This window comes from Modestobacter sp. KNN46-3 (genome assembly GCF_011039295.1).
Genome location: NZ_JAAKGN010000002.1, coordinates 112,179 through 161,614 on the forward strand (window position 1 = coordinate 112,179; position 49,436 = coordinate 161,614).

Sequence of the window (49,436 nt, forward strand, 5' to 3'; positions counted from 1 at the left end):
CCAGCCCTCCAGCTCCACCGACGCCCAGGGCAACGCCGCCACCTTCGGGACTGCCCAGGGTTCGGTTGACTCCTGACCTGTGAGGCTTCGGTCTCGCTGGAAGGATTAGCATCGTGCCCAAGCCGTTCCCCAAGGAGTTCCGGGCTGACGTGATCGCGGTTGCCCGGCAGGGTGACCAGTCGGTCGCGCAGGTCGCCAGGAGTTTCGGGGTCTCTGAGTCCTGCTTGCAACGCTGGCTGAAGATCGCCGACCGCTAGGACGGCGCCACCGCCGGCGTCTCCTCGACAGTCACCTCACGCGCCGGCAACGACCTGGAAGCCGAGAACCGAGAGCTGCGCAAGCGCGCCAAGCAGCTGGAGCAGGAAAACGAGATTCTGCGCCGAGCGACGGCCTACTTCGCCCGCGATGTGCTCCCAAAATGATGTACCCGCTGGTCCAAGACCTGGCCGCCGACAAGATCCCTGTCGCGGTGACCTGCCGGGTGCTGGGCTTCTCCAAGCAGGCGTTCTACAAGTGGCAGGCCGACCCGGTCAGCCAGCGCGACTGGGACGACGCGCACCTGATCAACGCCGCGATCGACATTCACCACGACGACCCCGGCTTCGGCTACCGGTTCATCACCGATGAACTCGCCCAACTGGGGGTGCGGGCGTCGCGCAACCGGGTCAACCGGCTGTGCAGCTCCCAGCGCCTGTGGTCGGTGCACTCGCGCAAGCGCGGGCTGAACCGCAAGCCCGGACCGCCGGTCCACGACGATCTCGTGCTGCGCGACTTCACCGCCGCCGAGCCCAACCAGCTGTGGCTGACCGACATCACCGAGCACCCGACCGCGGAGGGGAAGCTCTACCTCTGCGCGGTGAAGGACGTCTGCTCCAAGCGCATCGTCGGCTACTCCATCGACTCCCGGATGACCTCGGACCTGGCGGTCAACGCGCTGCGCAACGCCATCGCGCTCCGCGGGCCGACGGAAGCGATCATGCACTCCGATCGCGGCAGCCAATTCCGATCACACGCCTACGTCCGGGCTCTCCGCGACGCACAGCTGCGCGGCTCGATGGGCCGGGTCGGTGCCTGCGCCGACAACGCCGCCATGGAGTCGTTCTTCAGCCTGCTGCAGAAGAACGTCCTCAACCGCCAGCGCTGGACCAGCCGCGAACAGCTGCGCCTGGCAATCGTCATCTGGATCGAGAAGACCTACCACCGCCGCCGACGACAAGACGCCCTCGGCCGCATGACCCCCATCGAGTTCGAGACACTGACCCAGACCGCTCACGCGGCCTGACCGCCCCTACCCAACCGAGTCAACTGAAGTCTGGGCAGTCCCAACAGCAACCCGGTCAACTATGTAGATCCCCAAGGAAGGGCGTCGTTCAGCCTTTCGGGCTGTATCGGATTTGGCATCGCAGTGTGCGGAGGAGTCTCCTATAGCACTCGGTCAGGACTCGGGGGCTCAGCGGGGGCCGGGATTGGTGTGGGGGGAGACGTATCGTTCACCGGTTCCCCGGATAGGTATTCGGGTCCATACATGACCGCTGGGGGATGCGGGGGAGGCCTCTGCGGAAACGCGGGCTTCGTTGGAGGTCAACCCACCGCTTCCGCTGGAGTAGGCGGGGGAGCTGGCGCGTTCCTGACTGCTGGCTACAACTTCGGGCTTGGGGTTGGATAGGAACATGACGGAAGCTATTGCGTTAGCGGCGGCAGTCGTCGGTGCGTTCTTCATGCTTCGACGGAAGAGCTTGGCAATGGGCGCCCTGAAGAGCAGCCCCATGTCCAGCCGAGCTTCATCAACTGGAGCTTCCTACAAATTTGTCGAGGCGATGTTTGTCGTGGTGGGCGCTGTCATGTCGGTAGCTGGGTTAGCAATCGCGATCGGCGGTTGGCTATAACGCCCGCACGGGTGTCCGCGCCTCCCGGCGCGCCGTCGAGCTGACACCTTCCAACCTTGTTCCGCATGGACGTTGGGCACCCGGGCTCACGGCGGGTGAACTAAGTGCGGGGGAATCACGCACGGTCGGGAGGCACCTCGCCCGGTACCGACGGCTCATCCACCGCCTGGCCGGGCGACCGGCCGGGTGCGGCTGAGCCGGTGGCCGGCGGGTCGGTGAGGGAGGGGGCGTTGACCTGCTCCAGGCGGCGGATGTGCTCGATGATGTCCGCGACGCCGGTCAGGCCGGCTGTCGACAGCCCGTGCGCGCGCAGCGCGATGGTCTGCACGCCGGCTTCGCGCACGGCGACCAGCAGCTTCATGTCCGCATCGATGCGGGCGGCCAGGTCCTCGTCGAAGAAGTACTCCATCGGGACCCGGAACAGCCCGGCGATCGCGGCCAGGTGCCGGGCGGAGGGGTTGTCCCGCTTCCCGGTGCGCAGCTGACTGAGGTAGGCCGCCGACGTCGTCACCCCGGACTCGGTCAGCGCAGCCGCGGCACTCTCGTTGGTCCACAGCGCCGCCCCGCGGGGACGGAGTCGAAGGGGTGTCGAGCAGGGCAGTCAATCGCGTCATCCCGCCCTCGGACTGCGCCGCGAGTTCGGCACTGTCACCGTTGGGCCACCGACAGTGGCGCGCGTGGCTGGGGGACTGGTTGCGCTGGAGGATGAACGGCCTCCGAGTCCGACGCGACGGTGCCGACGTGCAGACGTTCGTGGTCGCTTGCTGACGTTCCCGCAGCCTTGGACGGGGCGATGCCGCAGGATCAGGGGATGACCGCCACCGGGCCCTTCGACGTCGCAGCGTTCCGCGCCCACTTCCCCGCCCTGACCGACGGCGCCGCGCACTTCGACGGCCCGGGCGGCTCGCAGACTCCCGACGTCGTCGCGCAGGCGGTCGCCGCCACGATGACCCAGCCGATGGCCAACCGCGGCTCGGTCACCCAGGCCGAGCGCAACGCCGACGCGGTGGTGCGGGAGGCCCGCCAGGCGGTCGCCGACCTGACCGGCGGTGATCCCGGCGGCGTCGTCTTCGGGCGCAGCGCCACCGCGCTGACCTACGACCTGTCCCGGGTGCTCTCCGCCGGCTGGGGGCCCGGCGACGAGGTGGTCGTGACCCGGCTGGACCACGACGCCAACATCCGCCCGTGGGTGCAGGCCGCGGAGGCCCGGGGCGCCACGGTGCGCTGGGCCGACTTCGACCCGGCCACCGGCGAGCTCGACCCCGCGACCGTCGGCGCACTGCTGTCCGAGCGGACCCGGCTGGTCGCCGTCACCGGCGCCTCCAACCTGATCGGCACCCGCCCCGACGTCGCCGCGATCACCGCCCTGGCGCACGAGGCCGGGGCGTTGACCTGGGTGGACGGCGTGCACCTGGCCGCGCACGCGCCGGTCGACGTCACCGCGCTGGGCGCGGACTTCCTCGTCTGCTCGCCCTACAAGTTCCTCGGCCCGCACTGCGGCTGCCTCGTCGCCGCACCGGAGCTGCTGGAGACGTTGCACCCGGACAAGCTGCTGCCCTCCAGCAACGCCGTCCCCGAGCGGTTCGAGCTGGGCACGCTCCCCTACGAACTGCTGGCCGGCACCACGGCGGCGATCGACCTGCTCGCCGCCCAGGCCGGCCCCGAGGGCGACCGCCGCAGCCGGCTGGTGGCCGCGATGGCCGCCATCGAGCAGCACGAGGACCGGTTGCGGGAGCGGATCGAAGACGGCGTCCGGGCGCTGGCCGGGGTGACCGTGTGGTCGCGCGCCGCGCACCGCACCCCGACCCTGCTGCTCACCTTCGTCGGCCGGGACGCCGCCGACGCGTACCGGTCCCTGGCCGGGCGCGGCGTCAACGCCCCGGCCGGCTCGTTCTACGCGCTCGAGGCCAGCCGCCACCTGGGGCTCGGCGACACCGGCGGGCTGCGGGTCGGGCTGGCGCCGTACAGCGACGACGCCGACGTCGACCGGCTGCTCGCCGGGCTGCGGGAGTTCCTCGCCTCCTGACCGTGTGCGCCGGACCTGGGTGCGCTGCACCCAGGTCCGGCGGGGCCTGGATGGCCCCCGGTCCGGCCCGCAGGGTCGGGGCATGACCACGACCACGACACACCAGCTGAGCGACGACGTCCTCCCGGCGGTCCTCGCCAACCAGGCAGGTGGGCACCGCCCGCTGCTGTTCGCGCACGCGACGGTGCGCACGATGGACCTCTCGGTCGGCGACCTGACCGACGCCGACGTACTGGTCCGCTGCACCGAGATCGTGCGGGTGGGGCCGGGCCTGCGCACCGCCGCTGAGGACGACGACGCCCTGGTCGTCGACTGCACCGGGTTCACGATCGCGCCGGCGGTCATCGAGACCGGGGCGGTGGCCGGGCGGCGGGACCGGGTCGGCAGCCTGACGCCGGGCGACCCGGCCACGTTCGGCATCGTCCCGTCCGCGGGCACCGGGCCGATCGAGCAGCTGGTCTGGTACACCGCCGGCGCTGCGGCGATCGTGGCCGACGGTGTCGTCCAGCGGTGGAACGGGCGCCGGCTCGCCGCCCCGATCGACGAGACGGGCCCGGGCCGCGCCCCGGCGGACAGCCCACATCTGGGGACGTGGGTCGACGAGACGGGTCTCATCCACCAGGAGCTCACCGCGGACGGTCGGTACGACGAGACCCGCGGCGGCCGCCGGCACGCCTACCAGGGCGCGTTCTGGCTCGACGGCGACCGCATCGTCTACCGCGACGACCTCGGCTTCTGGGCCTACGGCCGGTTCCGGGACGGCGTGCTCCACCACGGCGGGTACGTCTTCCGCCGCCGCTGACCACCCACGGGTCAACGGGGGGCAGCCCCGGCGTTCGACGTGACCCCGGTGTTCGGGGGCGTCTCGGAGACCGTGCCGGTCGACTGGGCCCAGGCCAGCAGGAGGCCCACGACCACGACGACGACCACCGGGACCAGCGCCAGCGGGCGCAGCCCCCGTCGTCCTGCGGAGACGAGCAGGGCGACGATCCCCATCCCGACGATCAGGCCGACGTTCATGCCGAGCAGCAGCAGCCCGCCGAGGGCCGGTTCGGGAGCGCCCACGTACACCGCGATCGCCGATGCGCCGACGGCGGGGACCAGGGCCAGCGCAGCGACGGTGCCGATGAGCGTGTCGGTCTTGTCGCTGGCCTGGGCGACGGTCCCGGCCAGGCCGGCGGCCACCGCTGCGGCCATGGACCACCAGCCGGGGTGGACACGTTCCTGCAGGAGGGGCTGGCTCAGCAGCACGGCGTCCGAGGCGACGACCCCCAGCGCGGACATCACCGCGGTGGTCGCCCACGCGGCGGCGAAGGCCAGCGCGAGGCCGACCACCGCGACCCGCAGGCCGCGCCCGGCCTCGCCGCGACGACGCGCCACCAGCGCGAACGGGGCCAGGGCCAACGGGGGCATCAGCGGCGCCACGATCATCGACCCGATCAGGATCGGGACCGAGTCCGACAGCAGCGCCACCGAGGCGAGCACCCCGGAGGCGGTCATGAACAGCAGGTAGCTGCCGGACAGCCGGACCTGGGACGCGATCTCGTCGACCGTGTCCTCGTCCATCAGGTGCGTGAGCGAGGGTGCGGGCACGAGGTCATCCTGGGCCGGAGGGCGCCACACGGCAGGCCGGGGACGTCCAGCACCGGGTCAGCGCGGCGCGCCCTCCGCGATGCCCTTGAGGGCGGCGAGGGTGGCCGGGATGCTCTCGTGGGCGGAACGGGTGCGGTCGTCGATCTGCTGCTGGGCGTCGGCGCCGTACCGCTCGGCGAAGAACTCCTGGCCGGCCGGGAGGAACTCCCAGGACTCGGTCAGCCGGGTGCCGCCCTCGACCCGCTCCATCGTGAAGCCCCACCGCACCAGCTTCCCGCCGACCAGGAAGGCGAACTCCCGGCCGGGCTCGGCGGCCACCACCTGGCTGCGGGTCTCCCAGGTGCGTCCAGGCACCTGGTTGCGGCCGGTGAACCACGCGCCGACCTCGGCCGAGGCGCCCTCGTCCCACCAGCAGGCGGTGCAGATCGGGCTCCACTCGCCGGTCCGGGTCACGTCGGACACCAGCGCGTAGAGCGCCTCGGGGGACGACCGGACGACGACGGAGCCGGCATGGGTGAGGCTGTCCATCCCGGCATCCTCGCAGCGGTCGGCCGACGCGACGAGCCGGGTCAGCGCGCCGGTCACCCGGCTGTCCGGCGCCGAGTGGGCAGGTCGCAGACCTCGTTGGCCGACGGACGGGTGCATCCGGCACCGGCGGGTACCGGGGGTCCATGCAGATCGAGGTCGTCGACCCACCTCGGTCGCTGACCACGACACACCCCTGATCCGAGGAGCCCGCGATGGCCCGCAACACCCTGTCCCGTTCCCTGCACGACGTCGGCCTCGCCGCCTGGTTCGGCGGCACGCTCGCCAACGCCGTCGCGCTGAACCCCGCCTCCGGCGAGGCGGGCAGCGCCCGCGCCACCGGCGCCGTCGCCAACGCCGGCTGGAACCGGTGGACGCCGGTCAACGCCGCCGCCATCGGCGCGCACCTGATCGGCAGCGTCGGCCAGCTGCAGGCCAACAAGCGGCGGGTCGCCGAGCAGCAGGGCGTGCGGGCCATGTCGACGGCGAAGACCGTGCTCACGGCGGCCGCGCTGGGCGTCACCGCCTACAGCCGGCTGCTCGGCAAGGTCGTCGACCAGGGCGGCGCCACCCCGTCCAAGCGCGCGACCAAGCCCTCCAAGCGGGCGCGGGGCGAGATCGCCGCCGCCCAGGAGCGCCTCGACCAGTTGCAGTGGGTCGTGCCGGCGATCACCGGGGCGCTGGTCGTCGTCAGCTCCTACGCGGGCGAGCAGCAGCGTCCGTCGGAGGTGCTGCGCGGCATCACCGCGGGGAACCCGACGGTCTGACCCCTCCCGGCCGGCCGTCAGCCGACGGCCGGCCGGAGGGCCCGGACGGCGTTGCGGCTGGCCTTCGCCAGGTACAGCTGGGTGTCCGCGTCGGCCTGCAGCTCCCGGGGCACCGCCCCCTGGCCGCCCGCCGCGGCGACGCCGATCGACAGGCTGACGCCCGGGACGGTGAAGCCCTCCGGGGACAGCTCCAGCGAGCGGACACGCACCCGCTCGGCGATCCGGACCGCGGCCTGCGCGTCGGCGCCTGGGAGCAGGAGCCCGAGCTCGTCACCGCCCAGCCGGGCCACCAGGTCACCTTCCCGGACGTGCTCGCGGAGCAGGGTGGCCACCTGGCGGAGGGCGGCGTCACCGGCGGCATGGCCGTACCGGTCGTTCACCTGCTTGAAGTGGTCGATGTCGACGAGGGCCACGGCCAGCCGGCTGCCGTCCGCGCGCGCCCGGGCGCAGGCCTCGGCCAGGTCGGCGTCCCAGCGGCGGCGGTTGGCGACCCCGGTCAGCGGGTCCTCCAGGCTGAGCCGCTCCAGCTGCACCAACAGTCCACGGGTCCGGCGCTGCTCCTCCTCCAGCCGCAACCGGGCCACCAGCTCGGCGACGGCCAGCTCCCAGCGGCGCCGGTGGGCGAGCAGGGCGACCAGCGTGGTGATCGCCAGGAAGACCGCCACCGCGCCCATCAGCCGCGGCTGCACGGGCGTCGGGTCGGCGAGCAGGGCGGCGGCCAGCGCGGCCCAGGTGGTGGCGACCAGCAGGACCGTCCAGCGGGGCCGGACGGCCAGCAGCACCCCGCTGCCGTGCAACGCCAGGGAGAGCCCGAGCAGGTAGAACTCGATGTGCGTCACGTCGGTGAGCATCCAGGCGGAGGTCACCTGCACGACGGCGAGCACACCGAAGGCGAGCGCCCCCGGTGACCGCCGACCGAGCGGGTGTCGCCACAGCAGCCACAGCAGGGTCCACAGTGCGACCGTCCCGACCGCCCGGACGGCGACCAGCCGGTCAGCCGAGCCGGACTCCAGCGCCACGTCGAGCAACGCCCAGCCGGGGTAGCAGATCGCTGCCACCGAGCAGACGAGCAGGCCGGACGACCGCGCACGGACGAGCGCATGGGCGCGCACGGCCTCGGAGAAGGCCGGGTCGGACCGGATGGGGTCCTGGGGCGCGGAGCGGGTCACCCCGGAGACAACGGTCGGCACCGGGCGGAACTGCACGGTCTCCTGGCAGGGCTCCCCCGGAGGGGGTGTCGGCGGGCTCCCGCGCGGGCTCAGCGCAGGCTGGGGAAGCCGGCGGCCAGCTCGTCGAAGGCCTGGTGCAGTGCGGTGCCCAGGGTGATCCGACCGTCGGCCAGCCACAGCTCGAACGCCGTCGTCGCGGCGGCGCGGGTGCTGGTGGCGACCAGCCGCGGCACCAACGCGTCCGGCGCCACCCCGGTCCGCCGGGCCACGTGCGCGGCGACGACCCGGTCGACGTCGGCGTAGCGCAGCTGGGAGTGCGCCAGCAGCGCCGGCTCGGTCAGGATCAGCCGCATTCGCTGGCGCAGCATTGGCAGGTCGGCCGGTGCGTAGTCGTTGACCTCGACGTAGGCGGCGTAGACCGAGGCGAGCACCGGCTGGTCGGCCGCAGCGGCAGCGAGCATCCCCTCCAGCCGGACGACGTGGCCGTCGAACTGGCCCCAGACCGCGTCGGCCTTGGTGCCGCAGTGGCGGAAGAAGGTGCGCCGGCTGATCCCGGCGGCGTCGGCCACCTCGTCGATGGTCACCGCCTCGAACCCCTGCGCGGTGAACAGGTCGAGGGCGGCCTGCTCGATCCGGGCGCGGGTCTCCTCGCGGGCGTCGGCCGCGACCATCGTCTCGGTCACGGCGCCCATCCTGCCCCTCGGCAGCGCGGTGACCGCCCGGCGCCGCGTTGAGCCGTCGCAGCGCTTGCCGGTGGCACTGGGTGTCACCTACGGTCTGCCGGGTCAGGTCCGTGACCCAACTCACCCGGAGGCACCGTGCCCGAGACGACGCAGGACGAGCTCACCGTCGAGACCCCCGCGGCCCCCGAGGAGGCCCTCGTCGAGGAGTCCCTCGTGGAGGAGGTCTCCATCGACGGCATGTGCGGCGTCTACTGACCCGCGCCCGATGACCTCGCCTGCTCCGGCCCGAGCGGTGGTCGACCCAGCGGTGTTCGACCCGGAGCTGCCCTGGCAGCGTGCCCGGTCGGTCGCGCTGCGGCCGGAGCCCTTCGGGGCGCTGGTCTACCACTTCGGCACCCGGAAGCTCTCCTTCCTCAAGTCGAAGACGCTGGTCCGGGTCGTGGAGACCCTCGCCGACCACCCCTCCGCCACGGCCGCCCTCCTCGCGTGCGAGGTACCGGAGACGCAGCGCCCCACCTACGTGAAGGCGCTGGCCGACCTGGCCCGGTCGCAGATGATCGAACGACGGAAGGCAGCCGCGTGACCGCCGTCCTCCCCTCCCGCCCGACCGGCGGGCGGCTGATCGACCAGTTCGAGTACGGCCTGGACGCCCCCATCTGCCTGACCTGGGAGCTCACCTACGCCTGCAACCTGGCGTGCGCGCACTGCCTGTCCTCCTCCGGGCGCCGCGACCCCCGCGAGCTGAGCACCGCCGAGGCCGAGGCGGTGATCGACGAGCTGCAGCGGATGCAGGTCTTCTACGTCAACGTCGGTGGCGGCGAGCCCACGGTCCGGCCGGACTTCTGGCACCTGCTCGACTACGCGATCGGGCACGACGTCGGCGTCAAGTTCTCCACCAACGGCGTGAAGCTGGACAAGACCCGCGCCGCGCAGCTGGCGCGCACCGACTACGTCGACGTGCAGATCTCCCTGGACGGCGCCACGGCAGAGGTGAACGACCGGGTCCGCGGTACCGGCTCGTTCGACATGGCCGTCCGGGCGCTGGAGAACCTGGCCGAGGCCGGGATGAAGGACTTCAAGGTCTCCGTCGTCGTCACCCGGGAGAACGCCGGCCAGCTCGACGAGTTCAGGGCGCTCACCGACTCCTACGGCGCCCAGCTGCGGATCACCCGGTTGCGGCCCTCCGGCCGCGGGGCGGACGTCTGGGACCAGCTGCACCCCACGATGGCCCAGCAGAAGGACCTGTACGCCTGGCTGCTGGCCAACGGCGACAACGTGCTCACCGGCGACTCGTTCTTCCACCTCTCCGCGTTCGGTGAGGCCCTGCCCGGGCTGAACCTGTGTGGTGCGGGCCGGGTGGTCTGCCTGATCGACCCGGTCGGTGACGTCTACGCCTGCCCGTTCGCCATCCACGAGGACTTCCTGGCCGGCAACGTGCGGTCCCCCGGCGGCTTCCAGCAGGTCTGGCAGCAGTCGGAGCTGTTCGCCGACCTGCGCAGCCCGCAGACCGGCGGCGCGTGCACCAAGTGCGCCCACTTCGACGCCTGCCGCGGTGGCTGCATGGCGGCGAAGTTCTTCACCGGCCTGCCGCTGGACGGGCCCGACCCCGAGTGCGTGCAGGGCTACGGCGAGACCGCGCTGGCCGCCCGGGACATGGAGGTGGTCACGCCCAGGAGCCACGTCGACCACTCGCACACCGGCCCGGTGCGCGGTCAGCCCACGCTGCTGGGCATGCCCAGCGTCCCGCCGGCCAAGATCTGCGACGAGTCGCCGCTGGCCGGGCTGCAGCTGGGCTGACTGGTCGGCTCAGTCAGAGACGGCGCCCTCGGCATCGCTGCGCGCGAGACGTGGGTGGGTCCTGCCCCAGAGCCTGGCCCGCCGGGCACCGGCGTGCACGACGTTCATGCAGCCCTTTCGGGGGGCCGGCGATCCAGCGATTGCCGCGTCCGGTCGATGAAAGGGGGTGACCACCAGCCCGCGCGCGCGGCTCATCGCGCTACTGCCAAGCGGCCGCCTGCTCCCCGAGTTCGTTTGGCATCGCCGACACCGGGTCATCGTGCGGCTGGCGCTGCTGTCGACCGCCACCCTGCTCGTGCTGTGCCTGGCCTGGGGGGCCGGTCAGCCGGTCGCCGTGCTCGTGTTGGCCGCCGTGGGCGGGCCGCTGCTGGTGGCTGCCGCGTCCTCGCTGGGCCGGACGACCCGTTCGGCCGCGACGACGGTCAGCTTGATGGCCGCCTCCGTCGCCCTGGTGCACCTGTGGAGCGGGGTCACCGAGGCGCACTTCGCCTTCTTCGTGATGGTCGGCGTGGTGTCGCTGTACCAGCACTGGGTGCCGTTCGGCATCGCGCTGGTCGTCGTCACGCTGCACCACGGCGTGATCGGCACGCTCTACCCGCACGCGGTCTTCGGCCACGGCGGCATGCACGACCCGTGGGCGTGGGCCGGCATCCACGCGGCCTTCGTGCTCGCCGCGAGCCTGGCCCATCTGGCTGCCTGGCGGCTGAACGAGGACCAGGTGCTCAGCGACGCCCTCACCGGGACCGCCAACCGCACCCAGTTGGAGGAGAGCGCCCGCCGACTGCTCCGGGACGGCGTCCGGGCCAGTCTGCTGTTCATCGACCTCGACGGCTTCAAGGACGTCAACGACAGTCGCGGGCATGCCGCCGGCGACCAGGTGCTGCTCACCGTGGCCGAGCGCTTCCGGCGCAGCGTGCGCCCGGGTGACCTGGTGGCCCGGATCGGCGGCGACGAGTTCGCCGTCCTGCTGGCGGCCGGCCCGGACGAGGCACGCTCGGTGGGCGAGCGCATGTTGCTGGCGCTCAGCGTCCCGATCGGGCTGGACGGCGGGCTGGCGACCGTTCATGCCAGCATCGGGTTGGCCACGTCGACCGATCCCGGCGAGCACACCGCCGACTCGCTGCTGCGCGACGCAGACCTGGCGATGTACCTGGCGAAGGCGCGCGGCGGCAACCAGGTGGTCGCCTACGCCGGCGGGATGGCCGAGGCGGCCCGGCGCCGCGCCGAGCTGCAGCAGGACCTCGGCCATGCGGTCCCCGCCGGGCAGCTCGAGGTTCACTACCAGCCCACGGTGCGGCTCTCCGACGGACGGACGACCGGCTTCGAGGCCCTCGTCCGCTGGCACCACCCGGTGCGCGGCCTCGTCCCGCCTGCCGAGTTCATCCCGCTGGCCGAGGAGAGCGGCGCCATCTCCGAGATCGGCAGCTGGGTGCTCCAGCAGGCGCTGCGACAAGGTGCGGCCTGGACCGCTGCGGCGGGGCACCCGGTACGGATGGCGGTCAACCTGTCGCCCCGCCAGCTGATGGACCGGGAGATCGCCGCTGAGGTCACCGCTGCCCTGCAGGACACCGGCTTCCCCGCCGGCCAGCTCACCCTGGAGGTCACCGAGGGCGTGCTCGTGCGAGACGTCGACGCGGTGGCCGGTCAGCTGGAGCAGCTCCGCGCTCTCGGTGTCGCCATCGCCATCGACGACTTCGGCACCGGCTTCGCCGGGCTGTCCTACCTGCGGCGACTGCCCGCCGACGTGATCAAGATCGACCGCAGCTTCGTCAACGACCTCTCGGCCGGGAGCCCGTCGGCGACGCTCGTCGCCTCGATCGTCGAACTGGCCCGCAGCCTCGGCCTCGGAGTCGTCGCCGAGGGCGTCGAGACCGAGGACCAGCGCCGGGCGCTGGTCGACCTGCACTGCGGATCGGCTCAGGGATACCTGTTCGCCCGGCCAGAGCCGGCCGAGCGGTGCCGCCCCGCCGCCGAACTGCTCTCGCCGAGCGCCGTCCGGGCGTAGTCCGGACGGCGCCGGCGGTCACAGCCGGACAGTCGCGTGCTCCCCGCCGTCGTCGACCCCTGGCAACACCATGTCGGGGCCAGCGAGACCCAGCTGCCGCTTCCCGCGGTGACCACGTTGGCTCGTGGGTTGGCGGTGACCTGGGCGACCTTGCGGGCGCGCCGGCTGGTGAAGGACGAGACGTCGCCGTCGACCTCGCCCTGCTGCATCGACATCGGACGGCCATCAGCGTGCCGTCGGTGGTCGTGGCCAACGCGGCGATGTGCTCGCCCTCCGGCAGCTCCGCTCCCTTGCGTGTCGGTGGTCAGGGGGCTGCGCTGCCCGCTCCGGCGGCGGACGACACACACGGTCTCTGGCAGGGTGCCCAGCCGTGGACGACGTCGTGCGGCTGACCGGGGCGACCTGGCCCGACCTGGAGGGCCGGCCGCTGCTCGTCGTCCCGCTCGGGTCGGTCGAGCAGCACGGCCGCCACCTGCCGCTGACCACCGACACCGCCGTCGCCCAGGCGGTGGCGGAGGCCGCCGTCGGCGAGCTGGACGGCGCGGTGCTCGCCCCGGCGCTGGCGTACGGCGCCAGTGGTGAGCACGAGGACTTCCCCGGCACGATCTCGATCGGGACCGCCGCGCTGACCACCCTGCTGGTGGAGTACGGGCGCTCGGCCGGACGCTGGGCCGGCCGGTTGCTGGTGGTCAACGGGCACGGCGGCAACGTCGAGGCGTTGCGGGCGGCCGTGCCACAGCTGCGGGGCGAGGGTCGCGACGTCGTCTGGTTCCCGTGCGGGGTGCCCGGGGGCGACGCACACGCCGGGCGCACCGAGACGTCACTGATGTTGCACGTGGAACCTGCTGGGGTCCGCCCGGAGCTCGCCGCCGCGGGGGAGACCGCACCGATCGGGGAGCTGCTGCCCCGGCTGCGGGCCGAGGGCGTGCGGGCGGTGAGCCCGGACGGGGTGCTCGGCGACCCGGCCGGTGCCTCGGCGGCGGAGGGAGCGAACCTGCTGCGGACGCTGACCGGCCGGCTGGTCGCCGCCGTACGGGCCTGGGACGCCGACGCCGCCGGGCGGCTCCTGGGCTGAGCCAGGTGCTGCCCGGCGGCGCCGGTCCGGTCAGGTGGTTCCGGCGGTCAGCCGAGCGTGTCGGCGAACTGCGGGACGGCGTTGTCCAGGGCGTACTGGATGCCCTGCGGCGTGCCGATCGAGAAGGCGCTGGTCAGCGTCTCGTCGTCGAGCACCACGGCGTTGCCGGCCTGCACGGACGGGATCGCCTGCCACAGCGGGTTGTCGGTGATCTCGCTGGCCTCCACGAAGATCGGGAAGGCGACGGTCAGGTCGGCGTCGAGCAGCGGGAGCTGCTCCTCGCTCACCGGCACGTAGAAGCTGTCGGTGGCCAGCTCCTCGATGGCCGGCTTGTTCACGAAGCCGAGCTGCTCCATGAAGTCGACCCGCGAGTCACCGCTGACGTAGGCGCCGAAGCCCTCGGCGGTGTAGGCGGCGACCGCCACCTCGGTGCCGTCGAACTCCGGGTGTGCCTCGGCGGCGGCGGCGAAGGCCTCGTCGACCTCGGCCGCGACCTCCTCGGCCTCCTCCGTCTTGCCCAGCGCCTGGCCGACCAGGTCGAGCTGCTCCTCGAAGGGGACGATGTAGGGGTCGGTGCCCACCGGTTGGCTGATGGTCGGCGCGATGGCGCTCAGCGCCTGGTACCGCTCCTCGGTGGCGGGGGACTTGGTGTCCAGGATCAGGTCGGGGTCCAGCGCGGCGATCGCCTCGAGGCTGGGCTCCAGCGTCTCGATGATCTCCGGGGCCTCGTCGTAGAGCCCCTCGGCCCACGGGCCCACGCCCTCGCCGCCGAAGCCGAGCCAGTCGCTGGCGCCGACCGGCTGGACGCCGAGCGCCAGCGCCATCTCGGCGTCGCCCCAGCCGAGGGCGACGACCCGGGTCGGCTCCTCCGGGACCGTCACGTCGCCGAAGGCGGTCTCGACGGTGACCGGGAAGGCGTCCGACGACCCGGTCGCCGGGTCGGTGCCCTCGGCCGCGGTGTCGTCGCTGGAGTCGGAACCCCCGCAGCTGGTGATGACGAGGGCGGCGGCCAGCAGCGCGGTGCCGCGGACGGCCCTGCGGCGGAGGGGGAGGCGGGACATTCGAGCTCCTTCGGTGGGTCAGGTGAGGCTGACCTAAGCACACGGAGGTCACGGTCCGGTCACCGCAGGCGGCTCCTCCTGCGGCCCTGGGCCGGGAACAGCGGGCCCGTAGGGGTGGTTGACCCAGACAGTCGCGATCAGCCCGCCCCAACGGGGGTGGACGTCCCGCGCAGACCGAGAGGACCAGCCATGCAGCACGGCATCCACCCCGAGTACCGCACCGTCGTCTTCCAGGACACCGCGACCGGGGCCACGTTCCGGACCCGCTCCACCGTGCAGACCAGCCGGACGATCGAGCTGGACGGCGAGACGCTGCCGGTGGTCCCGGTCGAGATCAGCGCGTCGTCCCACCCGTTCTGGACCGGCAACCAGCGGGTCCTCGACACCGCCGGCCGGGTCGAGAAGTTCAACCAGCGGTACGGCGCGCGCACCCGCAGCTGACGCACCACCTGCCTGACGCCCTCGTCGGTCCACCCGGACCGGCGGGGGCGTCGTCGTGTCAGCGGTCGGCCGGCACCATCGGCAGGACGCGGACGGCGCGCAGCCCGATGGCGCCGGTGACGACCGCCGTGGCGGCGGCGGCCAGGGTGGCCAGAACCACGACTGTCGCGTAGCCGGAGGGTGTGTCGTACGGCCAGCGGCTGGCCAGCGCCGGCAGCGTCGTCGCGGCCAGCACCGCCACCGCCAGCTCACCCGGCCCCCGCGCCCGCCCGCGGCGCAGCAGCAGCACGGCGCCGGCCACGACCGTCAGCAGCGCCCACTGCACCACCGGGTCGAAGAGCCCCCAGGTCCACTCCGGCGGCTCGCCCGGGCGGAGCGCCGTCACCGACACCGAGGCGACCAGCGGGACGGGGATCAGCCACAGCGGCCGGTGCAGCGGAGCGCCGGTGGGCATGAGCGCGGCGGCGACGAGCGGGACGGCGATCGTCAGCTGGACCAGCAGCTCCACCGGCCGGATCACCGCGACGACCGCCGGCACCAGCTGCCCGATCAGCACGACGACGGCCAGGGGGCGGGTGGCGGCCAGCCCGCGGGCGGCGCAGACCGCCAGCGCGACGGTGAGCGCGCTGACCACGGTGTGGACCGCGTATGAAGGCCCCCACAGCAGCCGGCCGCCGAGGTCCGGAGCGTCGATGAACGGGAGCCGGCCGTGCAGCCACGCCGTCGAGAAGAGCCCGAGCAGCCCCAGCGAGGCCAGCGCCACCGTGCCGGCCACGGCCACCAGCCGCACCGTCCGACCGGTCGCCACGGCGCGGACCGAGGCGCCGGGGGCACCCAGCCGGAGCCGCAACGCCAGCCGGGCGACGTCCAGCCGGTCGGTCAGCGACGGGCTGCCGAACTCCGCGTACTCGGGGTCGTCGGCGGTCTCCACCTGCAGGTAGGTCTCGGTCATGTCGTCGGCCCAGCGCGACCGGGCCGGCTCGGGCAGCCAGGTCAGCAGCCGTCGGTAGCGCTGCTCCAGCGGGCTCATGCCGGCCGCACCGCGAGCCGGGCCCGTACGGCGCGGGCGTTGGTCTCCTGCCGGGCGAGCTCGGCCTCCAGTGCCAGTCGGCCGGCGTCGGTGAGCCGGTAGTAGCGGCGCAGCCGGCCGGCGTGCACCTCTTCCCGGTCCGGCGCCACCTGCCCCTCGGCGACCAGCCGGTCGAGCACGCCGTAGAGCGTGCCGACCCGCAGCGTCACCCGGCCGCCGGACAGGCCCTGGACCTCGGCGATCACTCCGTACCCGTGCCGAGGCCGGTCGGCCAGGGCCGCCAGCACGAAGAAGGTCGGCTCGGTGAGCGGCCGCACGTCCATGGCCGGACGCTAGCGGCTCCATGCATCGGCTGTCGATGCATCGGCGCCCGGAGTCCCGCGCCGGTGTCGGTGGCCGCGGTTAGGGTCCCGCACCGGGAGCGGGGCGCCAGCACCGCCGGCGAGGACGGAGCACGCACGGATGGCGCACCAGGCAACGGGGGAGGCCGGGCCCCCGGCGGAGGCCGCCACCCCGCGGGTGGCGGTGGAGACCAACGGCATCAACGTGATCGCCGAGGCCGAGCGCAAGGGCACCCCGCGCCAGCTGTTCTGGCCGTGGTTCGGTGCCAACGTCAGCGTGCTCGGCCTGGCCTACGGCGCGTTCGTCCTGGGCTTCGGCATCTCCTTCTGGCAGGCCGTCGTCGCCGGCGTCGTCGGGATCGTGCTCAGCTTCGGGCTCTGCGGCCTCATCGCCATCGCCGGCAAGCGGGGCTCGGCGCCCACCCTCGTGCTCAGCCGCGCCGCCTTCGGCGTCACCGGCGGCCGGGTGCCCGCCGTCCTCTCCTGGGTTCTCACCGTCGGCTGGGAGACGGTGCTCGCCTCGCTGGCCACCCTCGCCACCGCCACCGTGTTCACCCAGCTCGGCTGGGGCGGCGGGACGGCGACCCAGGTCGTCGCCCTGCTGGTGGTCGCCGCGCTGGTGGTCGTCGGCGGCGTGCTCGGCTTCGACCTGATCATGCGCATGCAGACGGTGATCACCGTCGTCACCGGCGTGCTGACCGTCGGCTACCTGCTCCTCGTCGCCGATGAGATCGACTGGGCGGTGGTCAGCGACCTGCCCGCCGGGTCGACGCAGGCGTTCATCGGTGCGCTGGTCTTCGTGATGACCGGCTACGGGTTCGGCTGGGTCAACGCCGCGGCCGACTACTCCCGCTACCTGCCGCGCACCGCCTCCACCCGCGGCGTCGTGGGCTGGACGACGTTCGGCTCCGCGCTGGCCCCGGTCGTCCTGCTGGTCGTGGGGCTGCTGCTGGCCGGCTCGTCGACCGACCTGGCGGCGGCGATCAGCGCCGACCCGATCGGTGCCCTGGCCGCCCTGCTCCCCACCTGGTTCCTGGTGCCCTTCGCCCTGGTCGCCGTCCTGGGGCTGGTCGGCGGCGCCCTGCTGGACATCTACTCCTCCGGCCTGTCCCTGCTCGCCGCCGGCGTGCGAGTCCCCCGCCCGGTCGCCGCCTCGATCGACGGCCTGCTGATGGTGCTCGGCGCCATCTGGGTCGTCTTCCTCGCCGAGGGCGACTTCTTCGTCCAGTTCCAGGGCTTCCTGATCACCCTCGGGGTCCCGGTCGCGGCCTGGTGCGGGATCGTGCTGGCCGACCTGCTGCTGCGCCGCCGCGACTACGCCGAGGCCGAGCTGTACGACCCGCGCGGCCGCTACGGCTCGGTCCCGCCGGTCCCGCTGGCGCTGCTCGGGCTCGGCACCGTGCTCGGCTGGGGGCTGGTCACCAACACCTACGCCACCTGGCTGACCTGGCAGGGCTACCTGCTCGGCCCGGTGGGCCTGGGCGGCAAGGACGGCGACTGGGCCTTCGCCAACCTCGGCGTCCTGGTCGCCCTGGCCGTCGGTTTCGCCGGCACACTGCTGCTGCGCCGGGGCGCGGTGCGGCGGCAGGAGGCGGCGTGACCGACGGCGTGCTCGTGGTGGTCGACGCCCAGCACGTCTTCGCCGACCGGGACTCCCCGTGGGGCGCGCCCCGGTTCGCCGAGGTGCACCCGGCGATCCGCCGGCTGACCACGGCCTTCGCCGGGCGCGTGGTGCACACCCGCTTCGTCGCCCCGGCCGAGCCGGCCGGGGCCTGGGTGCCCTACTACGCGCAGTACCCCTTCGCGCGGCAACCGCCGGACGCGCCGCTGTACGCGCTGGTCGACGACCCGGGCGACGCGCCGGTGCTCGACGCGACCACGTTCGGCAAGTGGGGCCCCGAGCTCGCCGCCCTGGTCGGGGCCGGGCCGCTGGTGCTGGCCGGCGTCTCCACCGACTGCTGCGTGCTCTCCACCGCCCTGCCCGCCGCGGACGCCGGGGTGCCGGTGCAGGTGGTCACCGACGCCTGCGCGGGAGCCAGCGACGCCGACCACGACCGGGCGCTGGCCGCGATGGCGCTCTACGCGCCGCTGATCGCCCTCACCACCACCGACGCGGTGCTCGCCCGGCGATGAACCCGCCCCCCACCGACCGGCTGCCCGACGGCTTCACCGTGGTGCTCGGCCCGGGCGTCGAGCGCCGGGACGGCGGGACGGCGCTGCTCGGCGGCTCCCCGGCCCGGCTGCTCCGGCTCTCCCCCGCCGCGCAGGAGCTGCTGGCCGGCGACCGGCTGGAGGTCACCGACGCCCGCAGCGCCGCACTGGCGGCCCGGCTGCTCGACGCCGGCGTCGCCGTCCCGGAGGTGCCGGAGGTGCCGCGGCCCGACGTCACGGTCGTCGTCCCGGTCAAGGACCGGACCGACGGGCTGGCCCGGCTGCTGGCCGCCCTGCGCGCCGACCCCGGCACGGCCGGCTGCCCGGTGGTGGTCGTGGACGACGGCTCGGTCGACCCGCCTGCGGTTGCCGCGGTGGCCGCCGGCACGCGGCTGCTCCGGCACGAGCACGCCCGCGGCCCGGCCGCCGCCCGCAACGCCGGGCTGCGGGTCGCCGACACCGACGCGGTGGCGTTCGTCGACTCCGACTGCGTGCCCGAGCCCGGCTGGCTGGCCACGCTCGCCGGGCACCTGGCCGACCCGCGGCTGGCCCTGGTCGCGCCCCGGATCACCGCCCTGGACCCGGCCCAGCCCGGCTGGGTGGCCCGGTACGAGGCGCTGGACAGCGCGCTGGACATGGGCCCGGCCGCCGCACGGGTCGCCCCGGGGACGGGCGTCTCCTACGTGCCCAGCGCGGCGCTGCTGGCCCGGAGGACCGCGCTGGCGGACGGCTTCGACGAGGCGATGCCGGTCGCCGAGGACGTCGACCTGGTGTGGCGGCTCACCGGCGCCGGCTGGCGGGTGCGCTACGAGCCGGCCGCGCGGGTCGCCCACGACCACCGCGTCGAGCTCGGCGACTGGCTGCGGCGCCGGGCGTTCTACGGCACCGGCGCGGCGCTGCTCGCCCAGCGGCACGGCGCCGCGGTCGCCCCACTGGTGATCTCGCCCTGGTCGCTGGCGGCCTGGGTGCTCCCGGCGTTCGCCGGCCGGTGGGGCCTGCTGGGCTCCCTCGGCGTGCTCGGCCGGGCCAGCGTCCTGCTCGCCCGACGGGTGGCGGTGCCCGGCCGATCGCTGCCGATCGGCTGGGCGGCCGGCCTGGTGCTGCGCGGGACGGCGTCGTCCGGGCGGGCGCTGGCCCGCTCGGTGACCCGGCACCACTGGCCGCTGACCGTGGCCGCGGCGCTGGTCTCCCGCCGGGCGCGGCGGGCGGCCGGTGCGGTGGCGGTCGCCGACGCCGTGGCCGGCTGGTGGCCGCACCGCCGGGAGATCGACCTGCCGGCCTTCGCGGCCGGCCGCCGGCTGGAGGACCTGGCGTACGGGGCCGGGCTCTGGTGGGGGGCGCTGCGGGCCCGGGACGGCCGGGCGCTGCTGCCCGCCGCACCCGAGCCGGTCGCCCCACGGGGGTGACGTCGGGGTGACGTGCGGCTGAACACCCCGTCCAGCCGGAATGCAGTTGCATCATGCAGCCTTGTCGCCCAGGTATCGCGAACGTGGCCAGCGTCGGTCCCGCGGGAGCACAGCACCGACCAGGGGGACCCGATGACCGCCACCCAGCACTCCGCACGACGAGATCCGGCCGCGCCGGCCCAGGCCGACGCCGCCGCCCCGGTCGACGTCTCCGGCCTGCCCGACCCGCAGGTGGAGAAGCCGAAGACCGCGCGCCTCGCGCTGACCCTGGGCGCGTTCGTCGCGCTCGGGCCGCTCACCATCGACATGTACCTGCCGGCCCTGCCGACGATCGCCACCGAGCTGGAGACGACGTCCGCGGCGGTGCAGCTCACGCTCACCGGCACGCTGATCGGCCTCGCGCTGGGCCAGCTGGTGCTCGGCCCGCTGTCCGACCGGTTCGGCCGCCGCCGCCCGCTGCTCGCCGGCACGGCGGTGCACGTGGTCGCCTCGCTGCTGGTGCTGCTCGCCCCGAACATCGCCGTCCTGGGCGCCCTGCGGGTGCTGCAGGGCGTGGGCACCGCGGCCGGTGCGGTGATCGCGATCGCCGTCGTCCGCGACCTGTTCGTCGGCCGTGCGGCGGCCACGATGCTCTCCCGGCTGTTCCTGGTGCTCGGCGCCGCGCCGGTGCTGGCGCCCACGATCGGCGGGGAGGTCCTCCGCTTCACCTCGTGGCGCGGGGTCTTCCTGATCCTCGCGCTCTACGGCCTGGCGCTGCTGGCGATCGGCTTCTTCCTGATCCGGGAGACCCTGCCGCCCGAGCGCCGCAGCACCGAGGGGGTCGGCGGCACGCTGCGCGGCTACCGGTCGCTGTTCCGGGATCGCAGCTACGTCGGCCTGGTGCTGGTCGCCGGCCTGACCATGGCCGGGCTGTTCGCCTACGTCTCCGGCTCGTCGTTCGTCTACCAGCGGCAGTTCGGCCTCGACGAGCAGCAGTTCGGGCTGCTGTTCGGCGCCGGTGCCTTCTGGCTGATCGCCGCCACCCAGCTCAACCCGCTGCTGCTGCGCCGCTTCTCCCCGGCGCAGGTGCTCGTCGCCGGCACGGTGGCCGGCGCGGTCTCCGGCGCGGTGCTGCTCCTGCTGGCTGCCACCAGCACCGGCGGCCTGTTCGCCGTCGCGATCCCGCTGTGGGCGGTGCTGTTCGCCTGCGGCCTGGCGCTGCCCAACGCCCCGGCCCTCGCCCTCTCCCGGCACGGCGAGTCGGCCGGCACCGCGGCGGCGCTGCTCGGTGCGGTGCAGTTCGGCGTCGGCGCTGCGGTCTCCCCGCTGGTCGGCCTGCTGGGCAACGACGCGGTGGCGATGGGCGCGGTGATCGTCGGGTCGCTGGTGCTGGCGATCGTCGTCCTGGTCGTCGTCGTCCGCCCGTGGCAGCTCGAGGAGCCCGACCCCGAGATGGCCGCCGTCGCCGCTCACTGAGCGGCGGCGCGGGTCAGCCGATGACGACGGCGGCGGTCGTGCCCACCTGCACCATCCGGGTCACCCCGGTGCTGGCGCTGGTCACCTGCTCCTCGAACCAGAAGACGTAGGGCTCGCCGGGGGCCAGCCCGTCGATCGTGACGGTCATCGGCTGGCAGCCCTCGACCTGGTCGACGGCCCGCACGACCGGCGGCGGCTGCTGCCCTCCGACGAGTCGCTGGCTGACCGCCTGGACCCGGTACCCGACCACCTCGGGCCGGTTGTCCGACATCCAGTCCAACGTCGCCGACCCCGGCCCGGGGACGACGCCGGGGACGATCCGGCGCGGTGTGGTGCCGGCGCCCCCGCAGCCGTCGGGCTCCAGCTTGTAGACGGGCGCCCGGCCGACCGACGCGTTGGGCATGATCGAGATTCGTCCGGGGCGCGGCGGCTGGGGGACGACCAGGCCGCCGCCACCGGCGGCCACCTCGGCGCGCGAGCGGGTCTCCGCGCGGGCGGCGGCAACGTCGGCCAGGGTGTCCACGCCCTGCGCGAGCACGGGCACCTCCGCGGGCACGGGCGCCGCAACCGGGGCCGGGCCGGCGACGGAGTCCTGCGCCACCGGTGCGTTCGTGGCAGTCAGGTCGACGAGCACCGGCGTGAGCTGCGGGGCGAGCACGACCGCGCCGACGGTGGCGGCCAGCAGCGGGACCAGCCAGCGGGTGTGGTCCCGGCGCCGGGCCGGGGCGCGCCGCCGGGCGGGGGCGCGCCGCCGCGCCACGGGGCGGCTGCCCGCGGTGCGTCGTCTCTGCTCGGCCATGACGGCCTCCTCCCGGTCCTCGGGGGAGCATCGGCACGGAGGGCCTCCGGCTCGCGCCGAACCACCCGAACGGGTCGCGACGGCGGTGGGAATGGTGGCGGCGGGCAACGTCTTGGGCCAGCTGTGAGCGCAGCCCCCGCCGTCTCGACGACGTCGGTCCCCACCGCACCGTCCACCCGCACCGCCGTCCTGGCGATCGTCGCCCTCGCGCTCGGCGGGTTCGCCATCGGCACCACCGAGTTCGTGACCATGGGCCTGCTGCCCGACATCGCCCGCGGGGTGGACGCGACGATCCCCGAGGCCGGGCACGTCATCTCCGCCTACGCCCTCGGCGTCGTCGTCGGCGCCCCGGTGCTCGCCGCGCTGGGCGCCCGGCTGCCACGCCGGCGCCTGGCGATGGGGCTGATGGTGGCGTTCGTCGTCGGCAACACCCTCAGCGCGCTGGCCCCCGGCTACGGCTCCCTGGTGCTCTCCCGCTTCGTCGCCGGCCTCCCGCACGGCGCCTACTTCGGCGTCGCCTCACTGATCGCCGCGTCCCTGGTGCCGGCCCACCTGCGCGGCCGCGCGGTCAGTTCGGTGATGCTCGGGCTGGCGGCCGCCAACGTCGCCGGGGTGCCCGCCGCGACCTGGCTGGGCCAGCAGCTGGGCTGGCGCTCGGCCTACTGGGCGGTCGTGGTCATCGGCGCCGTCACGCTGCTGGCCGTGCTCACCGTCGTCCCGTCGGTGCCCGGGCGGTCGGAGGCGACGATCCGCACCGAGCTGGGTGCCCTGCGCCGGCCCCAGGTGGTCCTGACCCTGCTGGTCGCCACCGTCGGCTTCGGCGGGATGTTCGCCATGTACAGCTACATCGCGCCGATCGTCACCGAGGTGGCCGGCCGGTCGGCCGGCTTCGTGCCGGTCGTGCTGCTGGCCTTCGGGGTGGGTGGCGTCCTCGGGACGGTGCTGGGCGGACGGCTCGCCGACCGGGCGCTGTTCCGCTCGCTGGTCGGGGCGACGGTCGCCACCGGCGTGCTCCTCGGCGTGATGGCGGTGGCCGCCGGCAACGCCCTGGCGCTGATCGTCACGGTGTTCACCATCGCCGCGGCCGCCTCCACGATGGTCGTGCTCCTGCAGCTGCGGCTGATGGAGGTCGCCGGTGAGGCACAGATGCTCGGCGCCGCGCTGAACCACTCGGCGCTCAACGCGGCCAACGCCCTGGGCGCCTGGCTCGGTGGTCTGGTCATCGCCGCCGGCCTGGGCTACCGGGCGCCGAGCGTGGTGGGCGCCGGGCTCGCCGTCCTCGGCCTGGGCTTCCTGGCCGCCTCGGCCGTGCTGCGTCGCCGGGAGCTGCGCGCCGCCGCCTGACCCGCCGCCGCCTGACCCGCTTCCGCCGGCAGCCGGCCCGCCCGCAGCCGGGTCCGCCCGCGGCCCGCCGTCCCGAGCAGCCAACTCGGTCTGGCGCGTGAGTGTGTCCGTTGACACACTCACGCCGAGGCCGGGTGTTCTCGGCCACGAACGGCCCTGCAACGGAGCGGAGGACTCGTGACCCAGATCAACGTGCGGGTCGACGGGGCGTCCTACACGGACGACGTCGAGCCACGGACCCTGTTGGTCCACTACCTGAGGGAGCAGCTGGGCAAGGTCGGCACCGTCGTCGGCTGCGACACCAGCAACTGCGGTGCCTGCACCGTGCACCTGGACGGCCAGGCCGTGAAGTCCTGCACCGTGTTCGCGGTCCAGGCCGACGGCTGCCAGGTCACCACGATCGAGGGCGTCGCCACCGGCGAGGGCGACAGCGCCACCCTGCACCCCGTGCAGCGGGCCTTCCACGAGATGCACGGCCTGCAGTGCGGGTTCTGCACGCCCGGGATGATCATGGCCTCGATCGACCTGCTGAAGGAGAACCCCGACCCCACCGACGAGGAGGTCCGTGAGGGCATCGAGGGCAACCTCTGCCGCTGCACCGGGTACCAGAACATCGTCCGGGCGGTGCGCCAGGCGGCGGCGGAGATGTCGGGCAAGGCCGCCGACGACCCGCAGGCCGAGCCGGCCGCCGTCGACACCGCGGCCGCCGAGCACGTGGCGGTGCAGGCATGACCGCGGTCGAGGACCCGACCTCCTCGGTCGGCCTGCCGCCGGCCAAGGAGGTGGGGCAGGCGCGTCGCCGCAAGGAGGACGCCCGGCTGATCACCGGCAAGACGACCTGGACCGACAACATGGTGCTGCCCGGGATGCTGCACCTCGCGGTGCTGCGCAGCCCGGTCGCCCACGGCCGGATCACCCACCTGGACGTCAGCGCGGCGAAGGAGCGGCCGAACGTCGTCGCCGTCTACACCGGGGCCGACCTCGCCGAGGAGCAGGGCTCGCTGCCCTGCGCCTGGCCGGTCACCCCGGACATGGTCAACCCGGGGCACCCCTCGATCGCCGTCGAGCAGGTCAACCACGTGGGCGAGGCGGTCGCGGTCGTCGTGGCCCGCAGCCGCACCGCCGCCGCCGACGCCCTCGAGGCGATCGACGTCGACTACGAGCCGCTGCCGGTCGTGCTGGACATGGAGCAGGCCGTGCAGGAGGGCTCGCCCCTGGTGCACGACCACACCACGTCGAACACCAGCTACCACTTCGTCTTCGACGCCGGCGAGGCCGGCACGGGCAGTGACACCGAGCAGGCGTTCGCCGACGCCGAGGTCGTGGTCAGCCGCCGGTTCGTCCAGCAGCGGCTGATCCCGGCGTTCATGGAGCCCCGCTCGGTCGTCGTCCAGCCCTCCGGCGACAACTACACGATGTGGTCGGCCACCCAGATCCCGCACATCCTGCGGGTGATGGCCGCGATGGTCACCGGCATCCCGGAGCACAAGCTGCGGGTGATCGCCCCCGACGTCGGTGGCGGGTTCGGCGGGAAGCTGCAGGTCAACCCGGAGGAGATCCTCTGCCTGCTCATCGCGCGGCGGCTGGGCAAGCCGGTCAAGTGGACCGAGACCCGCGGTGAGTCGCTGATGACCGCCCACCACGGCCGCGACCAGGTCCAGTTCATCGACGTCGCCGCCGACCGCGACGGCACCGTCAAGGGCCTGCGGGTGCGGCTGCTGGCCGACATGGGCGCCTACCTGCGGCTCATCACCCCCGGCGTCCCGGCGCTGGGCGCGTTCATGTTCCCGGGGATCTACAAGTTCCCGGCCTACCGGTTCGAGTGCGACGGCGTCTTCACCAACAAGGTGCCCACCGACGCCTACCGCGGCGCCGGCCGGCCCGAGGCCACCTTCGCGATCGAGCGGATCATGGACGAGCTCGCCGTCGAGCTGGGCATGGACCCGCTGGAGGTGCGTCGGAAGAACTGGATCAACGCCGAGGAGTTCCCGTTCACCACGGTCGCCGGGCTGGAGTACGACTCCGGCGACTACCACCAGGCCACCGAGCAGGCGCTGGAGCTGCTGGGCTACGACGAGCTGCGGGCCGAGCAGAAGCGTCGCCGGGAGTCCGGCGACCCGGTCCAGCTGGGCATCGGCTTCTCCACCTTCACCGAGATGTGCGGGCTGGCCCCCTCCCGGGTGCTCGGCTCGCTCGCCTTCGGCGCGGGTGGCTGGGAGCAGGCGTCGATCCGGATGCTGCCCACCGGCAAGGTCGAGGTGGTCACCGGCTCCACGCCGCACGGCCAGGGGCACGAGACGGCGTGGAGCCAGATCGTCGCCGACCAGCTCGGCGTGCCGTTCGAGGACGTCGAGGTGCTGCACGGCGACACCGCCATCTCCTCGCGCGGGCTGGACACCTACGGCTCCCGGTCGCTGGTCGTCGGGGGCACCGCGGTCGTGAAGGCCGCGGAGAAGGTGGTGGAGAAGGCCCGGGTGATCGCCGCCCACCTGCTGGAGGCCAACGCCGACGACCTCGAGTTCACCGGCGGGAAGTTCACCGTGCGGGGGACGCCGGGCGCCGGGGTCGGCATCCAGGAGGTCGCCCTGGCGATCTTCGCCGCGCACGACTACCCGGAGGGCGTCGAACCGACCATCGACGCCGAGGCCACCTTCGACCCGGAGAACTTCTCCTTCCCGCACGGCACGCACATCTGCGCGATGGAGATCGACACCGAGACCGGGTTCGCCAAGATCCGGAAGTACGCCTGCGTCGACGACGTCGGCACGATCGTCAACCCGCTCATCGTCGAGGGCCAGGTGCACGGCGGCCTGGCCCAGGGGATCGCCCAGGCGATGTACGAGGAGGCGATCTACGACGCCGAGGGCAACCTGACCACCGGCAGCTTCGTCGACTACCTGGTGCCGGCGGCCTCGGACCTGCCGCACTTCGACACCGGCAACACCGTGCACGCGGCGACCAGCAACCCACTGGGCGCCAAGGGCGTCGGGGAGGCCGGCTGCATCGCCAGCACCCCGGCGGTGGTCAACGCCGCGCTCGACGCCGTCCGGCACCTGGGCGTCACCGACATCCGGATGCCGCTCACCCCGGAACGGGTGTGGCGGGCGATCCACCAGGGCGGCGACGGCGGAGACCGGGCCGCCGCCGGTTCCAACGCCCAGGGCGCCACCGCCGGCGAGACGGCTGCCGCGTCCACCGATCCGTCGTCCTCCGGAGGTCACCTGTGATTCCCGCACCGTTCGCTTACGCCCGCCCGACGACGGTCGAGGAGGCCCTGCAGGCGATCGCCGAGGGCGGTGAGGACGTCAAGGTCCTGGCCGGCGGGCAGTCGCTGATCCCGGTCATGCGGCTGCGGCTCGCCGCTCCCGAGGTGCTCGTCGACCTCACCCGGGTCGAGGAGCTGCGTGGGGTGCGGGAGGACGGCGACATGCTGGTCATCGGGGCGATGACCACGCACGCCGACGTCCTCACCGACCCGCTGCTGGCCCAGTACGGCCAGCTCATCGTGCAGGCCACCGAGACGGTGGCCGACCGGCAGGTGCGCCGCCGCGGCACGTTCGGCGGTGCCCTGGCGCACGCAGACCCGGCCGGGGACCTCCCGGCGGTCGCGCTGGCCCTGGACGCGGAGTTCGTGCTCGCCGGGCCGGGCGGGCGGCGCACCGTGCCCGCCGCGGAGTTCTTCGTCGACTACCTCACCACCGCGCTGGAGGAGGGGGAGCTGCTGGTCGAGATCCGGGTGCCCAAGCTCGGCGAGGGCTGGGGGGTCCGGTACGAGAAGTTCAACCGGGTGGCCCAGGCCTGGTCGATCGTGGCGGTGGCCGCGGCCGTCCGGCGGGAGGGTGGCCGGATCGCGGAGGCCCGGATCGGGTTGACCAACATGGGGCCGACCCCGCTGCGGGCCTCGGCCACCGAGGCGGCGCTGGTCGGGGTGGACGTCAGCATGGAGACGGTGACTGCGGCGGCCGCCCAGGCCGCTGAGGGCACCAGCCCCAGCAACGACCTGAACGCCCAGGCCGACTACCGGCAGCACCTCGCCCAGGTGCTCACCCGGCGGGCGCTGGCAGCCGCGGTCGGCCTGTAGCGGCGTAGCGCCGGACCGGTCCGTCACATCCGTGACGTGACCGGTCCGGCGGCGCCGGCAGGGGCGCGGTAGCGTCGCCGTCTCGCCTCGATCACCGCACGACCCGGACGGGCTGTCGCCGACTCGTCGCCTCCCGCCCGGGCTGCCCACTCTCGGAGGTCCTGCAGTGCAGCTGGAGAACGCGTTCACCGTGCCGGTGCCGATCGACGAAGCCTGGCGGGTGCTGCTGGACATCGAGCGCATCGCCCCCTGCATGCCCGGGGCCGCCCTCGACTCGGTGACCGGTGACGACTTCACCGGCCGGGTCAAGGTGAAGCTCGGGCCGATCAACCTGACCTACCAGGGCAAGGCGTCGTTCGTGGAGAAGGACGAGGCCGCCCACCGTGCGGTCATCGACGCCCGCGGCAAGGACCAGCGCGGCAACGGCACCGCCGCGGCCGTCATCACCGCGACGCTCGCGGCCGAGGGCGACACCACCCGCGTCGACGTCCTGACCGACCTGAACATCACCGGCCGGCCCGCCCAGTTCGGCCGCGGCGTCATGACCGACGTCGGCAACAAGCTGCTCGGCCAGTTCGCCGACAAGCTCTCCGCCCAGCTGGCCAGCGGCGACGCCGAGGGTGACGCCTCCCGGGCCGCAGCGGCCGTGGGCACGCAGGAGCCGACCGTGGCGGGGAAGGCCACCGCCGCTGCCGCCAAGGCCGCCGCGACCACCGCCGGCGTCGTCGAGGAGGCCGCGGCGAGCGTCGAGGGCGCTGCCGGTGACACCCCGGCGGCCGGCGCGGCCGAGAAGGCCGGTGCCGCGGCGAAGAAGACCGCCGCTGCGGCGGCGGACAAGGCAGCAGACGCGGAGCAGGCGGCGGCTCCGGCGACGGCGGCCAAGAAGGCCGCTCCCGCCAAGAGCGCCCCGGCCAAGGCTGCGGTCCCGGATCCGTTGGCCCCGCCGACGAAGGGCGCGCCGGCCGCCACCGGCACCGCCCCGGCTGCCGGCGACACGGCCCCAGCCGCCGGCGACACCGCCCCGGCTGCCGGCAGTCCGGCACCGTTCTCCGGCACCGGGACGGTCGAGGACCAGGCAGCCGACGCCGAGCCGGCCTCCACGACGGCGGCCGACGCGCCGGACGGTGGCCCGCGCAAGGCGCCGAGCAAGCCGCCGACCGGCACCACCGCCCCGCCGAACCGCCCGGCCGGGGGCGGCCCGGTGCGCAGCACCCCCAGCACGCCGCGGCGGCCGGTGACCCCGGCCGAGCCGGAGCCGATCGACCTGCTCGAGGTGGCCGGCGGGGCGGCGCTGACCCGCTACGCCGCGCCGGCGGCCGGGGTCACCGTGCTGGCGCTGCTGATCGCCCTGCTGGTGCGCCGCCGCCGCAGGTAGGAGCCTCCGGACGGTGATCAGGTGACCTGATCACCGTCTGTCCTCCCGCACCAGCGTTGGTGCGGGAGGACAGTCTCCCGTGTGGGGAGACGGGCCAGCGAGCGGGTCAGTGGCGGGCAGCCAGGCCACGGCTGCGGCGGCCACGGCGGCGGGGTCCTTCTTCAGCCCGTGGTCGCCCGGCACCGCCGCGACCGTTCCGGGGTGACCGGCGAGCGCGGCGACCACCTCATCGGGGCGGCCGAACGCGTCGGTCTCCCCCTGCACCACCAGCAGTGGGACGGCGACCTGCTGCAGCTCGGGCGCGCGGCTCTTCTCCGGCTTGCCGGGCGGGTGCAGCGGGAAGGCCAGCGTCAGCACCCCGGCGGCTCCCTGTCCGGCCGCCGTCCGGCAGGCCACCCGGGCCCCGGCGCTGCGCCCGCCCAGCACCAGCGGGCCGGTCAGCAGTCCGTTGGTGCGGAGTGCGTCCAGCACCGCCGTCCAGCCCTCGTCCAGCCGGGCCGGGGCGGGTGCGATCCGCCTGCCGGCCACCACCCACGGCTGGTCGACCCGCAGCACCCGCCAGTCGGCGGCGCACGCGGCGGCGGAGACGGCGAGCAGGTCGGCGGAGTCCGACCCGGCGCCGGCGCCATGACCCAGCACGAGGGTGCCGCGGACGTCGCCCGCCGGCTCGGCGCGGTGCACGCGGGCAGGGCCGAGGGGGGTGGGGACCTCCGCGGCGGTCACGCCGGCGGCAGCGCCAGCAGCGCCTCGACGACCTCCAGGAGGGACGCGCCCTGCACGTGCGGCGGCTCGTACACCGCGGCGTAGGCGGACTCGGCGCGGGAGCACCAGCCGCCGGTGAGGCCGGCGCGCTGGGCACCGTGCACGTCCCAGGAGTGGACGGCGACCAGCGCCAGCTCCGCCGGCGCCACGTCGCACACCCCGGCCGCCCAGAGGTAGGCCGCCCGGTCAGGCTTCCAGACGCCGATCGACTCGGTGGTCAAGGTCCGCTCGACCAGTGGGGTCACCCCGCCGCGGGACAGCCCGGCCTCGGCGACGCCTGGCGTCCCCTGGCTGAGCGTCACCGCGCGCACCCCCGCGGAGGTCAGCCGGCGCAGCGCGGGCTCGACGTCGGGGTGCGGGCTGAGCTCACCGAAGGCGTCGGCCACCGCCGTCCGCTGCGCCGCCGACAACCCGGTCAGCTGGGCGAGTGCGGCCTCGAACGCGTCCCGGAACCGGCACCGGGTGCCGGCGGTGGCGGCAGCGAACCCCAGCGCCAGCGTGCGGCTGAAGACGGTGGGCAGGAGGTGCCCCGGCTCGCCGTTCTCGATCAGCGTGGCCTGGACGGGGGCGAGGTCCAGCAGCGTCTCGTTGACGTCGAAGGCGACCACGGCCGGTCGCGTCCTCGGTGCGGTCATGCCTGGTCCCGCTCCTCGGCGGGGGCCTCCACGGGGAGGTCGGTGCCGGCGTCCGGCGGACGGTGGAACCGACCGGTCGCCTTTTTGTAGACGAACCAGGCCACGGCGGCGACGACGGCCACCACGACCACGTAGTCCAGGTACTGCAGGTTGGCCTGGACGAAGTCGCCGGCCGCGACGCCCAGGCCGATGAGCAGGCTGTTCCAGAGCAGGCTGCCGGCGGCGGTGAAGAGCAGGAACTGCGGCATCGGCATCTTCACGACGCCGGCCGGGACCGAGACGAAGCTGCGCACGATCGGCACCATCCGGCCGAAGAAGACCGCGGCGCGACCGTGCCGGGCGAACCACTCGAACGTCCGGTCCACGTCGGCGGTCTCGACCAGCGGCAGCCGGTCGAGGAAGGCGTGCGACCGGCGCGGGCCGAACAGCCGGCCGACCCAGTAGAGGACGATCGCCCCGAGCACCGAGCCGACGGTCGCCCACAGGATGACCGGCACGAGGGACATCCGGCCGTCGTTGATCAGCACCCCGGCCGCGCCGAGCACGACCTCGCTGGGGATCGGCGGGATGACCGTCTCGATGAGGATCGTCAGGCCGACGCCCACCGCCCCCAGCCGGTCGATGAGGTCGAGCAGGAAGCCGGTGATGCCGCCTTCGTCGGATGTGGCGGCGGCGAGGACGGACATGGGGCCCACGGTATCGGCGGTCGCCGTGCGCCGTCCTGCTGCCGGGCCGGGCCGGTCGTAGGGTCTGTCCCCATGGTGCACCGCTTCACCGCCCGCGCCGTCGTGGTCGGGGACCGCGCCGGCACCGTCGTCCCCGATGCCGTGCTGGACGTCGAGGACGGGCTGATCAGCTGGGTCGGCCCCGCTGCCGAGGCGCCGCCGGCCGGGGACGCCGAGGTCACCGCGCTGCCCGGGGTGCTCGCCCCCGGCATGGTCAACACCCACTCGCACGCACCGATGGTGCTGTTCCGCGGCCAGGGCGAGGGGCTGCCGCTGGACCGCTGGCTGAACGAGGTGATGTGGCCCCGGGAGGCGAAGCTCACCCCCGAGGACGTCGAGGTCGCGATGACCGCGGCGTCGGCGGAGATGCTGCGGCACGGGGTCACCACCAGCGTCGAGATGTACTTCCACCCCGAGCGGATGGCCGCTGCGGTGCGGCGCACCGGCGCCCGCGGGGTGATCACCCACCCGCTGATCGGCCTGCCCGGCTTCGGCACGTTCGACGAGCAGCTCGCCCGCGCCACCGACTCCGCCGGCACCGGTGACGACCAGGTCGAGTGGGGCATCGGCCCGCACTCGGCCTACACCGTGCCGCTGCCGGTGCTCACCCAGGCGGCCGAGGCGGCGCGCGAGCACGGCCTGCTGCTGACCACGCACGTCGCCGAGACCACGACGGAGGGCGCCGGGCTGCTGGCACAGCACGGCCTCAGCGTGCCGCAGCTCCTGGCCGCGCACGACGTGCTCGGCGGCCGGGTGCTGGGCGCGCACTGCGTGCACATGGACGACGGCGACCTGGAGCTGTGGCGCGAGTACGACGTCGCCGTGGCCCACTGCCCGGGCAGCAACACGAAGCTGGCCAGCGGCACCGCCCGGCTGCGGGACATGCTCGACCTCGGCATCCGGGTCGGCATGGGCACCGACGGGCCGGCGTCCAACGACAACCTCGACCTCTTCGAGGACCTCCGGCTGGCCGCCCAGCTGGCCCGGTTGCGCGAGCGGGACGCCACTGCGCTCACCGCCCCCGAGGCGTTCTGGCTGGCCACCGGCGCGGCGGCGGCGGCGATCGGCCGTGAGGACCTCGGCCAGCTGACCGTCGGACGGCGGGCGGACCTGGTGCACGTCGACACCGACGACATCGCCTTCGTACCGGTCGGCGAGGTCACCGACCTGCTGACCCACCTGGTCTGGTCGGTGGGCTCCCGGCACGTGCGCGACACCTGGGTGGCCGGGCGGCAGGTCGTGCGTGACGGGGCGTCCACGACGGTCGACGAGGCCGAGCTGCGGGCGGACGTGCAGACCCGGGCGATGCGGCTCGCCGGCCGCTGAGCAGGGAGGTCACTCCTCCGCGGAGAAGCGGTAGCGGACGTCGTCGAACGAGTCGGTCGGGAACGCGTAGACGAACCGCAGCGGGCCCTCGCCGGTGTTGCGGATGCCGTGCTCGGTGTCGCCCGGGATGAAGACCGCCGAGCCGGCGGTCACCGGGTGCTCCACCCCGTCCAGGACGACGACGCCGCTGCCCTCGACGAGGTGGTAGACCTCGGTGGCGGTGTGCCGGTGCAGGCCCAGCCAGCCGTCGGGGGCCAGCTCGGTGAGCCCGGTGTACAGCGCGGCTGTCGGCGTCCGGTCCTGGCTGAAGAGCACCCGGAACGACACCCTGCCCCGCACCGGGTCGTCCCACGTCTCGGCGTCGATCTCGGCACTGTCGCGGACCAGGGGCTGCATCGTGGGGTGATGCCCGCCGCGTCGTACCGGTATGCCCGATCGCCGGGTCAGCCTCGCGTCTGGTCGTCGGTCCAGGCGTAGAGCTGGTCCTCCAGCAGCACGGTGACCCAGCCCTCGCACAGCTGGGCGGTGTCGCCGAGGTCGGGCCACTGCCCTCCCCCGTCGAAGGGCATGCCGACCTGGTCCAGCGGGGTGCAGTCCGTCGGCAGCGACGTCCCGCCGGCCAGCGTCAGGTGCACGCGGACGCTGCCGCCGTCGTCGCCTGCGGCCTCCCCGGGCCGGACCACCGTCACGTCGGAGCCGACGGCGCGGGTCCAGTCCGGCACGTCGCCGCGGGGCGCGTCCTCGGCGGTGTCGTGGTCGGACGTCGCGGTGTGGCCCTGCAGCTCGGCCAGCGCGGCGCCGGGACCGTCCACCCCGGACGGCATGGTGACCGCCAGCGCGGCGGACCCCGCCCCGACCACGCCGAGGATCGCCGTCACGGCGCCGAGCAGGACCTTCTTCGTGCTGACCACCGGTGGTGCCTCCACTCGTTCGCGCCACCGGTCGGTGGCGGTACGAGCATCGGGCCGGCCGTCGTCAGCGGGCGTCGCCCGCCGGGCTGATCCGCCCAGGTCAGCAGGTCGTCCCCCGGGCGGATCAGGCGCGCAGCGAGATCGTCTGGCCGCGCCCCACGATGCGCACCTCACCGGGGGCCCGGCGGGCGGCCACCTCCGCGACGAAGTCGCCCAGCGGGCTCTTGAACAGGCCGTAGTCGTCGTAATGGACCGGCACGGTGACCGGCGGGCGCAGCAACTCGACCAGGTCGGCGCCCTGCCGGGCGTCCATGGTGACGGTGATGCCGGCGACCTTGGTGCCACCCAGGTGCGGGACCATGGCGTCCAGCGGCCCGCAGCGCTGCAGCACCTCCCCGAGGTACGGCCGGTAGAGGGTGTCGCCGCTGATGTAGCCGCGCCAGGTCACCTCCGGGCCGGCGACGCCGCCGAGCACCAGCTCCAGGACGCTGCCCATCACCTGCGGCAGCACCCGGGCCAGCGGGCCGGGGCCGTGGACGCCCGGCACGCTGGTGATCCGCAGCGTGTCCGTGCCGCGGGTCAGCACGTGGGTCTGCCAGGGCCGCAGGTCGGCCGTGGCGGTGAAGCCGCGCTTGCCCAGGCAGCCGGCTGCCTCCGGCGTGGTCACCACCGGGGTCTCCTTGGGCAGGGACCGGGTGGCCACCCGGTCCCAGTGGTCGCCGTGCATGTGGCTGAGCAGGACGGCGTCCAGCGCGGGCAGCTGCGCGGGCACCAGCGCCGGGTCGGTCAGCCGCCTGCTGCGCAGCCCGTAGCCCAGGTGCGCCCACTGGCCGCGGTGCAGGAAGTTCGGGTCGGTCAGCAGGGTGAACGGCCCGATCCGCAGCAAGGTGGTGGCGGTACCACCGAAGGTGAGCGTGACGTCGTTCCCGGGGCGTGCCTGGTCAGCTGCCATGTCGGCGGCTACCCGCAGAGGACGTCGGTCACTCCGCTGTTGTGCGCTCGTCGTCGCTCCACGGACCGGGAACCGACGGCGCGCGCACAACAGCGGGGGATCGGTAGCCGGGCTCACGAACTGCGTCGCTCCTGTCGGGTGCGCCTGGTAGACACGGAGCCGTGGCACAACCCCGTTCCGTCGACGAGTCCTTCCTCGCCCTCCCGTTGTCCGCGCTGGCCGATGCGGCGCTGACCCGCGCGGTCGACCTGGGCTGCGAGCACGCCGACCTGCGGGTCGAGCGGATCCGCACCCAGACCGTCCGGCTGCGTGACGCCCGGCTGGAGGCGCTGGCCGACGGCGAGGACCTCGGCCTGGCGGTGCGGGTCGTGCACGAGGGCACCTGGGGGTTCGCCGCCGGTGTGGTGCTCACCGCGGCCGAGGCGGTCCGGCTGGCCGAGGAGGCCGTCGCCGTCGCCCAGGTGTCGGCGGCGATGAACACCGACCGGGTCGAGCTGGCGCCCGAGCCGGTGTACGCCGACGGCGAGTGGGTGTCGGCCTACGAGGTCGACCCGTTCGCCGTCCCGGACGCGGAGAAGACCGCGCTGCTGGTCGAGCTCTCCGAGCGGCTGCTGGCCGCCGACGGCGTGGAGCACGTGCAGAGCAGCGTGATGCAGGTCAAGGAGCAGAAGTTCTACGCCGACACGGCCGGCACCCGCACCCGCCAGCAGCGCGTCCGGGTGAACCCGGAGTTCACCGCGCTGACCGTCGACCGCACGACCGGCACCTTCGAGTCGATGCGCACGCTGGCCCCGCCGGTGGGCCGCGGCTGGGAGTACCTCACCGGCACCGGCTGGGACTGGCGCGGTGAGCTGGCCGAGCTCCCCGAGCTGCTGCGGGAGAAGGTCAAGGCCCCCTCGGTCGAGCCGGGCCGGTACGACCTGGTCGTCGACCCGTCCAACCTGTGGCTGACCATCCACGAGTCGATCGGGCACGCCACCGAGCTGGACCGCGCACTCGGTTACGAGGCCGCCTACGCCGGCACCTCCTTCGCCACCGTCGACAAGCTGGGCACCCTGCAGTACGGCTCGCCGCTGATGCACGTCACCGGCGACCGCACCGCCGAGCACGGGCTCTCCACCGTCGGGTGGGACGACGAGGGTGTCGCCGGCCAGCAGTGGGACCTGGTCCGGGACGGGGTGCTCGTCGGATACCAGGTCGACCGCAACATGGCCCGGCTGCGCGGGATGGAGCGCTCCAACGGCTGCGCGTTCGCCGACTCCGCCGCCCACGTGCCGGTGCAGCGGATGGCGAACGTGTCGTTGCAGCCCACCCCCGGCGGCCCCTCCACCGAGGAGGTCATCGGCGGGGTCGAGCGCGGCGTCTACGTCGTCGGTGACAACAGCTGGTCGATCGACATGCAGCGGTACAACTTCCAGTTCACCGGGCAGCGCTTCTACAAGATCGAGGGCGGCCGGCTGGCCGGTCAGCTCCGCGACGTCGCCTACCAGGCGACGACCACCGACTTCTGGGGCTCGATGACCGCGGTCGGCGGGCCGCAGACGTACGTGCTCGGCGGCGCCTTCAACTGCGGCAAGGCCCAGCCCGGCCAGGTGGCCCCGGTCAGCCACGGCTGCCCGACCGCGCTGTTCGAGAACACGACCATCCTCAACACGAAGCAGGAGGGCGGGCGTTGATGTCGACGAGCGTCAGCGAGGCGACGAGTGAGCATCGCAGCGAGCGCCAGCGAGCGAGGAGCGGAGCGATGAGGTCATGAGCTCCTACATCTCCCCTCAGGAGCTGGTCGAGCGGGCGCTGGCCGCCTCGACCGCCGATGGGCAGATCACCTACGTCACCGACAGCTCGGAGGCCAACCTCCGCTGGGCGAGCAACAGCCTGACCACCAACGGCGCGATGCGCTCGCGGCAGGTCGTCGTCATCTCCTTCGTCGACGGCGGCGCCGGCATGGCCACCGGCACCGTGGCCCGCACCGGCACCCCGGACATCGCCGAGCTGGTGCGGATGAGCGAGCAGGCCGCCCGGGACGCCGGGCCGGCCGAGGACGCGATGCCGCTGATCAGCGAGGCCCCCGCCGGGTCGGGCGACTGGGACGCCGAGGCGTCCACCACCTCCATCGGCGTGTTCGCCGACTTCGCGCCCGCGCTGGGCGAGGCCTTCGGCGGCGCCCGCGACCGGGGCGAGCTGCTCTTCGGGTTCGCCGAGCACCAGCTGGCCACGACCTACCTGGGCACCTCGACCGGGCTGCGGCTGCGGCACGACCAGCCCACCGGGCGGGTCGAGCTGAACGGGAAGAGCGCCGACTTCGGCCGCTCCGTCTGGGCCGGGGTCGGCACCCGCGACTTCACCGACGTCTCGGTGGCCGGCCTCGCGGCCGAGGTGCAGCAGAAGATGGCCTGGTCGCAGCGCCGGGTCGAGCTGCCGGCCGGGCGGTACGAGACGCTCCTGCCGCCGTCCACGGTGAGCGACCTGATGATCCCCACCTACTGGGCGATGGAGGCCCGGGACGCCGACGAGGGGCGCAGCGTCTACGCCCGGACCGGTGGTGGGAACCGGATCGGGGACCGGCTGGCCCAGCTCCCGCTCACCCTGCGCAGCGACCCGTACGCCCCGGGGCTGGAGACCGCGCCGTTCCAGGTGGTCGGCGGTTCGTCCGGGTCCGCCTCCGTCTTCGACAACGGCATGGCCACGCCCGCCGTCGACTGGATCCGCGACGGGGTGCTGACCAACCTGATCCGGCCGCGGGCCTGGGCCCTGCGGACGACCGCACCGGCGACCGCCGCGGTGGACAACATCATCCTGGAGGACCCCACCGCCACCGCCTCGCCGGCGGAGATGATCGCGCGCACCGGACGCGGCCTGCTGCTGACCACGCTCTGGTACATCCGTGAGGTCGACCCGCAGACGCTGCTGGTCACCGGGTTGACCCGCGACGGGGTCTTCCTCGTCGAGGACGGCGAGGTGACGGGCGCGGTGAACAACTTCCGGTTCAACGAGTCGCCGGTCGACCTGCTGGGCCGGGCGACCGAGGCCAGCCGCACCGAGCGGACCCTGCCGCGGGAGTGGAACGACTGGTTCAGCCGGGCCTCGATGCCGATGCTCCGGGTGCCCGACTTCAACATGAGCTCGGTCAGCCCGGCCAGCTGACGCCGGCCGGGCGGCCGACCCCGGTCAGTGCTCGCGCCGGTCGCGGCCCGTCTGGCCGGGGTCGGGGCTCGACGTCGCGACCGCCGGGTCGACCGGGTCACCGGTCGGCTCGGGGCCCTGCGTGCCGGCGTCCGTGGAGGTGGGTTCGGTGGCCGGGTCGGAGCCGGCGGGTTCGGTCATGGCGACCGGGTACCCCGTGGAGCCCGGCCGGAACGGTCAGGGGGTGACGGGTCCGCGGCCGACGTCGTCGGGCTCGGGGGTCCGGAAGGCCGTGTCGGTCGGCGGCGCCGCCTCGGCGTCGCCCTCGCCCTCCTCAGGGGCGTCCGGCTCCTCGCCCCCGACACCGAAGCCCTCGGCCGTCGGCGGGGCCCCGGCCCCGGGATCGGCCGCGGGGATCCCGTCGTCCGCGTTCGGCAGGTTCGGCTCCATGGGTGCGCTCATCGACATGGCCGGCCCCTACCCCGCTGGTCGCCGGCGGATGCACGCGCGCCGGGACGCCCCCGCCACGGCACCGCTGGGGCGGGGTGCGGTCCCCGGGGCGGCCGGGATGGGCGTGGTGGGTGTGACGGGTGTGCGCAACTCGGCGACCAAACCGCGTTTCGTGCCCCTGTGTCACGGACATGAAACGCAATTCGTGTCTACTTCCCCACGAACGCCGACGACGACCCCCTGCCTCTCCGGCAGGACGGCGAGGGGAGCTCCACATGACGTACTGCCAGAAGCCCTCGATCTTCCAGGTGGGCAAGGTCCACGACAACGGCCCGTCCGTGATCGTCTCGGGCTGGGGCCTGGGCATGTGCGCCTCGTCGTGTCGATGCCACCGCAACCCGGAGGACGGCCAGCTGTCCCTCGCCGAGGACCAGGCCGGCGGCAGCCTGGGCCTGCGCAGCTTCACCCCGACCGGCACCTGCGACTGCTGTGAGGCGTGGACGTCGGCCGAGCTGTCCGCGATCCTGCGCGACGTCGCCGCGGTCGAGGCACTGGACGCCTCGGAGCCTGCCGCCGGCTGAGCCCCACCAGATCCGACCGAGCCGCCCACCGGGGAACCGGTGGGCGGCTCGTCGTCTTTGCCGGGCCTCCTCTCCGGGTAGGCCGGTGCCCATGTGGGCGAGAGCAGCGGTACGCGGTGCGGTGGCCGGGCTGGCCGGGGTGGCGGTCATGACGGTGGGGGAGAAGCTCGAACAGCAGGTGACCGGTCGCCCGGACTCCTATGTCCCGGCCCGGACGCTCACCGCCCTGGCCACCGGGCGGCGGCTCCCCGGTTCCGCGCGCCCCCCGGTGCGCAACCACCTCATGCACTGGGGCACCGGCGCCGCCGTCGGCGCGCTGCGTGGGGTCTGGGCCGCGGCCGGGCTGCGCGGCGTGCGGGCCTCCGCCTGGCACACCTCCGTGCGGCTGGCGGTCGACCAGACCCTGGAGAACGTCACCGGCGTGGGCGCGCCGCCGTGGACCTGGTCCCGGCGGGACCAGGTGGTCGACGTGGCGCACAAGGCCGTCTACTCCTTCGCCACCGGCGCCGTCGCCGACCGCCTCGTCGCGCCGGTGCGGGGCAGGAGAGGCGCACGGGGCTTGTGGGACTGAGGTCCACTGTGGACCGATCGGTCCCGGCGCGCCGCGCCTCTTGACAAGAGCGCGATCTCCCTACCGTCCGTCGAGACGTGCACGGAGTCCCTCGCCCCTCCCCGGGCGGAACGTGCGCAGACGGAGGCCCAGTGAACCGATCGACCAACCGGCGGTGGACGCGCGCTGCCGCCCTCGCGCTGACCGTCGGCGCGGCCGTCGTCCTGACCCCGTCGGTCGGCGTCGCGGCGCCGACCACTGCGGCCGAGGCCAGGCAGGCCGTCACCGACGCCGGGCTCGAGCTCACCGCCCTGGACGAGCAGGTCCACGAGGCCGAGGCCGCCGCCGTGCAGCACCAGGCCGCCGCGGATGCCGCCGCTGCCGCGGCCGTCCAGGCGCAGGCGCAGCTGGACGCGCTCGAGCCGCAGCTGCGGTCGATCGCCCAGGCCGGGTACGTCGGCACCACCCGCGGCCGGCTCGCCGCCTTCCTGACCAGCGGCTCGGCCGACGACCTGATCCAGCAGATGAACACCCTCGATCAGCTGGCCACGCACGCCGACGGCATCGTCGCCACGGCAGCCACCGCCCGGTCCGCGGCCGAGCAGGCGCAGCAGGACGCCACCGCGGCCGCGGCCGCCGCGGCCGCCGCCGAGTCAGAGCTGCGGGCGCAGAAGGAGCAGCTGGAGGGCGATCTCGCCGGGTACCAGGCCGACCTCGCCCGCCTGTCGGCCGCCGACCAGGTCCGGGTGCACAACGTCATCTCCGGGCCCGACGTGGTCCCGGCCCCCGCCCCGGCCCCGACGGCCGCCGCCGGCGTCGCCGTGCAGACCGCGCTCGCCCAGATCGGCGACATGTACGGCATCGGCGCCGAAGGCCCGGACTCCTTCGACTGCTCCGGCCTCACCCAGTACGCTTACGCCGCCGCGGGCATCTCGCTGCCGCACTCCAGCCGCGCCCAGTCGAGCCTGGGCGTCGCCGTGTCGAGGGCGGAGCTCCAGCCCGGCGACCTGGTCTTCTTCTACTCGCCGATCAGCCACGTGGGCATGTACATCGGCAACGGCCAGATGGTGCACGCCAGCGTCTCCGGCCGCCCAGTCGCGGTCACCAGCGTGGACAAGGGCGGCTACGTCAGCGCTCGCCGCGTCACCGGCTGAGTTGTCCACGGCCCCGACCAGCTAGCCACCAATTCTGGCTTGCCATGGGCGCACTCGCAGGGCTAGTTCCAGCGTCCAGCCCGCTCGGACCCTAGCCTTTCGGACCCTAACCTTCCGCCGCAACATGGTGAAGCCCTTTAGTGCCTGACGGTGGACGACTAACCAGCAAATTGTGACGTCGGGGAGGGTGGTCAGTGATGCCGACCTTTCAGGGAGCATGAAGGCACCGCGCTGGACTACCGCAGTCAGCTTCCGGCGATGCCTGCCGATAGGGGTACGGCAGACATCGCCAGCTGTTCGTCTAGGGAGACTCTGGGGCGGCGGCCTGCTGGGCGACCCGATGCAGGAAGCGTGACAGCTCGGGTGTCACTATTGCCCGTCCGATGTCCTCGAAGCTAAGGGCGAGGCTTGCCAAGAAGTCCTGACTTAACCTGTATTCGGGGCCGTGGTAGCGCACGTAACCATCGTCAGTGAGGGTCTTCATTATTGCGTCGGCCTTGTCGTCGGTGCGCAGCACGAATCTCCAGATTTGCTCCTTGTCGGCAGCCAATGTGCCGGCCGCGACGTGTTGAGTCCGCCGGAAAAAGCGCAGAAGTCTGCGCAGGGCGTGGTAATACTCTTGAACATCGGCCCTGTCCTCCGAGAGGGACGGTTCTCTGGAGAAGCGCTGCACCCACCCCTCAGATTCGACAGCTTCAATAAGCAGTCCCTGGCCAGAGATGCGGACCTGCTGGTCCCAGTCCGCAGTCACAATCTGACCGCGAATACTCAATCCCCTATGCGCCTCGATCGCACACTCTGCCCCCTTAAGCGTCACGAACATGGCGTCGATCTGCACATCGGGTCCGATGCGTAATGATCGGCCTTCTATGCGGACCTCGTCATCCGTGGTCAGGTCCAAGCGCTTGATCCGTGCGGGCAGCAAGACGGTGCCCGGAGAGTGGGTCGGCACTGTCATGACGGCTGGTGCCTCGCCCATCGACGAGTCAAGTTCAATCGTGAGTAGCCCATCACTCCTGAGGCTCCTCAGACTGAAGGAGTATTGAGCTCGAGCCTCTTCTCTCGCGCCGAGAGAGGCTAGTGCGAGATCGAGCAGTTCCGTGCTAAGGGCTCGGTCTTCCAAGAGGCTGAGCATGAACGGGGCCAGCCCCGGCGAGGGAAGGTCGGAGCCGCCTCGGAGCACGCGCGCAACGGCGCGCTGTTCATCATGTGATCCGTTGACTAGGACAAACGCCGCGACGTAATCACGGAAGGTGCTGTTCACGAATTGGTCGTTGGTGGCAAGTAGCGGGTGATTGGAGAGCTGTGATTCGATTGCGGCACGATATGAGTCCACGAGCGAGTCTGGTACCTGCTCGTCAAAATCCGTCGTCGTGCTGTGCTTAAACGACCGAACGGCCAGCCGGGAGCATTGCTCTCGGACGTCGTATAGGTTATTGAGCTGCTCTGCTGTGAACATGGCTCGGCTGATATCGTCGAGCCAGTTGTTCAAAAACTTGTCATGCTCACGCTCCAGTAGGCGGAGCATGAGGTTCGAGAGGAGGGTCCACTCCGGGAACGTGTCCGTCAGAGTCGTCAGGTGCCCCACATCAAGGTTGCGAAAGTCAGGAACGTGCAGATAGGTTGCCAAGCCTTCAAGCACTGGCGAATAGCCGAGCAATCTGCGGCCGTTTGCGCTAGTCCAAGCTTGGTCGAGTGTCGGATAGCCAGCAGCTTCCCCCAAGCGGCTCAGGACGGTGTCGCGTGATGTCTGGAAGCTCTCTCGATGCTGGCGGTGGGCAAGCGTTCGCTCGTTCTTCCGAAACAGTGCGTCCAGTTTCAGGTCAAGGTAGGCGAGTGCTTGGTCGCGACTAAAGTAATCAAGCTCAAGCTCGGCGATCGGGACATTCTCGGTATCGAAAGCGAACCGGACCCACTCTGCGCTTTCGTGGCGCGCCATCAAGACAACGTTCCGTGCGCCCTGTGACGTTCGCAGGAAACGGGCCAGTCCTTGTAGGAATGCGACAAAGTTTGCCTCACTGGACGAGACGTGCGTCTCGTCCAGTGCGTCGAGGACAAGTGTGCTGTGGCCTGCTCGCAGTGATCGCTTGAACGTCAAACTGGCATCTTCGCCTAGCCCCTCGTCGAGTAGTCCCACGAAGGACCCGTCGGCGACTCGCTGCCCGGCTAGGTCGGCCAGTAGGCCGTTGCTGGATGCTGCTATGGCTTCCGCTGCCGTACTCTTTCCCGCCGCCGCTGGGGCTATAATCAGAACAGCCGGAGCGTTTTGCGGGCCCTCCCGTTCCAGCAAATTTGGTGCGACGAAATCCTGACGAATGTTGGCAACCCGGCTGAGTCCGCGAGACTCATCGACGACTGGTGGTGGCGGGGCCGAGGGCAGTTGCTGCGCGAACTCTAAGACGTTCATAGGGGCATCCTGCTGGAACGGGGAGTTCGTGGCCAGGACTGCTCTCAGGTGCAGTCCCTGCCGGATCAGTCGTGGAAGCGGCGACCCTCTGCGAGCAGCTGCACGCAGGCCGCGATCCGCTTGGCCCGGGTCTGCGGCGTGGCGGCGGTGTGCACCCGCCACAGCACGGCGTACCGGTTGGCCCCGTCGAGCCCGGCGAACGCCTCCTGGGCGGCGGGGGCCGCCGCCAGTGCGGCGGCCAGGTCGTCGGGCACGGTGATCGTGGCGGGCCCGGCGTAGGCGCGGTCCCACCGGCCGTCGGCCTGCGCGGCCTCCACCGCGGCGAGCCCCGCCGGGCGCATCCGGCCCTCGGCGACCAGCCGGGCCACCGTCTGCACGTTCTTCTGCGACCAGACGCTCTTCGGCCGCCGCGGCGTGTACCGGACGGTGAACCAGTCGTCGTCCACGCGGTTGGCCCGGCCGTCGATCCAGCCGTGGCAGAGCGCCACCTCGACCGCCTCGGCCGCGGTCAGGGAGGGGATGCCGGCCGACTTCTTGGCGATCTTCAGGAACAGGCCCGGCGCCCGGTCGTGCTCGGTGGCCAGCCAGGCGTCGAAGTCGGCGGGGGTCGCGAACACCCGGGTCTCGAACGTGCTCTCGTCGGCCACGCCGGCCATCGTCCGCAGCCGCACCCGCGCCGTCCAGGGGGCCCGGCGTCCGGTTTGTCCGGGCGGCCGGTCGGCTACCGCAGGGCGGACGGCGCCCAGCAGAGGCGCCGCGACGACGGACGGGACGACGGATGGCACGGGCACCTGGCCCCACTGCCCTGTGGGTGGTCCGGCACGGCGAGAGCGTGGGCAACCTGGCCGATGCGCACGCGCACGAGACCGGTTCTGGCCGGCTGGAGCTCGACGTCCGCGACCCCGACGTCCCGCTGTCGGACACCGGCGAGCGGCAGGCCGACGCCCTCGGCGCGTGGTTGGCGGGGCTGCCGGCGGACGAGCGCCCCACCACCGTGCTGAGCTCGCCCTTCAGCCGCGCGGCCGAGACCGCCCGGCGGGCGGTGGCGGCGAGCGGGCTGGACCTGACCGTCCGCTACGACGAGCGGCTGCGGGAACGGGACTTCGGCGTCTTCGACGGCATGACCGGTCAGGGCATCCGCGAGGAGCACCCGGACGAGGCCGGCCGCCGGGAGCTGCTCGGCAAGTTCTACTACCGGCCACCGGGCGGGGAGAGCTGGGCCGACGTCGCCCTGCGGGTGCGCAGCCTGCTGGCCACCGAGGCGCTGCGGCACGACGGCGAGCGGCTGCTCTGCGTCTCGCACCAGGCCGTGATCATGGTCTTCCGGTACGTGCTGGAGGAGCTCTCCGAGCAGCAGCTGCTGGACATCGACCGGGCCGAGCAGGTCGCCAACACGTCCGTGACCCGCTACGAGTCCGCCGACGGCGGGCTGTTCCGGCTTGCCGGCTTCAACGGCGTCGACCACCTGGACGACGCCGACCGGGGCGAGGGCGCCCCCGTGACCGAGGAGACCGATGTCCCGTCCCCGGCCTGACCACACCCTGGTCAGCCCCCAGGTGCTCCGCGACTGGCGACTGCCCGAGCCGACCGGCGGCAAGGAGGCCCGCGGTTCGATCCTGGTCGTCGGCGGGAGCACCGAGACCGTGGGCGCCGTCCTGCTGGCCGCCGAGGCCGCGCTGCGCTCCGGGGCCGGGAAGCTCCAGGTCGTCGTCCCGTCCAAGGTCGCCCCGCACGTCTCCATCTCGCTGCCCGAGGCGCTGGTCCGCGGCGTGCCGTCCACCGAGGCCGGCGCCATCCGGGGCTCCTCGGCCGAGCTGTTCCTCGACCTGGCCCAGCAGGCCTCGGCGGTGCTGATCGGTCCAGGCATGGCCGACGAGCCGGAGACCCGGAGCCTGGTCGAACAGCTGCTGCCCGAGCTCGAGGGGCCGGTGGCGCTGGACGCGCTGGGGCTGGCCGCCGTCACCGCCGACCCGGCCTGCCTGCACCACCTGGGCAGCAACGTCGTGCTCACCCCCAACCCGGCCGAGCTGGCGATCGCGTTGCACGTGGAACCGGACGAGGTGGACGACGACCCGGCGGGTGCCGCCCAGCGGCTGGCCGAGCAGACCCGCGCCGTGGTCGGCCTGGGCGGGGTGACCAGCTGGATCGCCGCACCCGACGGGCGGCTCTGGGCCGACGAGAGCGGGGGTGCCGGGCTGGGGGTCTCCGGCTCCGGCGACGTGCGCGCCGGGATCGTCGCCGGGCTGCTGGCCCGGGGCGCGGAGCCGGCCCAGGCGGCCGTCTGGGCCGCGCACCTGCACGGCCGGGCCGGTGAGCGGCTGGCCGCGACCGTCGGGCAGCTGGGCTTCCTCGCCCGCGAGCTGCCACCGGAGATCCCCCGGGTGATGGCCGAGGTGGACCTCTGAGCTGGCGGCTGGTCCCGACGGCTTCCCTGCGCAACGTCGTGGTCACCCGGCGCGCCGACGGCCCGGTGTGATCTGCTGCGCCCAGCAGCGGGAACCGCCCGCGACCTCGGTGAGGAGTGCAGCAACGTGGCTGACAGCTACATCGGAGCCCTCGACTTCGGTGCCCCGGAGATCGACGAGCAGGCGTTCGTCGCCCCCACGGCCGTCGTGGTCGGCAAGGTGAGGATGGGGCCGCGGGCCAGCATCTGGTACGGCGCCATCGCCCGGGCCGACTCGGAGGTCATCGAGATCGGTGCGGACTCCAACGTCCAGGACGGGTCCACCCTGCACAGCGACCCCGGGCACCCGCTGGTGATCGGTCGCGGCGTGACCGTCGGCCACAACGTCGTGCTGCACGGCGCCCGGGTCGACGACCACGTGCTCGTGGGCATGGGCAGCACCGTCCTCAACGGCGCGCACATCGGCTCCGGTTCGATCGTCGCCGCCGGCGCCGTGGTCATGCAGGGCGCGCAGATCCCGCCGAACTCCCTGGTCGCCGGGGTGCCAGCCAAGGTGCGGCGGGAGACCACCGAGGACGACCGCACGGCGATCGAGCTGAACGCGAAGAGCTACACCGACCGGCTCGACCAGCACCGCGCCGTCCGCCGGGTGCAGCAGGCGGGCTGAGCGGATGAGCGCCGAGGAGCTGCGCCGTCAGGTCTCCTGGACCGTCGATGACACCTCAGCGGCCCGGCGGGCCGGCCGGTTCCTCGGCGGGGTCGTCCATCTGGTCTCCGCGCTGGCGACCCTGGGCGCGGACGCCGGGACCGGGGCTCGTCGACCCGGGTGGACCCTGCCGGCCGACCCGGACGACTACCTGGACCTCGGTCCGCTGACCCTGCGAATGCCCGAGTCCGGCCCGTCGGAGCCGGTGCAGGCGACGCGGACCGGGGTCTGGGCGACCCCGGCGGGGAGGCCGGCGCGACGGCTGCCGGTCGAGGCGTGGCGGGTGGTGGCGGCGGTGCCCGGAACCGGCTCGCGCTCGCCCCGCCACCCGGAGGCGGAGTGGACGCTGACCGTCAGCGACGGGTCGGCGCACGGGTCACTGACCGGCGCGTGGCTGGGGCTCGCCTGGCTCGGTCACGTGGCCGGCTGGTCCGAGCCGGTGGCGTCGCCGGGGAGCGCATGACCGCTGGGGCGTTCGAGGAGTTCGTCGCCGCGGAGTCGACGCCGTCCCTCCGCACGGCGTACCTGTTGACCGGTGACGGCCGCGCGGCCGGGGACCTGCTGCAGGAGGCGCTGATCGCCGTCCACGGCCGCTGGGACCGGCTCGCGGACCGGGAGGAGGCGGCGGCCGCCCTCCGGCGGGAGCTGGTGGCCGCGCACCTGGGCCGGCGGTGGAGCCGGTTCGGTGCGGTGCTCGCCGACTCCCGGCTGATGGCCGGCACCACCGGCATCCCCGGCTTCGCCTCGGCGCACCCGGATCCGGTCCCGTCGGACGAGACGGCGGCCGCGCTGGCCCACGTGCTCCCGCGGCAGCGGGCGGCCCTCGCACTCCGGTACGGCACGGACCTGTCGGAGGCGGCAGTCGCCGACGCGCTGGGCGCGCCGGTGGCCGACGTCCGGGCGCGCATCGCCGACGGGCTCGGCCGGCTGGGCGAGCTCCTCGAGGTGGACGGCGGAACCGCGGCGGCCCGGGTGGGCGACCTCGCCGGGCGGGCCCCCGCCGACATCGGCGACGTCCACGGCTGGGTGCTGGACGGTGAGCGGTCGCAGCGTCGGCACCGGGCCGGGCTGCTCGCCCTGGCGGGGTTCTTCGTCCTCGTCGTCCTGCTGTTGCTGTTCACCGGACGATGAGGCCCCGCTGCCGGTGAGGCAGCGGAGCCCGACGTCAGTTGCGGATCGAGGCCGTCAGCGGGCAGACGAACGGGTCGCGCTCGCCGAGCCCGACGCGGTTCAGGTACTGGACGACGATCCGGTACGAGCCGACCAGCGACGTCTCGGTGTAGCTGATGCCGTACTGGGCGCAGTGCGCGCGCACCATCGGCTGCACCTTCTTCAGGTTCGGCCGCGGCATGCTCGGGAAGAGGTGGTGCTCGATCTGGTAGTTCAGGCCGCCCATCATGAAGTCGGTGACCCGGCCGCCCTTGATGTTGCGCGACATGAGCACCTGACGGCGCAGGAAGTCGACCTTCGCGTTCTTCGGGACGATCGGCATGCCCTTGTGGTTGGGCGCGAACGAACCACCCAGCAGCAGACCGAACACGGCCTGCTGGACCAGGATGAACGCCACGGCCAGCAGCGGCGGCATGATCAGGAAGACCGCGGCGACGAAGAGCCCCAGCCGGGCCGCGATGATCGCGATCTCCAGCCGGCGGTGCGGCATCGCCTTCTCGCGGGCCAGGGTGGCCAGGCTGTTGGCGTGCAGGGCCGCGCCCTCGAAGCAGAGCAGCGGGAAGAACGCCCAGCCCTGGTGCCGGGTCCACCAGCCACGCAGCCCGCTCATCCGGTCCTCGGCGTCGTCCGGCGTGAAGGCCAGCACCGCGGACTCGATGTCGGGGTCCTTGCCCATCTGGTTCGGGGCGTTGTGATGCCGGTTGTGCTTCTGCATCCACCAGCCGTAGCCGATGCCCGCGAAACCGCAGGAGAGCACCCGGGCGTTCCACTCGTTGGCCCGGTGCGAGCCGAAGGCCTGCCGGTGGGCGGTGTCGTGGCCCAGGAAGCCGAACTGCGTGCAGACCAGCGAGAAGACGACGGCCAGCCCCAGCTGCCACCAGGAGTCGCCCAGTGCCACGATCGCCACCCAGACCCCGGCGAAGGCGGCCACGGTCAGCGCGATCGACACGACGTAGTACGGGCGGCGGCGGTTCAGCAGCCCGGCGTCCTTCACCTGCTGCGAGAGCTCGGCGTAGACGCTGACCTGACGGTCGCGGGCTCGCTCGGGGCGAGGCGCCCGGGCAGGGAGGGGCGTGGAGCCCTCCAGGGTGGTGGCGGTCATCTGCTCTCTCAGGCTGGGTCCCGGGCTGCTCCGGGCTGTGCCGGTCTGACCGGCGACGACAGGGGACCGCGCTACGTCTGGCTGGAGCACCGCGTAGCGCCGACGGTAGGCGACGGCGCACACCTGTGCCATGCGGGTGCCGGGCCGACGCCGCCGCCCCGGCCCCCTGAGGGAGGCTGTCGGGGTGCGCGCGTTGGTGTTCGAGGAGTTCGGTGGCCCGCTGACGGTCCGGTCGGTGCCCGACCTCACCCCCGACCGGGACGGCGTCGTCGTCCGGGTCGGAGCAAGCGGGATCTGCCGCAGCGACTGGCACGGCTGGTCCGGCCACGACCCCGACGTCGTCCTGCCGCACGTGCCCGGCCACGAACTGGCCGGCACCGTGGCCGCGGTCGGTGACCGGGTGCGGACCTGGTCGGTGGGCGACCGGGTCACCGTGCCGTTCGTCTGCGCGTGCGGGCACTGCGGGCCGTGCCGGGAGGGCGCCGGGCAGGTCTGCCTGAACCAGACGCAGCCCGGGTTCACGCACTGGGGTTCCCTGGCCGAGTACGTCGCCCTGGACGCCGCCGACGTCAACCTGGTCGCCCTGCCCGACGGCATGCCGTTCGCCACCGCGGCCGGCCTGGGCTGCCGGTTCGCCACCGCCTTCCGGGCCGTCACCGGCGTCGGCCGGGTGCGGCCCGGGGAGTGGGTGGCGGTGCACGGCTGCGGCGGGGTCGGGTTGTCCGCGGTCCAGGTCGCGGTGGCGGCCGGGGCCCGGGTGGTGGCCGTCGACATCGCCCCGGGTGCCCTCGAGCTGGCCCGGGCCTGCGGTGCGGAGCACACGGTGGACGGCGCCGGCGACGTCCCCGGCGCGATCGCCGAGCTGACCGATGGCGGTGCGCACGTATCGCTGGATGCGCTCGGCGCCGCCGTGACCTGCCTGAACTCCATCCGCAGCCTCCGCCCGCGGGGGCGGCACGTGCAGGTCGGGCTGCTGCCGCCGGTGCTCGGCCGCCCGGAGATCCCGATGGAGCGGGTGATCGCCGGCGAGCTCGCCCTGCTGGGCAGCCACGGGATGGCGGCGGCCGACTACCCGGCGATGCTCTCGCTGATCACGGCCGGCCGGCTGCACCCGGAGCTGCTGGTCACCCGCGAACTCGGCCTGGACGACGCCGGTCACGCTCCCCAACGGGCAGACGGTCGACGTGCCCAACTCCGCGTTGCCCAACGACGTGCCCACGGGCACGCCGACGCCCACGGAGCCGGAGACGCCCGTCCCGGTCGCGCCCACCAGCCCGGTGCCGCCGGACGACGGCGAGGACGAGGAGCCGGTGGGCACGCCGTCCCGGACGACCACCCCCCGCGCGCCGACCCGAAGGGAGGGGCGCCGATCAGGCGCCACGCCACGTGACGAACCCACCGAACAACCCACCCGGGCAGCCGTCGTCCGGCTCCACCCGCAGCGGCGAGGCCCCGGGCGTCGACCAGG

General features: G+C 73.5%; 51 protein-coding genes and 1 pseudogene (1 of these 52 only partly in view). 32 read left to right on the forward strand and 20 right to left on the reverse strand.

All coding sequences use genetic code 11. From position 1 onward, the window contains the following. Both G5C62_RS01555 and G5C62_RS01560 read left to right on the forward strand, forming a co-directional pair. Positions 1-76: the 3' portion of an RHS repeat protein gene (locus G5C62_RS01555; RefSeq protein WP_164699760.1), read on the forward strand. Its footprint begins 1,454 nt before the window's first position; only the last 76 of its 1,530 coding nucleotides appear in the window; its start codon lies off the left edge, out of view; its stop codon occupies positions 74-76. Between the two features lie 37 nt (positions 77-113). After that, a pseudogene (locus G5C62_RS01560) lies at positions 114-1,282 on the forward strand (IS3 family transposase). Between the two features lie 719 nt (positions 1,283-2,001). Here G5C62_RS01560 and G5C62_RS01565 read toward each other — a convergent pair. Continuing rightward, on the reverse strand, positions 2,002-2,397 hold the full coding sequence (locus G5C62_RS01565; protein ID WP_206330421.1) for a helix-turn-helix domain-containing protein: 396 nt from the start codon (positions 2,395-2,397) through the stop codon (positions 2,002-2,004). Between the two features lie 300 nt (positions 2,398-2,697). Between G5C62_RS01565 and G5C62_RS01570 the strand changes: the two genes are divergently transcribed. Both G5C62_RS01570 and G5C62_RS01575 read left to right on the forward strand, forming a co-directional pair. After that, positions 2,698-3,912 (forward strand): cysteine desulfurase-like protein, encoded by a 1,215-nt coding sequence (locus G5C62_RS01570; protein WP_164699759.1) that lies wholly within the window; start codon positions 2,698-2,700, stop codon positions 3,910-3,912. A gap of 82 nt (positions 3,913-3,994) precedes the next feature. After that, positions 3,995-4,714: an Atu4866 domain-containing protein gene (locus G5C62_RS01575; RefSeq protein ID WP_164699758.1), complete on the forward strand. Its 720-nt coding sequence runs from the start codon at positions 3,995-3,997 to the stop codon at positions 4,712-4,714. 11 nt (positions 4,715-4,725) lie between these two features. Here the strand turns inward: G5C62_RS01575 and G5C62_RS01580 are convergent, their stop codons facing one another. Beyond that, positions 4,726-5,505 carry a DUF389 domain-containing protein gene (locus tag G5C62_RS01580; RefSeq protein ID WP_164699757.1) on the reverse strand — a complete coding sequence of 260 codons (780 nt, stop codon included), beginning with the start codon at positions 5,503-5,505 and terminating at the stop codon, positions 4,726-4,728. 57 nt (positions 5,506-5,562) lie between these two features. Beyond that, a complete protein-coding gene (locus tag G5C62_RS01585) occupies positions 5,563-6,033 on the reverse strand; it encodes an SRPBCC family protein (protein WP_164699783.1) in 471 nt (156 codons plus the stop codon). 212 nt (positions 6,034-6,245) lie between these two features. Here G5C62_RS01585 and G5C62_RS01590 point away from each other — a divergent pair, with 212 nt between their 5' ends. Further along, complete coding sequence (locus G5C62_RS01590; RefSeq protein WP_164699756.1) at positions 6,246-6,797, forward strand: hypothetical protein; 552 nt, start codon at positions 6,246-6,248, stop codon at positions 6,795-6,797. 17 nt (positions 6,798-6,814) lie between these two features. Here the strand turns inward: G5C62_RS01590 and G5C62_RS27730 are convergent, their stop codons facing one another. Further along, complete coding sequence (locus tag G5C62_RS27730) at positions 6,815-8,002, reverse strand: GGDEF domain-containing protein (RefSeq protein ID WP_164699755.1); 1,188 nt, start codon at positions 8,000-8,002, stop codon at positions 6,815-6,817. Positions 8,003-8,055: 53 nt separating this feature from the next. Beyond that, entirely contained in the window at positions 8,056-8,658 is a 603-nt protein-coding gene (gene mftR, locus G5C62_RS01600) for a mycofactocin system transcriptional regulator (RefSeq protein ID WP_164699754.1), read from the reverse strand. A 126-nt stretch (positions 8,659-8,784) separates the two neighbouring features. Between mftR and mftA the strand changes: the two genes are divergently transcribed. From mftA to mftE, 5 genes are all read left to right on the forward strand, one after another. After that, entirely contained in the window at positions 8,785-8,904 is a 120-nt protein-coding gene (gene mftA, locus G5C62_RS01605) for a mycofactocin precursor MftA (protein ID WP_064972396.1), read from the forward strand. 10 nt (positions 8,905-8,914) lie between these two features. Continuing rightward, complete coding sequence (gene mftB / locus G5C62_RS01610; RefSeq protein WP_164699753.1) at positions 8,915-9,232, forward strand: mycofactocin biosynthesis chaperone MftB; 318 nt, start codon at positions 8,915-8,917, stop codon at positions 9,230-9,232. Continuing rightward, positions 9,229-10,446, forward strand: coding sequence for a mycofactocin radical SAM maturase (gene mftC, locus G5C62_RS01615; protein ID WP_164699752.1), 1,218 nt, complete (start codon positions 9,229-9,231; stop codon positions 10,444-10,446). The genes mftB and mftC overlap by 4 nt, the downstream gene beginning before the upstream one ends. Before the next feature lie 166 nt (positions 10,447-10,612). Further along, positions 10,613-12,451, forward strand: a complete 1,839-nt coding sequence (locus tag G5C62_RS01620) for a bifunctional diguanylate cyclase/phosphodiesterase (RefSeq protein WP_164699751.1) — start codon at positions 10,613-10,615, stop codon at positions 12,449-12,451. Positions 12,452-12,821: 370 nt separating this feature from the next. Then, positions 12,822-13,526: a mycofactocin biosynthesis peptidyl-dipeptidase MftE gene (gene mftE / locus G5C62_RS01625; protein ID WP_241175648.1), complete on the forward strand. Its 705-nt coding sequence runs from the start codon at positions 12,822-12,824 to the stop codon at positions 13,524-13,526. Between the two features lie 47 nt (positions 13,527-13,573). Here mftE and G5C62_RS01630 read toward each other — a convergent pair whose 3' ends face one another. After that, the gene (locus G5C62_RS01630; RefSeq protein ID WP_164699750.1) at positions 13,574-14,587 is read right to left on the reverse strand and encodes an iron-siderophore ABC transporter substrate-binding protein; all 1,014 of its coding nucleotides are present in this window, start codon (positions 14,585-14,587) and stop codon (positions 13,574-13,576) included. A 189-nt stretch (positions 14,588-14,776) separates the two neighbouring features. Between G5C62_RS01630 and G5C62_RS01635 the strand changes: the two genes are divergently transcribed. Beyond that, positions 14,777-15,028: a type B 50S ribosomal protein L31 gene (locus G5C62_RS01635; protein ID WP_036335573.1), complete on the forward strand. Its 252-nt coding sequence runs from the start codon at positions 14,777-14,779 to the stop codon at positions 15,026-15,028. A gap of 58 nt (positions 15,029-15,086) precedes the next feature. Here the strand turns inward: G5C62_RS01635 and G5C62_RS01640 are convergent, their stop codons facing one another. Together G5C62_RS01640 and G5C62_RS01645 are read right to left on the reverse strand one after the other, a co-directional pair. Next, positions 15,087-16,058, reverse strand: coding sequence for a hypothetical protein (locus tag G5C62_RS01640; protein WP_164699749.1), 972 nt, complete (start codon positions 16,056-16,058; stop codon positions 15,087-15,089). Then, positions 16,055-16,381, reverse strand: a complete 327-nt coding sequence (locus G5C62_RS01645) for a PadR family transcriptional regulator (RefSeq protein ID WP_164699748.1) — start codon at positions 16,379-16,381, stop codon at positions 16,055-16,057. The genes G5C62_RS01640 and G5C62_RS01645 overlap by 4 nt, the downstream gene beginning before the upstream one ends. Before the next feature lie 139 nt (positions 16,382-16,520). Here G5C62_RS01645 and G5C62_RS01650 point away from each other — a divergent pair, with 139 nt between their 5' ends. From G5C62_RS01650 to G5C62_RS01665, 4 genes are all read left to right on the forward strand, one after another. Next, positions 16,521-17,999 carry a cytosine permease gene (locus G5C62_RS01650; RefSeq protein WP_206330420.1) on the forward strand — a complete coding sequence of 493 codons (1,479 nt, stop codon included), beginning with the start codon at positions 16,521-16,523 and terminating at the stop codon, positions 17,997-17,999. After that, entirely contained in the window at positions 17,996-18,532 is a 537-nt protein-coding gene (locus G5C62_RS01655; protein WP_164699747.1) for a cysteine hydrolase family protein, read from the forward strand. The genes G5C62_RS01650 and G5C62_RS01655 overlap by 4 nt, the downstream gene beginning before the upstream one ends. Beyond that, positions 18,529-19,956, forward strand: coding sequence for a mycofactocin biosynthesis glycosyltransferase MftF (gene mftF, locus G5C62_RS01660; protein ID WP_164699746.1), 1,428 nt, complete (start codon positions 18,529-18,531; stop codon positions 19,954-19,956). Before G5C62_RS01655 ends, mftF begins: the two co-directional genes overlap by 4 nt. Positions 19,957-20,088: 132 nt before the next feature. After that, positions 20,089-21,411, forward strand: coding sequence for a multidrug effflux MFS transporter (locus G5C62_RS01665; protein ID WP_164699745.1), 1,323 nt, complete (start codon positions 20,089-20,091; stop codon positions 21,409-21,411). A gap of 13 nt (positions 21,412-21,424) precedes the next feature. Here G5C62_RS01665 and G5C62_RS01670 read toward each other — a convergent pair whose 3' ends face one another. Further along, positions 21,425-22,210 (reverse strand): hypothetical protein, encoded by a 786-nt coding sequence (locus G5C62_RS01670; RefSeq protein WP_164699744.1) that lies wholly within the window; start codon positions 22,208-22,210, stop codon positions 21,425-21,427. Between the two features lie 123 nt (positions 22,211-22,333). Here G5C62_RS01670 and G5C62_RS01675 point away from each other — a divergent pair, with 123 nt between their 5' ends. The 5 genes from G5C62_RS01675 (at position 22,334) to G5C62_RS01695 (ending at position 29,010) form a co-directional block, all read left to right on the forward strand. Then, positions 22,334-23,554 carry an MFS transporter gene (locus tag G5C62_RS01675; RefSeq protein WP_164699743.1) on the forward strand — a complete coding sequence of 407 codons (1,221 nt, stop codon included), beginning with the start codon at positions 22,334-22,336 and terminating at the stop codon, positions 23,552-23,554. Positions 23,555-23,731: 177 nt separating this feature from the next. After that, positions 23,732-24,286, forward strand: a complete 555-nt coding sequence (locus G5C62_RS01680; RefSeq protein ID WP_164699742.1) for a (2Fe-2S)-binding protein — start codon at positions 23,732-23,734, stop codon at positions 24,284-24,286. Beyond that, positions 24,283-26,781 (forward strand): xanthine dehydrogenase family protein molybdopterin-binding subunit, encoded by a 2,499-nt coding sequence (locus G5C62_RS01685; protein ID WP_164699741.1) that lies wholly within the window; start codon positions 24,283-24,285, stop codon positions 26,779-26,781. The genes G5C62_RS01680 and G5C62_RS01685 overlap by 4 nt, the downstream gene beginning before the upstream one ends. After that, on the forward strand, positions 26,778-27,635 hold the full coding sequence (locus G5C62_RS01690; protein ID WP_164699740.1) for a xanthine dehydrogenase family protein subunit M: 858 nt from the start codon (positions 26,778-26,780) through the stop codon (positions 27,633-27,635). Before G5C62_RS01685 ends, G5C62_RS01690 begins: the two co-directional genes overlap by 4 nt. A 166-nt stretch (positions 27,636-27,801) precedes the next feature. Then, positions 27,802-29,010 (forward strand): SRPBCC family protein, encoded by a 1,209-nt coding sequence (locus G5C62_RS01695; RefSeq protein ID WP_164699739.1) that lies wholly within the window; start codon positions 27,802-27,804, stop codon positions 29,008-29,010. 30 nt (positions 29,011-29,040) lie between these two features. Here G5C62_RS01695 and G5C62_RS01700 read toward each other — a convergent pair whose 3' ends face one another. Genes G5C62_RS01700 through G5C62_RS01710 form a run of 3 tightly spaced genes read right to left on the reverse strand, consistent with a single transcriptional unit; the run spans position 29,041 to position 31,093 of the window. Beyond that, positions 29,041-29,733 carry an alpha/beta family hydrolase gene (locus tag G5C62_RS01700; protein WP_241175647.1) on the reverse strand — a complete coding sequence of 231 codons (693 nt, stop codon included), beginning with the start codon at positions 29,731-29,733 and terminating at the stop codon, positions 29,041-29,043. Then, positions 29,730-30,407: an HAD family hydrolase gene (locus G5C62_RS01705; RefSeq protein ID WP_164699738.1), complete on the reverse strand. Its 678-nt coding sequence runs from the start codon at positions 30,405-30,407 to the stop codon at positions 29,730-29,732. Before G5C62_RS01705 ends, G5C62_RS01700 begins: the two co-directional genes overlap by 4 nt. Then, positions 30,404-31,093, reverse strand: a complete 690-nt coding sequence (locus G5C62_RS01710; protein ID WP_036335909.1) for a DedA family protein — start codon at positions 31,091-31,093, stop codon at positions 30,404-30,406. Before G5C62_RS01710 ends, G5C62_RS01705 begins: the two co-directional genes overlap by 4 nt. 72 nt (positions 31,094-31,165) lie before the next feature. Here G5C62_RS01710 and G5C62_RS01715 point away from each other — a divergent pair, with 72 nt between their 5' ends. Continuing rightward, on the forward strand, positions 31,166-32,458 hold the full coding sequence (locus G5C62_RS01715) for an amidohydrolase family protein (RefSeq protein ID WP_164699737.1): 1,293 nt from the start codon (positions 31,166-31,168) through the stop codon (positions 32,456-32,458). Between the two features lie 9 nt (positions 32,459-32,467). Here the strand turns inward: G5C62_RS01715 and G5C62_RS01720 are convergent, their stop codons facing one another. From G5C62_RS01720 to G5C62_RS01730, 3 genes are all read right to left on the reverse strand, one after another. Then, positions 32,468-32,854: a cupin domain-containing protein gene (locus G5C62_RS01720; protein ID WP_036335906.1), complete on the reverse strand. Its 387-nt coding sequence runs from the start codon at positions 32,852-32,854 to the stop codon at positions 32,468-32,470. 47 nt (positions 32,855-32,901) lie between these two features. Then, on the reverse strand, positions 32,902-33,369 hold the full coding sequence (locus G5C62_RS01725; RefSeq protein ID WP_036335905.1) for a hypothetical protein: 468 nt from the start codon (positions 33,367-33,369) through the stop codon (positions 32,902-32,904). Between the two features lie 124 nt (positions 33,370-33,493). Beyond that, positions 33,494-34,321 carry an MBL fold metallo-hydrolase gene (locus G5C62_RS01730; protein WP_164699736.1) on the reverse strand — a complete coding sequence of 276 codons (828 nt, stop codon included), beginning with the start codon at positions 34,319-34,321 and terminating at the stop codon, positions 33,494-33,496. A 161-nt stretch (positions 34,322-34,482) separates the two neighbouring features. Between G5C62_RS01730 and G5C62_RS01735 the strand changes: the two genes are divergently transcribed. Beyond that, complete coding sequence (locus tag G5C62_RS01735; protein WP_036335902.1) at positions 34,483-35,997, forward strand: TldD/PmbA family protein; 1,515 nt, start codon at positions 34,483-34,485, stop codon at positions 35,995-35,997. 76 nt (positions 35,998-36,073) lie between these two features. After that, on the forward strand, positions 36,074-37,465 hold the full coding sequence (locus G5C62_RS01740) for a metallopeptidase TldD-related protein (protein WP_164699735.1): 1,392 nt from the start codon (positions 36,074-36,076) through the stop codon (positions 37,463-37,465). A 24-nt stretch (positions 37,466-37,489) separates the two neighbouring features. Here G5C62_RS01740 and G5C62_RS01745 read toward each other — a convergent pair whose 3' ends face one another. Next, positions 37,490-37,645, reverse strand: a complete 156-nt coding sequence (locus G5C62_RS01745; RefSeq protein WP_156119141.1) for a hypothetical protein — start codon at positions 37,643-37,645, stop codon at positions 37,490-37,492. Between the two features lie 36 nt (positions 37,646-37,681). Next, positions 37,682-37,894 (reverse strand): hypothetical protein, encoded by a 213-nt coding sequence (locus G5C62_RS01750; protein WP_241175646.1) that lies wholly within the window; start codon positions 37,892-37,894, stop codon positions 37,682-37,684. A 275-nt stretch (positions 37,895-38,169) separates the two neighbouring features. Between G5C62_RS01750 and G5C62_RS01755 the strand changes: the two genes are divergently transcribed. The 3 genes from G5C62_RS01755 to G5C62_RS01765 all read left to right on the forward strand — a co-directional run bounded on the left by G5C62_RS01755 (position 38,170) and on the right by G5C62_RS01765 (position 40,179). Next, entirely contained in the window at positions 38,170-38,475 is a 306-nt protein-coding gene (locus G5C62_RS01755; protein WP_036335899.1) for a hypothetical protein, read from the forward strand. A 91-nt stretch (positions 38,476-38,566) separates the two neighbouring features. Then, positions 38,567-39,046, forward strand: coding sequence for a hypothetical protein (locus G5C62_RS01760; protein ID WP_036335898.1), 480 nt, complete (start codon positions 38,567-38,569; stop codon positions 39,044-39,046). Between the two features lie 131 nt (positions 39,047-39,177). After that, positions 39,178-40,179: a C40 family peptidase gene (locus G5C62_RS01765; RefSeq protein ID WP_164699733.1), complete on the forward strand. Its 1,002-nt coding sequence runs from the start codon at positions 39,178-39,180 to the stop codon at positions 40,177-40,179. A 301-nt stretch (positions 40,180-40,480) separates the two neighbouring features. Here G5C62_RS01765 and G5C62_RS01770 read toward each other — a convergent pair whose 3' ends face one another. Together G5C62_RS01770 and G5C62_RS01775 are read right to left on the reverse strand one after the other, a co-directional pair. Then, a complete protein-coding gene (locus G5C62_RS01770) occupies positions 40,481-42,586 on the reverse strand; it encodes a hypothetical protein (RefSeq protein ID WP_164699732.1) in 2,106 nt (701 codons plus the stop codon). A gap of 65 nt (positions 42,587-42,651) precedes the next feature. Next, positions 42,652-43,233 carry a YdeI family protein gene (locus G5C62_RS01775; RefSeq protein WP_206330419.1) on the reverse strand — a complete coding sequence of 194 codons (582 nt, stop codon included), beginning with the start codon at positions 43,231-43,233 and terminating at the stop codon, positions 42,652-42,654. A gap of 131 nt (positions 43,234-43,364) precedes the next feature. On the opposite strand from G5C62_RS01775, the gene G5C62_RS01780 reads away from it, so the two are divergent. The 5 genes from G5C62_RS01780 to G5C62_RS01800 all read left to right on the forward strand — a co-directional run bounded on the left by G5C62_RS01780 (position 43,365) and on the right by G5C62_RS01800 (position 46,827). After that, positions 43,365-44,120, forward strand: coding sequence for a histidine phosphatase family protein (locus G5C62_RS01780; RefSeq protein WP_164699731.1), 756 nt, complete (start codon positions 43,365-43,367; stop codon positions 44,118-44,120). Beyond that, positions 44,101-44,991, forward strand: coding sequence for an NAD(P)H-hydrate dehydratase (locus tag G5C62_RS01785; protein ID WP_164699730.1), 891 nt, complete (start codon positions 44,101-44,103; stop codon positions 44,989-44,991). Before G5C62_RS01780 ends, G5C62_RS01785 begins: the two co-directional genes overlap by 20 nt. A 126-nt stretch (positions 44,992-45,117) precedes the next feature. Beyond that, positions 45,118-45,657, forward strand: coding sequence for a gamma carbonic anhydrase family protein (locus G5C62_RS01790; RefSeq protein WP_036335893.1), 540 nt, complete (start codon positions 45,118-45,120; stop codon positions 45,655-45,657). A gap of 4 nt (positions 45,658-45,661) precedes the next feature. Continuing rightward, on the forward strand, positions 45,662-46,159 hold the full coding sequence (locus tag G5C62_RS01795; protein ID WP_164699729.1) for a hypothetical protein: 498 nt from the start codon (positions 45,662-45,664) through the stop codon (positions 46,157-46,159). Beyond that, positions 46,156-46,827 (forward strand): sigma factor-like helix-turn-helix DNA-binding protein, encoded by a 672-nt coding sequence (locus G5C62_RS01800; RefSeq protein WP_164699728.1) that lies wholly within the window; start codon positions 46,156-46,158, stop codon positions 46,825-46,827. Before G5C62_RS01795 ends, G5C62_RS01800 begins: the two co-directional genes overlap by 4 nt. Positions 46,828-46,861: 34 nt before the next feature. On the opposite strand, the gene G5C62_RS01805 is transcribed toward G5C62_RS01800, so the two are convergent. Next, positions 46,862-47,968, reverse strand: coding sequence for an acyl-CoA desaturase (locus tag G5C62_RS01805; protein ID WP_164699727.1), 1,107 nt, complete (start codon positions 47,966-47,968; stop codon positions 46,862-46,864). A 184-nt stretch (positions 47,969-48,152) separates the two neighbouring features. Here G5C62_RS01805 and G5C62_RS01810 point away from each other — a divergent pair, with 184 nt between their 5' ends. Then, positions 48,153-49,358, forward strand: coding sequence for a zinc-dependent alcohol dehydrogenase family protein (locus G5C62_RS01810; RefSeq protein ID WP_241175645.1), 1,206 nt, complete (start codon positions 48,153-48,155; stop codon positions 49,356-49,358). The last annotated feature ends 78 nt before the right edge of the window (positions 49,359-49,436 follow it).

What these genes read in the sequence shown, in the direction of transcription:
- G5C62_RS01570 (WP_164699759.1), top strand. Translation starts at nt 2,698, where the DNA reads ATGACCGCCACCGGGCCCTTCGACGTCGCAGCGTTCCGCGCCCACTTC.
- G5C62_RS01575 (WP_164699758.1), top strand. Translation starts at nt 3,995, where the DNA reads ATGACCACGACCACGACACACCAGCTGAGCGACGACGTCCTCCCGGCG.
- G5C62_RS01585 (WP_164699783.1), bottom strand. Translation starts at nt 6,033, where the DNA reads ATGGACAGCCTCACCCATGCCGGCTCCGTCGTCGTCCGGTCGTCCCCC.
- G5C62_RS01590 (WP_164699756.1), top strand. Translation starts at nt 6,246, where the DNA reads ATGGCCCGCAACACCCTGTCCCGTTCCCTGCACGACGTCGGCCTCGCC.
- mftR (WP_164699754.1), bottom strand. Translation starts at nt 8,658, where the DNA reads ATGGGCGCCGTGACCGAGACGATGGTCGCGGCCGACGCCCGCGAGGAG.
- mftB (WP_164699753.1), top strand. Translation starts at nt 8,915, where the DNA reads ATGACCTCGCCTGCTCCGGCCCGAGCGGTGGTCGACCCAGCGGTGTTC.
- G5C62_RS01630 (WP_164699750.1), bottom strand. Translation starts at nt 14,587, where the DNA reads ATGTCCCGCCTCCCCCTCCGCCGCAGGGCCGTCCGCGGCACCGCGCTG.
- G5C62_RS01635 (WP_036335573.1), top strand. Translation starts at nt 14,777, where the DNA reads ATGCAGCACGGCATCCACCCCGAGTACCGCACCGTCGTCTTCCAGGAC.
- G5C62_RS01640 (WP_164699749.1), bottom strand. Translation starts at nt 16,058, where the DNA reads ATGAGCCCGCTGGAGCAGCGCTACCGACGGCTGCTGACCTGGCTGCCC.
- G5C62_RS01645 (WP_164699748.1), bottom strand. Translation starts at nt 16,381, where the DNA reads ATGGACGTGCGGCCGCTCACCGAGCCGACCTTCTTCGTGCTGGCGGCC.
- G5C62_RS01650 (WP_206330420.1), top strand. Translation starts at nt 16,521, where the DNA reads ATGGCGCACCAGGCAACGGGGGAGGCCGGGCCCCCGGCGGAGGCCGCC.
- mftF (WP_164699746.1), top strand. Translation starts at nt 18,529, where the DNA reads ATGAACCCGCCCCCCACCGACCGGCTGCCCGACGGCTTCACCGTGGTG.
- G5C62_RS01665 (WP_164699745.1), top strand. Translation starts at nt 20,089, where the DNA reads ATGACCGCCACCCAGCACTCCGCACGACGAGATCCGGCCGCGCCGGCC.
- G5C62_RS01670 (WP_164699744.1), bottom strand. Translation starts at nt 22,210, where the DNA reads ATGGCCGAGCAGAGACGACGCACCGCGGGCAGCCGCCCCGTGGCGCGG.
- G5C62_RS01685 (WP_164699741.1), top strand. Translation starts at nt 24,283, where the DNA reads ATGACCGCGGTCGAGGACCCGACCTCCTCGGTCGGCCTGCCGCCGGCC.
- G5C62_RS01705 (WP_164699738.1), bottom strand. Translation starts at nt 30,407, where the DNA reads ATGACCGCACCGAGGACGCGACCGGCCGTGGTCGCCTTCGACGTCAAC.
- G5C62_RS01710 (WP_036335909.1), bottom strand. Translation starts at nt 31,093, where the DNA reads ATGTCCGTCCTCGCCGCCGCCACATCCGACGAAGGCGGCATCACCGGC.
- G5C62_RS01715 (WP_164699737.1), top strand. Translation starts at nt 31,166, where the DNA reads ATGGTGCACCGCTTCACCGCCCGCGCCGTCGTGGTCGGGGACCGCGCC.
- G5C62_RS01720 (WP_036335906.1), bottom strand. Translation starts at nt 32,854, where the DNA reads ATGCAGCCCCTGGTCCGCGACAGTGCCGAGATCGACGCCGAGACGTGG.
- G5C62_RS01730 (WP_164699736.1), bottom strand. Translation starts at nt 34,321, where the DNA reads ATGGCAGCTGACCAGGCACGCCCCGGGAACGACGTCACGCTCACCTTC.
- G5C62_RS01740 (WP_164699735.1), top strand. Translation starts at nt 36,074, where the DNA reads ATGAGCTCCTACATCTCCCCTCAGGAGCTGGTCGAGCGGGCGCTGGCC.
- G5C62_RS01745 (WP_156119141.1), bottom strand. Translation starts at nt 37,645, where the DNA reads ATGACCGAACCCGCCGGCTCCGACCCGGCCACCGAACCCACCTCCACG.
- G5C62_RS01750 (WP_241175646.1), bottom strand. Translation starts at nt 37,894, where the DNA reads ATGGAGCCGAACCTGCCGAACGCGGACGACGGGATCCCCGCGGCCGAT.
- G5C62_RS01755 (WP_036335899.1), top strand. Translation starts at nt 38,170, where the DNA reads ATGACGTACTGCCAGAAGCCCTCGATCTTCCAGGTGGGCAAGGTCCAC.
- G5C62_RS01760 (WP_036335898.1), top strand. Translation starts at nt 38,567, where the DNA reads ATGTGGGCGAGAGCAGCGGTACGCGGTGCGGTGGCCGGGCTGGCCGGG.
- G5C62_RS01770 (WP_164699732.1), bottom strand. Translation starts at nt 42,586, where the DNA reads ATGAACGTCTTAGAGTTCGCGCAGCAACTGCCCTCGGCCCCGCCACCA.
- G5C62_RS01780 (WP_164699731.1), top strand. Translation starts at nt 43,365, where the DNA reads ATGGCACGGGCACCTGGCCCCACTGCCCTGTGGGTGGTCCGGCACGGC.
- G5C62_RS01785 (WP_164699730.1), top strand. Translation starts at nt 44,101, where the DNA reads ATGTCCCGTCCCCGGCCTGACCACACCCTGGTCAGCCCCCAGGTGCTC.
- G5C62_RS01795 (WP_164699729.1), top strand. Translation starts at nt 45,662, where the DNA reads ATGAGCGCCGAGGAGCTGCGCCGTCAGGTCTCCTGGACCGTCGATGAC.
- G5C62_RS01800 (WP_164699728.1), top strand. Translation starts at nt 46,156, where the DNA reads ATGACCGCTGGGGCGTTCGAGGAGTTCGTCGCCGCGGAGTCGACGCCG.
- G5C62_RS01805 (WP_164699727.1), bottom strand. Translation starts at nt 47,968, where the DNA reads ATGACCGCCACCACCCTGGAGGGCTCCACGCCCCTCCCTGCCCGGGCG.